Raw genomic sequence first — 43,356 nt, 5'->3', positions numbered from 1 at the left:
CGCGGCCCCACCCCCCCCGCGCCGACGGTGGGCCCGCCCGCCCCGGCGGGTGGGGGGGGGCGCGCCCCCCCCCACGGCCGGTTCCGGGCAATAGTAGTGCCGGGCCGGCAGCACACGGAGACCGTTACCGGCAATTCCGTACCGGCACCAAACGGGCGCGGCACAACGGGGGACACATTGGCAAAATCTGAGGCAGGAGTCTGGACGCTGCCTGCTTTCCGTGGTCTGTGGCTGGCCACCACGGCCGTGCACGCCGGCCGTGACGTCGCCGTGTTTGCCGTATCGGTGGGAATGATCTCCTTGCTCGGCGCTACCCCGTTCGAGGCCGGGCTGGCCGCGCCCCTGAGCAGCGCCGGGCCGTTGCTCTTCGGACTGGTAGCGGGGGTGGCTGTTGACCGGTGGGGGCAGCGGCGGACCATGCTCGCCATGACCTGGGTGCGTGCAGCAGCCTATGCCTGGGCCGTTGCATCGTTCTTCCTTGGCTGGTTGGCGGCATGGCAGCTGCTGCTGGTGATCCTGGTGGTCGGGATAGCCGACGTGTTCTTTATGGCCGCCCACACCTCGGTATTGCCGCGGCTGGTGGGACGGCACCGCATTGCGGATGCCGCATCTTCGCTGATGGCGTCCGAGCAGGTGGTGTCCCTCGCCGGACCTGCGGCCGGCGGGGTTCTGGTGCGGCTCCTGCCGGCACCGGCAGTGCTGACCGTAAGCGCAGCCACACAGCTGGTCGCCGCCGCAGGACTGGCCCGGCTGCCTCCGGACACCCCGGCCCCGCCGAAGACGGATCGGCCGGGCATCCGGGAATCCGTTGCGACGGGGGTCAGGTTCATCGCCGGTCATCGCGTTCTGCTGGCACTGATCATGACTACCGCCACGAACAACTTTGCCGCCGGGCTCTACCAGGCTGCCGAGTCCTGGTTCATCCTTCACGATCTGGCAATGGACCCGGCGGTCTTCGGCGCCGTCTGGTCCGTCAGTGCCGTGGGCGGCATCGTCGGTGCGGTGCTGGCCCCGCGTATCGGACGGGCCATCGGCCCGCTCCGCGCAATGCTGCTGGCAGCGCTGATGATGCCGCTGAACTTCGCGCTCGTCCCGCTCACAGCGCTCTGGCCGCATCTCGCGGTGCTGAGCATCGGGGTATCCTTCACCCTCTTTGGCCTGGCGCTTGGCCTGATGATGGTGAACAGCTCGGCCCTGACCACCGCACTGATCCCGGATGGTCTCCTGGCCCGCGTCTCGTCCACCCGCCGCACCCTCACCCAGGGCGCCGTCGTGCTGGGCGGTGTCCTCGGAGCGGTGCTGCTGGGCATCGTCGGTGCTGTGCCAACCCTCTGGCTGGCCGTGGCGGTGGCACTGGGCCAGTGCGTGTTCCTGCTGCGGATAGGAGTTCCCCGGCGGGGTGCGCTGCTGCCTTCGGAGCTTCACGCGGAGCCGGAGGCCCTGCCCGCCGGGCCGTGAAACGCACCGAGCCATGGCGGGCCGGATACCGGCCGTTTCCCATTCAATGAGAATCACTTTGCTGCTCCCCGTGTGCGGGCAGTCACACTGGGAGGTAGTGTCCGTTACAAAGTTTTCAAGGGAGAAATAGATGGGTGCAGAGCGCACTATCCTCAAGACGCAGGTCGGCATAGTGGGCGGCGGCCCCGCCGGACTGATGCTTTCGCACCTGCTGTCGAAGTCCGGCATCGACAATATCGTGGTGGAGAAGCGGGACCACGAGACCATCCGCACCACCCACCGGGCCGGCATCCTGGAGCACGGAAGCGTCCGCATGCTGACCGACACGGGGGTAAGCAACCGGGTGCTTACGGAGGGGTACCGCCACGAGGGGATTGACCTGCGCTTCGGCGGTGAGAGCCACCGGATCGATTTTGAAGACCTGGTGGGGGAGTCCGTGTGGCTGTACCCGCAGAATGAGGTCTTCACCGACCTGGCGGCTGCCCGCGAACGGGACCACGGCGATGTCCGCTACGGAGTGCGCGAAACATCCGTCACGGACCTGGCGACCGACACCCCGAAGATCCTGTTCACCGACAGCAGCGGGCGGGACTTTGAAATCCACTGCGACATCCTGGTGGGCTCCGACGGTTCCGGAGGAATCTGCAAGCGCTCCATCCCCAAGGAAGCGCGCACGGATAACTTCATCGAGTACCCCTTTGCCTGGTTCGGCATCCTCACCAAAGCCGCTCCCAGTGCCCCGGAACTGATTTATGCCAATTCCGACCGCGGCTTTGCCCTGATCAGCCAGCGCAACGACTCCGTCCAGCGGATGTACTTCCAGTGTGATCCGAACGAGGATGCGGACGCGTGGAGCGAGGACCGCATCTGGGACGAACTCCAGGCACGGGTCGACGGCCCGGACGGCTTCGAGCTGACGCGTGGCCCCATCTTTGAAAAGACCGTCCTGAAGTTCCGCAGCTACGTGTGTGAACCCCTGCGGTACGGCAACCTGTTCCTGGCGGGCGACGCGGGGCACACGGTTCCGCCTACCGGCGCCAAGGGCCTCAATCTCGCCCTGGCCGACGTGAAAGTCCTGTTCGAGGCCATTGACTCGTTCTACGCCACCAAGTCACCTGACCTGCTGGACGGCTACAGCGACAAGGCACTGCAGCGGGTCTGGCGTGCGCAGAACTTCTCCTATTGGATGACATCCATGCTGCATACCCGGGCGGATGCCAGCCCCTTCGAGCGCAAGCGTGCGCTGGGAGAGCTCAGCGGCGTCGTCTCCTCCCGGCACGGCAGCGCGTACCTGGCCGAGGCCTACACGGGATGGCCGCACGACTAGCGTTCGCATAACGAACATCTGTACATCCATCGAACAGGCGGTGTAACGTGGTCTCGACCACGTGGATGCTTGGAAATCCGGAGCGCGAAGGTGCGCTTCATTGAAAGGAAAACCCATGGAAATGGAAGAGAACCTTTTCTCGAACAGCCATGTCATCGAGAAGCTGGACGCGGCCGAGGCGTCGCAGGACCAGATCTCCGCTGAAATCGCCGCGGTCCACGCCGAGTACTCCAAGGGGGTGGACGACGGCGCCGCCGAGGAAACCCAGCCCCGCATCGACTTCCGGCCGTACCGCAGTTCCCTCCTGCGCCACCCCACCAAGGATCCGCACCACGTGGACCCCGAAACCATCGAACTGTGGTCCCCGGCCTTCGGCCACCAGGACGTCCACGCGCTCGAGAGCGACCTGACCATCCAGCACAACGGGGAACCGATGGGGGAGCGGATCATCGTCCGCGGACGCATCCTCGACGGCGACGGGCACCCGGTACGCAACCAGCTGGTGGAAATCTGGCAGGCCAACTCGGCCGGCCGCTACATCCATAAGCGCGACCAGCACCCGGCTCCGCTGGACCCGAACTTCACCGGCGTCGGCCGCTGCATCACCACCGACGACGGTTCCTACGAGTTCACCACCATCAAGCCCGGTCCGTACCCGTGGAAGAACCACTACAACGCCTGGCGGCCGGCGCACATCCACTTCTCGCTTTTCGGCACCGACTTCACGCAGCGCATGATCACGCAGATGTACTTCCCCGGGGATCCGCTTTTCGCGCTGGACCCGATCTACCAGTCGATTACCGACACCAAGGCACGCGACCGCCTCGTGGCCACGTACGACCACAACATCACCTCGCATGAGTGGGCCACCGGCTACAACTGGGACATCGTGCTCACCGGCAGCAACCGCACCTGGATGGAAGACGAGGACGCAGAGTAATGAGTGAGCAGAAGCTAACCGCCACGCCCGGCCAAACCATCGGACCGTTCTACGGCTACGCCCTCCCCTTTGAGAAGGACAACCAGCTGCTGCCCCCGGGCATGCCCGGCAGCGTCCGCCTCCAGGGCACCGTGACCGACGGCGCCGGAGAAACCATTCCGGATGCCCTGCTGGAAATCTGGCAGGCCGACGCCGACGGCAATATCCCGCAGCGGACCGGATCGCTGGTCCGTGACGGCTACACCTTCACCGGCTGGGGCCGCACCGCCGTCGACAATGCCGGCAACTACACCTTCACCACGGTCAACCCCGGCCCCACGGAAGAGGGATCTGCACCTTTCATTTCCTTCGTCATCTTTGCCCGCGGACTGCTCAACAAGCTGCACACCCGGATGTACCTGCCGGACGACGAAGAGGCGCTGGCCCGCGACGCCCTGCTGTCCTCGCTGCCGGAGGACCGCCGGCGCACGCTGATCGCCACCCGTGAAGCCGACGGCGGACTCCGCTGGAACATCAGCCTGCAGGGCGAGGACGAAACCGTTTTCCTCACCTACCCCGGGGCGTAACCGTGGGTGCAGCGGACAGTGCGGACTACGGTCTGCTTTCCCCGGCCTGGGCTGGAACGCCGGTCGCGGAACTGACCGGAGACCGACAGCTGCTCCAGGCCCTCCTGGACGTGGAACTCGAGTGGGTGCGCGTGCTGGCCTCCGCCGGTCTGGCCGATCCGGAGGCTCCTGCCGCGGTCGCCGCCGTCAGCGATGCCTCCCGGTACGACGCCGCGTCCCTCGCCGAGCGGGCGCAGGGCGGCGGCAATCCCGTGATTCCGCTGCTGGCCGACCTCCGGACCCAGGCACGGGAATCTTCGCCGAAGGCCGCGGCCGCCATCCACCGCGGAGCCACCAGCCAGGACATCATGGACACCGCCCTGATGCTGATGGCCCGCCGCGCCCTGGAAGTCATCCTGGCGGATGCCGACCGGGCCGCCGATGCCCTGGGGGCTACGGCCCGGCGCCACGCCGCGACCCTGTGCGTGGCCCGGACCCTGACCCAGCACTCGCTGCCCTCCACCTTCGGCCTGCGCGCCGCCCAGTGGCTGCACGGGGTGGGCAGCGCCGCGCAGGGACTGCGTACCGCCGCCGGCAACCTCCAGCTGCAGTGGGGCGGCGCCTCCGGAACCCTTGCAGCGGTTTCCCTGGCCGCCGGCTCCGCTGGCCCCGGGGCGGAGCGCCCCACCGCCTTCGACCTCACCGCACGCCTGGCACGCGGCCTCGGCCTGGCCGAGCCCCTGGCACCGTGGCAGACCAACCGGCTGCCGGTGACCGCCCTCGGCGCTGCGCTGCAGGACTTCACCGCCGCGGCCGGGAAGGTTGCCAACGACGTCCTGCTGCTCAGCCGGCCGGAAATCGGCGAGGTCTCCGAACCCCGCGCCGCCGGACGCGGGGGATCCTCCGCCATGCCGCAGAAGCAGAACCCCGTCCTGTCCGTCCTGATCCGCAGTGCCGCCCTGACAGCACCGGGCTACGGCATGCAGCTGAACGCCGCTGCCGCCGCCGCGGACGACGAGCGCCCCAGCGGCTCCTGGCACGTGGAATGGCAGGCCCTGCGCTCCCTGCTGCGCCTCGCCGGGGGAGCGGCCGCCAAACTGGCTGAACTGGCCGAGGGCCTGCAGGTCCACCCGGACGCACTGACCCGCAACCTGGAATCCGCCGGTCCGCTCGTGGTCAGCGAGAAAATCATGGCCGTGGCCGCCCCGCTGCTCGACGACGGCGTGCCCGGACGCGGCAAGGAAATCATCGCCGACACGGTGGCCCGCTCGCTGTCCTCCGGCGAGCCCTTCGAAGAGCTGCTGCGCGCTGCGGTCCCCCCGGAGGTCCTTTCCGATACGGAACTCAAGAGCATCCTCGACCCCGCCGAATACCTAGGGGAGGCCACCGCCCTCATTGAGCGGATCACCGCGGCCTACCCCGGAAAGCCCTCAGCATGAGCATTCCCGCAATTAAGGCCTCCCGCCTTTCCAACGCCGGCCCCGCGGCCCCCGTCCTGATCGCCGGTCCGTCGCTGGGCACTGCGTCTCTGCCGTTGTGGAGCCGGGCCGCCGCAGCTCTGGACACCTTCACCGTCATCGCCTGGGACCTGCCCGGCCACGGCGCGAGCCCCGCTGCAGGGGAATCCTTCAGCATTGCGGACCTGGCCGCCGCCGTCGCCGCGATGGTCACCGGAGCCCGCGATGCCGGAGACATTCCCGCAGACGTCCCCGTCTTTTACGCCGGGGTATCGCTGGGCGGCGCCGTCGGACTCCAGCTCGGCCTGGACCACGGGTCGCTGTTCGACGGCGTGGCCGTCCTCTGTTCCGGTGCCAAGATCGGCGAAACCGGAGCCTGGGAGGAACGCGCCGAAACGGTGCGGGTGCAGGGGACGCCCACCCAGGTAGTCGGCTCCGGGCAGCGCTGGTTCGCCCCGGGCTTTATGGACCGGGAGCCCGCTGCCGCCGCCGCCCTGCTCCACTCGCTGCAGGACGCGGACCGCTTCTCCTACGCCCTCTGCTGCCGGGCACTGGCGACCTTCGATGTCCGCGGGCGGCTGCCGGACATCACGGTCCCCGTGCTCGCGGTTGCCGGCGCCGACGACGTCGTCACCCCGCCGTCGTTCGCGCAGCTCATTGCCGACCGGGTGGCCAACGGAACCGCCGCCGTCGTCGACGACGCCGCGCACCTGGTTCCGGTGGAGCAGCCCGCCGTTACCGCACAACTGCTGAAGGACTTCTTCGGCGCCCAGTACCTCGAAGGGAAATAACGCAGTGATCGCAGACGCCAACAAGAGCCGGCAGGACGTGTACAACGAGGGCATGGCGGTGCGCCGCGAGGTCCTCGGCGGCGAGCATGTGGACCGCGCCAACGCCGGCAAGGACGAGTTCACCACCGACTTCCAGGACCTGATCACCCAGTACGCCTGGGGCACCATCTGGACCCGGCCCGGCCTGCCGCGCACCATGCGCAGCGCCATCACGCTGACGGCGCTGATCGCCCACGGCCACCTGGAGGAGTTCGCCATGCATGTCCGGGCCGCGCTGCGCAACGGCCTGGACCGCGACGAGATCAAGGAGATCGTGCTGCAGTCCGCCATCTACTGCGGCGTCCCCTCCGCCAACTCCGCCTTCAAAGTAGCCCAGGGCGTCTTCCGCGAGATCGACGCCGCAGCCTGAGCCTCAGTCCGTCCCGACTGCCAATTTCCAGTTTTCGCTTTCCAGTTCAAGGAGCACCGGTGAACCAGGCCTATATCTACGACGCAGTCCGCACCCCGTTCGGTAAATTCGGCGGAGCCCTCGCCGGCGTCCGCCCTGACGACCTGGCCGCCCAGGTCCTGAAGGCCTCCGTGTCCCGGGCGCCCGGCCTGGACCCCGAGCGGATCGACGAGGTGGTCTTCGGCAACGCCAACGGCGCCGGCGAGGAAAACCGCAACGTCGCGCGGATGGCCACCCTGCTGGCCGGTCTGCCCACCTCGATCCCGGGCACCACGGTCAACCGGCTCTGCGGCTCGTCCCTCGACGCGGCACTGATCGCCTCACGGCAGATCAACACCGGTGAAGCGGACCTGATGCTGATCGGCGGCGTCGAGTCCATGAGCCGCGCCCCCTGGGTGCTGCCCAAGAACGAGAAGCCGTATCCGGCCGGAGACCAGACCCTGGCCTCCACCACGCTGGGCTGGCGGCTGGTCAACCCGGCCATGCCGAAGGAATGGACCGTCTCCCTGGGGGAGGCCACCGAGCAGCTGCGCGAGAAGTACGGCATCACGCGGGAACGCCAGGATGCGTTCGCCGCAGCCTCGCACGCCCTCGCGGCAAAGGCGTGGGACGAGGGCAAATACGCGAACCTGACGGTCGCCGTCGACGGCGTGGACCTGGACCGGGATGAAAGCATCCGCGCCGGCTCCACGGTCGAGAAGCTCGCCACGCTGCGCACCGTGTTCCGGCCGGCGTCGGAGGACGTCTCCGGCGGCACCGTCACCGCCGGTAACGCTTCCCCCCTGAACGACGGCGCCTCCGCTGCCTGGCTGGGCAGCGAAAACGCCGCCGGCATCCTCGGCCTGGATCCGCTGGCCCGGATCGCCGGCCGCGGCGCCGCAGCCAACGAGCCGCAGTACTTCGGTTACGCCCCGGTGGAAGCGGCCAACACGGCGCTGAAGCGGGCCGGCATCAGCTGGAGCGACGTCGGCGCGATTGAACTCAACGAGGCCTTCGCAGCCCAGTCCCTGGCCTGCCTGGACGCCTGGGATGTCGACCCGGGCATCGTCAACGCCTGGGGCGGCGCCGTCGGCATCGGCCACCCGCTCGGCGCTTCCGGCACCCGCATCCTCGGCACGCTGGCCCGCCGGCTGCAGGAATCGGGTGAGCGCTGGGGCGTGGCCGCCATCTGCATCGGCGTGGGCCAGGGCCTCGCCGTCGTGCTCGAAAACGCCAACTGAGAATCCAGTAACCGAAGACGTAAGGAAAAACCGTGCTCAACATTGTGCAGGACGTTGATGAGGCCGTTGCGCCCATCCACGACGGCGCCACCGTCATGATCGGCGGGTTCGGCCGGGCCGGACAGCCCGTGGAGCTCATCGAGGCGCTGCTGCGCCAGGGCGCCAAGGACCTGACCGTGGTCAACAACAACGCCGGCAACGGAGAACAGGGCCTGGCCGCCCTGATCGGCGCCGGCCGGGTGAAGAAGATCATCTGCTCCTTCCCGCGTCAGTCCGACTCGCAGATCTTCGACGCCAAGTACCGCGCCGGGGAGATAGAACTGGAACTGGTGCCCCAGGGCAACCTCGCCGAGCGTATCCGTGCCGCCGGTGCGGGCATCGGCGGGTTCTTTACTCCCACCGCCTACGGCACCCCGCTGGCCGAAGGCAAGGAAACCCGGATGATCGACGGCCGCGGCTATGTCTTCGAAACCCCGCTGCACGCTGACTTCGCGCTGGTCAAGGCACTGCGCGCCGATAAGGCAGGGAACCTGGTCTACCGGAAGACCGCCCGGAACTTCGGTCCGATCATGGCCGCCGCTGCGAAGACCGCGATTGTGCAGGTCCGCGAAATCGTGGACATCGGAGAAATGGACCCCGAAGTCGTGGTCACCCCGGGAATCTACGTCAACAGCCTGGTCCGCGTGGACCAGGAGAAAGCGCCGGCTGCAGCATGAGCAACGGAACCGAAAAGCTGGGCAAGAACGACCTCGCTGCGCTGGTGGCGGCCGATATTGCCCCGGGGTCCTTCGTGAACCTGGGCATCGGCCAGCCGACCCTGGTCTCCAACTACCTTCGGCCCGAGCAGAACATCACCCTGCACACCGAAAACGGGATGCTGGGCATGGGCCCCGAAGCCACCGGGGAAGAGGTGGACCCGGACCTGATCAATGCCGGAAAGATTCCGGTGACCGAACTGCCGGGTGCCGCCTACTTCCACCATGCCGATTCCTTTGCGATCATGCGCGGCGGACACCTGGACGTGTGTGTCCTGGGCGCCTTCCAGGTCTCCGCCTCCGGGGACCTGGCCAACTGGCATACCGGCGCTCCTGACGCCATCCCGGCGGTGGGCGGCGCCATGGACCTGGCCACCGGTGCCAAGGACGTCTACGTCATGATGTCGCTGTTCACCAAGGAAGGCCTCAGCAAACTGGTGAAGGAGTGTAGCTACCCGCTGACCGGCGTCGGATGCGTCACCCGCGTCTACACTAATGAAGCGGTCTTCCTGCTGAAGGAGGACGGCGTCCACGTCCGCGACACCTTCGGAACCACGTTCGAGGAGCTGGCGGCAAAGATGGACATCCCGCTGATCCGCCCCGCGGCCGACAGCCAGCAGTAACCGACAACAAAAGGGGACATGTGAGCGAGACGGCATCGGCCAGCGACCAGTTCGTACAGTCGCTGGCCCGCGGCCTGACGGTGATCCGGGCCTTCGACGCCGACCACGTGCAGATGACCCTGAGCGAGGTTTCGCGCCGAACCGGACTGACCCGGGCCACGGCCCGCCGCTTCCTGCTCACCCTCGTGGAACTCGGCTACGTGCGCACGGACGGGCGGACTTTCGAACTGACCGCCCTGGTCCTGCAGCTGGGTTACTCCTACCTCTCCGGACAGTCCCTGCCCCAGCTTGCACAGCCGGTGCTGGAGGACCTGTCCAGGGAAATCTCGGAGTCGACGTCGGCATCGGTGCTGGACGGCGACGAGATCGTCTACATTGCCCGGATCCATACCCGGCGGCTGATGACCGTCGGTATCAGCGTGGGGACCCGGTTCCCGGCCTACGCCACCTCCATGGGCAGGGTCCTGCTTGCAGGGCTCCCCGAAGACAGGTTCGACGATTACCTGTCCAAAGCCAGCCTGAGTCCCTTGACGGAGCGCACGGTCACGGACCCGGACCGGCTGCGTACCCTCGTGGCGCGGGCACGGGAACAGGGCTGGGCCATCGTGGACCAGGAACTGGAACTGGGGCTGCGGTCCGTGGCCGTTCCCGTCCTGGACCCGCGGGGAAACGTGGTCGCGGCCCTGAACACGTCGATGCAGGCGACCATGGGGCTTACTCTGGAAGAGGCGGCCGCACGAGTGCTGCCGCACCTGCAGCAGGCTTCGGCCACGATTACCTCGGCCCTGAGTGCCCGCAGCTAGTGACGCTGCTCGCACTTTCGTCCGGGAGCCGTTAAGTCTGCTAGACTGAAAACCAATTGTTTGTGTGGCAGTGGATGAAGGCCGCTCGCGTGCCCTCCGTGGTGAGATACTCGGAGGAATGCATTCCGTAAGGAATGGGCGGGCCTGTTTCCGGGTTGCGGGGTCCTTGCGCAACGAATGCCACACTTTTGCACGCCTACGGTCGCTTTCGGCGAGAATATCGGAACTTCTCGGGGCATTGCGGCAACGACTTGAAGCGCGCCGCCCCTTTAGTTGGTTTCAGCCGGCAGCGGGGCGGGGCAACCAGAGAATTATCTCGAGAAAAAACGGAGAACACGAAAGTGCCTACGATTCAGCAGCTGGTCCGCAAGGGCCGCTCACCCAAGGTCTCCAAGACCAAGGCTCCTGCCCTCAAGGGCAGCCCGATGCGGCGTGGTGTCTGCACCCGCGTTTACACCACCACCCCGAAGAAGCCGAACTCGGCTCTGCGTAAGGTTGCACGTGTCCGCCTCAACGGCGGCATCGAAGTAACCGCTTACATCCCCGGTGTGGGTCACAACCTTCAGGAACACTCCATCGTGCTGGTGCGCGGCGGTCGTGTGAAGGACCTTCCCGGTGTCCGCTACAAGATTGTCCGCGGTGCCCTCGATACCCAGGGTGTCAAGAACCGCAAGCAGGCTCGCAGCCGCTACGGCGCGAAGATGGAGAAGAAGTAATATGCCCCGCAAGGGTCCGGCCCCCAAGCGGCCGCTCGTACTGGATCCCGTCTACGGCTCCCCGCTGGTCACGCAGCTGATCAACAAGGTTCTGGTAGACGGCAAGAAGTCCACCGCAGAGCGCATCGTTTACGGTGCACTTGCAGGCGCTCAGGAGAAGACCGGACAGGATCCGGTTGCAGCCCTGAAGAAGGCCATGGACAACATCAAGCCGAGCCTTGAGGTCAAGTCCCGCCGTGTTGGCGGCGCTACTTACCAGGTTCCGGTCGAGGTCAAGCCGGGCCGTGCAACTGCACTGGCTCTGCGCTGGCTGGTCGGCTACTCCAAGGCCCGCCGCGAAAAGACGATGACTGAGCGTCTGCGCAACGAAATCCTGGACGCTTCCAACGGTCTTGGTGCAGCTGTGAAGCGCCGCGAGGACACCCACAAGATGGCCGAGTCCAACAAGGCCTTCGCCCACTACCGCTGGTAATACGCCAAGCTGACGGCAGCCGTTGAAGGCCCTGTGGCCCGCATTTGCGGGCCGCAGGGCTTCAGCCGGATAAGCGCCGTTGACGGAAGCAACCAAAAAAGGGAGAAACCGTGGCACTTGACGTGCTTACCGACCTGAATAAGGTCCGCAACATCGGCATCATGGCCCACATTGATGCCGGCAAGACAACCACCACTGAGCGCATCCTGTTCTACACGGGTGTCAACCACAAGATCGGCGAGACCCACGACGGTGCGTCCACGATGGACTGGATGGCACAGGAGCAGGAGCGGGGCATCACCATCACCTCCGCAGCTACCACGTGTTACTGGGACAACAACCAGATCAACATCATCGACACCCCGGGTCACGTTGACTTCACTGTCGAGGTTGAGCGGTCCCTGCGCGTCCTCGACGGCGCCGTTGCTGTCTTCGACGGCAAGGAAGGCGTTGAGCCGCAGTCCGAGACTGTCTGGCGCCAGGCCGACAAGTACGACGTTCCGCGTATCTGCTTCGTCAACAAGATGGACAAGCTGGGCGCTGACTTCTACTTCACCGTAGACACGATCATCAACCGCCTCGGCGCCAAGCCGCTGGTCCTCCAGTTGCCGATCGGCTCCGAAAGCGAATTCGAAGGCGTCGTTGACCTCCTCGAAATGCGTGCACTCACCTGGCGCGGCGACGCCAAGGGTGACGTGACCATGGGCGCCAAGTACGAAATCGAGCCCATCCCCGCAGACCTGCAGGAAAAGGCCGAAGAGTACCGCGCACAGCTCATTGAGATGGTTGCTGAAGCCAGCGACGAACTGATGAACAAGTACCTCGAAGGCGAAGAGATCAGCATTGCCGAGCTGAAGGCCGGCATTCGTAAGCTGACCATCAACTCCGAGGTCTACCCGGTTCTGTGTGGCTCTGCCTTCAAGAACCGCGGTGTGCAGCCGATGCTGGACGCCGTCGTTGACTACCTGCCCAGCCCGCTTGACGTCCCGAACATCAAGGGCCACGACATCCGCGACGAAGAGGTCATCCTCGAACGCGCCGCTGATGCCAACGCTCCGTTCTCGGCTCTGGCATTCAAGGTTGTGACGCACCCGTTCTTCGGCCGTCTGACCTACATCCGCGTGTACTCCGGTCACGCTGCTTCCGGCGCCCAGGTCATGAACGCGACCAAGCAGAAGAAGGAGCGCATCGGAAAGCTCTTCCAGATGCACGCCAACAAGGAAAACCCGGTCGAGGAAATCACGACGGGCCACATTTACGCCGCCATCGGCCTGAAGGACACCACCACGGGCGATACCCTGTGCGACCTTCAGGAGCCGATCGTGCTGGAATCCATGAGCTTCCCGGAGCCCGTGATTTCCGTGGCCATCGAGCCGAAGACCAAGGGTGACCAGGAGAAGCTCTCCACGGCCATCCAGAAGCTCTCCGAAGAGGACCCGACCTTCCAGGTCTCCCTCGACGAGGACACCGGTCAGACCATCATCGCCGGCATGGGCGAGCTCCACCTGGACATCCTGGTGGACCGCATGCGCCGCGAGTTCCGCGTCGAGGCAAACGTGGGCAAGCCCCAGGTTGCCTACCGCGAAACGATCCGCCGTGCAGTCGCGAAGCATGACTACACGCACAAGAAGCAGACCGGTGGTTCGGGTCAGTTCGCTAAGATCCAGATCGCCATCGAGCCGCTGGATACGTCCGACGGCACGTTCTACGAATTCGAGAACAAGGTCACCGGTGGTCGCGTTCCGCGCGAATACATCCCCAGCGTTGACCAGGGTATCCAGAGCGCGCTTACTGACGGTGTGCTCGCCGGTTACCCGGTTGTCGGCATCAAGGCCACGCTGCTTGACGGCGCGTACCACGACGTCGACTCCTCGGAAATGGCGTTCAAGATTGCCGGACGGCAGGCTTTCAAGGAAGCCGCACGTATGGCAAGCCCTGTCCTGCTCGAACCGCTGATGGATGTTGAAGTCCGCACCCCTGAGGAATACATGGGTGAAGTTATCGGTGACATCAACTCCCGTCGCGGCCAGATGCAGTCCATGGAAGATGCAGCCGGCGTAAAGGTCATCCGGGCACACGTCCCGCTGTCCGGCATGTTCGGCTACATCGGCGACCTGCGGTCGAAGACCCAGGGCCGCGCCGTGTACTCCATGTCCTTCAACAGCTACGCCGAGGTCCCGAAGGCAGTTGCCGACGAGATCATCCAGAAGACGCGCGGCGAGTAAAACTTGGAGGGTGGACCGGTTTACGCCGGGCCACCCACCGTGTGCGGTCGGTCCGGGCTTCGGCCCGGACCGGGCGCATAGCCAGACTGAGCGGCCTTGCGAGGCTGCTGCGGAAATCGGCAATTTCATCAAATAAACAGCCCCAAGTAGACTTACATCAGTTTCAGTTGCGAAAAGCGCGGCTGGAGATTGAGTCTTCTAACTCTCTAGGAGGAACCCGTGGCGAAGGCAAAGTTCGAGCGGACTAAGCCGCACGTCAACATCGGCACCATTGGTCACGTTGACCATGGAAAGACGACGTTGACCGCTGCCATTTCGAAGGTGCTTGCTGACAAGTACCCTGATCTGAATGAAAAGCGCGATTTCGCTGCTATCGACTCTGCACCTGAAGAGCGCCAGCGCGGCATCACCATCAACATCTCGCACATCGAGTACCAGACCGAGAAGCGCCACTACGCACACGTAGACGCCCCCGGCCACGCTGACTACATCAAGAACATGATCACTGGTGCAGCTCAGATGGACGGCGCAATCCTCGTGGTTGCCGCTACCGACGGTCCGATGGCACAGACCCGCGAGCACGTTCTGCTCGCCCGCCAGGTTGGCGTTCCCTACCTGCTGGTCGCACTGAACAAGTCCGACATGGTTGACGACGAAGAACTGCTCGACCTCGTGGAAATGGAAGTTCGCGAACTGCTGAGCTCCCAGGACTTCGACGGCGACAACGCTCCCGTCGTCCGCGTTTCCGGCCTCAAGGCTCTCGAAGGCGACCCCAAGTGGGTTGCAGCCGTCGAAGAGCTCATGGAAGCCGTTGACAACAACGTGCCGGACCCCGTTCGCGACAAGGACAAGCCGTTCCTGATGCCGATCGAGGACGTCTTCACGATCACCGGTCGTGGAACCGTCGTCACGGGCCGCGCCGAGCGCGGTACCCTCGCCATCAACTCCGAGGTCGAGATCGTCGGCATCCGTCCGGTCCAGAAGACCACGGTTACCGGTATCGAGATGTTCCACAAGCAGCTTGACGAAGCATGGGCCGGCGAGAACTGTGGCCTGCTGCTCCGCGGTATCAAGCGCGAAGACGTAGAGCGTGGCCAGGTTGTCGTAAAGCCGGGTTCCATTACCCCGCACACCGACTTCGAAGCCAACGTCTACATCCTGTCCAAGGATGAAGGCGGACGCCACAACCCGTTCTACTCGAACTACCGCCCGCAGTTCTACTTCCGTACCACGGACGTAACCGGCGTCATCACCCTCCCCGAGGGCACTGAAATGGTTATGCCCGGCGATAACACTGAGATGACCGTTGAGCTCATCCAGCCGATCGCTATGGAAGAGGGCCTCGGCTTCGCTATCCGCGAAGGCGGCCGCACCGTTGGATCAGGCCGCGTCACCAAGATCATCAAGTAATTTGATGGTTTAGCCTGAACCTCATCGGTTCTTAGCAGGGCCCCGTTGCTTATGGCAGCGGGGCCCTGCTGCTTTTAAGCCCGGGTCCGCCCTCCGGCTCGTGCTGGGTCGAGTAAGCGGGCCACGGTGGTGCCCGCCGCCAGCCCCTGTTCGAAGGCACGGACCGCGTTCAGGCCCGAGGCGTCCAGGGCGCCGCCGATGACCGTACAGGGGATGCCGAGTGCGTCCAGTTGGAACCGGAGCGGGTTGTGCGGGACCTGCCCGGCAGCCAGGACGACGGCATCAGCCGGCAGGAGTGCCGTCGTGCCGTCCGGGTTCCGGACCCGAAGCCCCAGTGGGGTCACTTCCAGCGGCGTGGTCCCGGCCAGGGCCCGGACACCGGCAGCCCGGATTTCCTGCAGCACGGCCCACCGGGTGGACGGGCCGATGCCGTGACCGATCCGGGACCCCCGGCGCATTATGGTTACGTCCCGGGGACCGCCGGCCGCCGGGCCGTCCGCCCCTGCGTCCGCCAGCAGGAGTGAAAGGTCCACGGCAATGCCGCCGGCACCGATGATGACTACCCGGGGCCCCAGCTGTGCCGGGGCCGCGAAGACCTGCCGGTAATCCAGCACAGGGAGCAGGCCCATGCCCGGCAGACGAACGGTTCGGGGCCGGACACCGGTGGCCAGAAGTACGTGTGCATAGCGGGCCAATTGCGCGGCTTCGGGGGCGGTGCCGGTCAGGACGCGGACGCCGAGCCGCGCGAGTTCATGGGTGAAGTACCGGATGGTCTGCAGGAAGTCTGCCTTGCCCGGCACCTTGCCGGCCAGCCGGAACTGCCCGCCGATGGAGCTGTCCTGTTCATAGAGGTCCACCGGATATCCCGCCTGCGCCACCGTTGCGGCAGCCTGCATCCCCGCCGGACCGGCTCCCACCACGGCGACCCGGGCGGGGGCACTGACCCGCCGCCGGGGCGGCCGTAGCGAAAGCGGAAATTCTGTTTCACGGCCGGCCCGCGGGTTGACCAGGCAGGAGACTGGTTCTGCGCCCAGGGAACGGTCGATGCAGGCCTCGTTGCAGGCGATGCAGGTGTTGACGAGGTTCGATTCGCCGCGCCGGGTCTTGGCCACGATCGCCGGGTCGGCGAGGAAAGGGCGGGCCATTGAAACCAGGTCCGCATGTCCGGCGGCCAGGGCACGCTCCGCAAGCTCCAGTGAATTGATCCGGTTGCTGCCGATCACGGGAACGGGCACTCCCGCAGCCGCCAGCGCCGCACGGATTCCCCCTGCAATTTCCATCCAGCGGCCGTGCGGAACCATGCCCTGCACGGAGGGCACCCCGGACTCGTGCCAGCCGATGCCGATGTTGACCGCATCGGCCCCCTCCCGGGCCAGTGCCACCGCCAGGGCCGCCGATTCCTCGCGGGAGCTCGATCCGGTGACGAAGTCGGCTCCCGATGTCCGGTAGATGACCGGATAGCCGGGCCCGACCGCGTCCCGGACCGCCTGCAGCACCGCGAGCGGAAACGCCTGCCGGCGGTTCGGGTCCCCGCCCCAACGGTCCCGGCGCAGGTTGGTCAGGGGCGAGGCGAACTGGTTGATCAGGTAACCTTCGGAGCCCATGATCTCCACGGCATCGAAGCCCAGGGCGCGGGCGGCAGCGGCGCCCGCAGCGAAGTCGGCAAGCGTGTCCTCGATCTGCCCCGGAGTGAGCGCGCGGGGAAGCGTGCGTGAAAAGTCCGAATACACCTCCGACGGCGCGGCCGGACGCAGGCCGTATGTGCTTTCCCGGGCGTAGCGTCCCGCGTGGAACAGCTGAAGGGCGAGCCTGCCGCCCGCACCATGCACCGCATCGAGCATCGGGGAGACCCGGGCGGCGGCTTCGGGCTCATTGACCAGCAGGTAGTTGGGTCCGCCGGCGCCGGCGCGGTTCACTGCCGCGCCGCCCGTGACGATCAGCCCGGCGCCGGCGGCCGCCCGTTCGCCATAGAACGCGGCCAGCGCGCGGGGGTCGTCCTCCCGGTTCAGGTGCATTGAACCCATAACGATCCGGTGGTCCAGCTGCAGCCGCCCAATGGAAACGGGGGAGAAGACCCGGTCCAGCATGCCGGCGTCAGGAGCGGGCGGCGGGTGCCGCAGACGGATCGGGAGACGGATCGGGACGGGGCAGTGCGGCGTCGGCCTTCGCGCCCTGTGCCTGGCGGAAGATGCCGCGGGCAATCACCGTTTTCTGGATCTCATTTGTCCCTTCTTCGAAGCGCTGCGCCCGCGCGTCGCGGTATACCCGTTCGATGGGTGCGGTCTTCCAGTACCCGATGCCGCCGTGGACCTGCAGGGCCTTGTCCGTTACCCGGGTGAGCATGTCTACTGCGGTCAGCTTGGCCATGGAGGACAGGGACCCGGCATCGGGAACACGGTCCTGCCAGGCCGAGGCTGCATGCAGGGTCAAGGCGCGGGCGGCCTCGATATCGGCGGCGTTCTCCGCCAGGGCAAAGGCGATGGCCTGCCGCGCGGCGAGCGGTTTCCCGAAGGTGGTGCGCTCCAGGGCATGGTCGACTGCGAGCTGCTGGGCGCGTTGGGCCAGCCCCACGCAGCTCATCGCCACGGAGATCCGGCTGGGGGTGAGGAAGCCGCCGAGGGCAACGGCGAGTCCGTCTCCCTCCGCTCCGAGGCGGTTGGCAACGGGGACGGGAGTATCTCGAAAAGCCAGGGAGGCATGGTCGGTGCCGCGGACCCCCATGGTCTGCGAGGTGTCTTCCACCTCGACGCCGGGTGCATGCCGGTCCACCAGCAGCGCCACCGTTCCGGCGCTGCCGGAGGTGCCTTCCAACCGGGCAAAAAGCAGCCAGTAGTCGCAGCGCACACCGAAGGTGATCAGATGCTTGCGGCCGGTGAGGTAATAGGTGTCACCGACCCGCCGGACACGTGAGGTGATGTCCGCTCCCGTACCGTTGCCCGGTTCCGTCAGGGTGAAAGCAACAACCAGGTCTCCCGCCACGGACGGGAGGACGAACTTCCTTCGCTGCGCCTCGTCGGCATGCGGATTCATGGCACGCCAGGTGCCGTTGACCACGTGCACGATCATGCGGACCGAGGCGTGTGAACGGGAGAAGACTTCCATCAGGCCCATCCACTGGACAAAGCTCAGCCCCCGGCCGCCGAGTTCCGCCGGTGCCGCCAGGGAAAGGAATCCGGCCTCGCGGAGTTCCTTCCACAGGGCGTCGGGCACGGTGCCGCCGGTTTCGATGCGGTCGGCCCATTCCTCGCCGGGGCCCGTGACCCACTCGGTAACGGACGCGAGCAGGTCTCTGTATTCGTGGTCCGGGATGCTGCTGCCCCGTCCGTCGGCTGCGATGGCTGCAGTGCTCACTGGCTGCTCCGATCCGGTGTGCCCGGTGCCGGCGGTGCGCCGCCACCGGCGGCGGGGAAGCTGCGGGCCGTGTCCCGCAGCAGGAACTTTTGCACCTTGCCCACTGCATTGCGGGGGAGTGCATCAACCAGTTCGAGGCGTTCGGGCCAGTAATGCCTGGCGACGCTGTGCCGGTCGAGGAACCCGGTGAGATCCGCCAGCTGCGGGCGCGTCCCTTCAGCCGGGACAACAAAGGCGCAGGCCCGCTCGCCCAGCCGATCATCGGGCATGGCGGCCAGGGCAACATCCCGTACGGCGGGATGGCGGTAGAGGAGCTGCTCGATCTCTGCCACCGGGATTTTCTCCCCTCCGCGGTTGATAATGTCGCGAACGCGTCCGGTGATGCGCAGGTACCCCGCATCATCAAGGATGGCGGTGTCTCCCGTGCGGTACCAGCCGTCTTCGGTCAAGACTTCCTTGGTCAGGTCCGGACGGTCAAGGTAGCCGTCAAAGACGGTGGGACTGAGAAGTTCGAAGTTACCCTCCACTCCGGGCGGCAGGAGGAGGCCGTCGTCGTCGACAATCCGGGCCCGCACCCCCTCCAGTGCCCGCCCGTCGGTGCCCCACACCTTTACCGGTTCATCTCCGGGGGACGCCAGGGTGGCCAGGCAGGTTTCGGTGGTTCCAAACGCACCGCAGATGCCCGCACCCAGGACGCGTGTGGCACGCTCGGCGAGGTGCCGGGGGACGGCGGCACCTGTCGCGACGAAGATGCGCAGGCTGGGCGGAGCGGTGGTTCCCGCGTCCACGGCGGCAACCAGGTCGGTGAGGAACGGGGTGGCTGCCTGGACGAAGGTGGCACGCCACCCGCGCATGAGTTTCACGGCCCGTTCCGCGTCCCAGACCGGCTGCAGGATCTGCGGGCAGCCGAGTACGAACGAGAGCCACATTCCGTACAGGAAACCGGTCTGGTGGGCCAGGGGCGACGGGATGAAGACGGCGTCGTCGCTGGTGAGGCCCAGATGCGCCGCCTCCATGGCCGCAGCGCGGCTAAGCGTCCCATGGCGGTGAACCACCCCCTTGGGTTCCCCGGAGGTGCCGGATGTGAAAAGCAACTGCGCAGGATCCCCGGCGGTTGGTGCAGCACCGGGAGGGGGCACAGCCGCGGGGTTCGCGCGGCTCAGGACCTCGTCCCAGTCGTGGAACCGCGGGCCGCCGGCTACGGAGGGGAGGGGGCGGGACGACCCGGCATCGGGTAGCACGATCACATCCGCCAGCCGGGGGGCGGGCAGCGCATCGGTTCGGTCCGTGCGCTGCAGCAGCCCGGCCAGTTCCTCCGCCGGACGGCGTCCGCGGAACTCCTCCACGGCGACGAAGACGCGGGCACCGGCGCGGTGCAGTGCCAGCGCCACCTCCCGTTCCCGGAAGATCGGCATCACGGGCGCGGCGACGGCGCCCAGGCGCAGGACAGCCGCGGTGAGGATTACGAACTCGCTTCGGTTGGGGAGCTGGAAAGCCACCCGGTCACCCGGCCGCACCCCCAACTCAAGCAGTGCTGCGGCGACGCGGTCGGCCTGCGTGTCGAGTTCGGACCAGGTGAGGTGCCCCGATACCTGCGGGCCGCCGTCGACCACCGCTGTTTCATTGGTTCGTTCCGCAGCCCAGCGCCGCACCCAGTCCGGACCGGTGACGGCCGCTGCCGCCTCCACTGCGGCCGGTCCGGAAATGCTCCGGGGGCGGCTTCCGCGTGCGGTCCGGGCCGGGCGGCTGGGGCGGGGACGCTGGAGCACGCCGTCCTCGACCTTCATGTGCAGCCCGAACGTGGTCATGGCCGCCAGATATTCGGGGTAGGAAATGCGGTAGGCGTTTGGATAAGTGAGCGTACTGCGTCCTTCTGCGGCGGAAGCCGCCACCGCCAGGGACATCAGGACCCGGTGGTCATTAAAGGAGGAGAGATCCGCCCCGCCCAGGCTGCCGACTCCGCGGATCGCCAAGGTAGAGCCCTCCACGGTGAGGTCCGCGCCCATGGAGTTCAGCTGCAGCATGGCGGCCACCCGATCGGACTCCTTCATCCGCACATGGTCAATGTTGCGGAAAATGCTCCGGCCCCTGGCGAGGCATGCCATTACGGACAGCACCGGAAGCATGTCCGGCACCCGGCGGCAGTCGACGTCCACGGGTTGCAGGTCCAGGCCCTGATGGCGGACCTTCACCGCGCCGGCTGCCTGGTCGTAGTCCATGGGCACTCCCATCTGCGCCGCCAGGTCCAGGAAGTCAGCCTCGGGATGGTCGGATCCGGTTGAGGAGGTGGTAGTCAGCCCGGCCAGGGAAATATCTGCCGGATGCAGGGCCGCCGCCGCGAGTCCGAAGGCAGCCGACCCGATATCCGGGGGCAGCCGCAGGTCGGCGGGGACTGCCTGCTGGTCCGCCGGGATGCGGAAGCGCCTGAGGTCCTCGGATGGCTCCACCTGCAATCCGAAGCGAGCCATCATGGCGAGGGTCAGTTCCACATAGCTGGTTTCATTCTGCGGGCCCTCCACCAGCACCGTGGTTTCGGAGCGGGCAAACGGCGCCAGCAGCAGCAGGCCGGAAATCCACTGTGAGAGGGTCCCGGAGATATGGACTTCACCGCCGCGCGGCCGGCCGTGGGCAACCTGCAGGGGAGGGCAGCCGCCGTTCGAGGCGATGTCCACACCCATCTCGCGGAGGGCCGCCAACAAGGCACCGATGGGACGGCGCTGGAAGTATTTCTGCCCGGTGACGACGACGTCGCGTGTCCCCAGCGCGGCGAGTCCGGCCATGAAGTACAGCGTGGTTCCCGAGCTGCCGGCGGAGACAGTGGCACGCCGTGGGCGGTACGGCCCGCCGTGGACAATAAAGGTGTCATCCTGCACCTCTATTCCCGTACCGAGCTGCCGGAGCGCAGCCACCGTGTACTGCACGTGGCGGGCATCGGTCAGACCGGAAATCCGGCTGGTGCCCGGAGCGAGGGAAGCCAGTATCAGCGCCCGATGTGCGTGGTATTTGGAGTTGGGAACCTGCACGGTTCCGGTGATGCCGGAGTGCGTTCCAAGGACCGAAAGATACATGGCCCCATGGCCCTTTCCGTTCGTATGGTGCCTTCCCCCTGCCCCCTCGTGCGCCGACGCTACCAGTTCGTTATCCGGGCTGGAACAGCCTTTGCCGCAGATCGGCAGGCGGGGGACATTTCCGCCGGGGCCCGCTGCGCCACCGGCCGGGGCGGACGGGGATCCGGCGGTGCCCCTTGGCCTGCCCTGTGGCGCGGGCATCCGGGGACTATTCCTGCACAGGATGCCTGGGCGCGGCCGGCACGGAATGATGTACACCGGGATCGACCGGTTACCGGGATGTGAGCTGCAGCACCCTAGGATGGTCTCCAGTCGAACTCGAACCGGAAGGTAGCAGTTTCATGGGGGTCTTTCTCTTATTCCTGGCAGCAGCCGCAGCCAGTTTCGCCATCGGGCGGGCGGCAGGTAAAAAAGCCGCCCGCCCCGTGGACAGCCTCGGCAGGCCGCTGCCGCCGCCGGCCCAAATTTACGAGGACGGTTACCGGGCGGGATTCAGGGATGCAGCAGTGCGCTTCCAGCAACCCGCCGCGGCACCTGCTCCTGCCGCTTCGGGCCCCGCCGCTTCGAGTCCTGCCGCGGCGCCGGGCCCTGCTGGGCCTCCTGCCGTCACGCCGGCTCCCGCTGCACCTGGTGCACGCACTGCTGCACCCGCCCCCGCTGCACCTGGTGCACGCACTGCTGCACCCGCCCCCGCTGCACCTGGTGCACGCACTGCTGCACCCGCCCCCGCTGCACCTGGTGCACGCACTGCTGCACCCGCCCCTGCTGCAGCCCCTGCACCCGCTGCTTCGTATGTCTCCTCGTACACGGTTCCCTCGTCTCAGTCCCATGCTCCATCAGCGGCTGTGCCTCCTGCCGGAGGGCCGGGCGGCCACCCGCCGGTCGCCGTCCCAGCGCCCGGTGCCCCGAACCGCATCGTTCCCGTCCTGCCTCGACCGGTCCTGCCTCGACCGGTCCCGCCTCGACCGGTCCCGCCGGTCAAGACCGAAGCGGAGCTGAAGGAAGAAAAACGACGCCGGGACCTGCGCAACATCAACATCACGCTCTACTCCGCCAGCCTCCTGCTGGTGGCTGCTGCCGCGCTGTTCATCGGGCTGGCCATCCCGGCAGAGGCCCGCTTCTTCGGAGTTGTCGCTGTCACGGCCCTGTTCTACATTTCAGGGCTGGTCATACATGCCCGGAGCGCCCGCCTTCGGCCGGCAGCCGTAGCGTTTACGGGTACTGGCCTGGCCTTGATCCCCGTGGTCGGACTAGCCCTGTTCAATTTCGTGCTTCCGGACGGGCCTGCAGCCTGGCTTGTCACCTCGGTGGTCGGAACCGCGGCGTTTGCGTACGCCGCCGCAAAGATTGAAAGCCGGGTAGTCACCTATCTTGCCCTGACGTTCCTGCTGTCCTCGGGACTGGCTTCCGGTGCGGCACTGCGCTGGGGAATCGTCTGGTACTTCCTCTTCACGGTCATTCTCGCCACCCTGATCAGCCTCGCTGCAGTTCGGCGTCCGGGCTGGCTGCACAATCTCTACGTAGATGCATTTGTCCGTTCCCACCGCTACCTGGTTCCGGCTACGGCCATCGCCTCCGTCCAAATCTCCGGCCAGCTAAGCTCGGCGCAGCTGGGGATCCTGTTCCTCGCATTCGCCCTCTACTACGCCGTAATGCTCTGGCAGGGCCCCGCCCGCCACCAGCTCGTCAACAGCTACGGGCTGCGGGCGGCCGGCACCGTGGGACTTACGTCCCTGTTCTATTCCGCTACGGACAGCACCCAGCTCACGCTGCTCGCGTTCGCGGTGCAGGTTGCGGTCCAGACAGCAGGTGTCCTGGCACGCCGCCCCATCTACGGTGCCGCGGCCCTGTTGCAGGTGGCATCCAGGAGCACCGGGCTGCCCTTGGACCGGGACGTCGACGAGCGTTCCCGCCCGGAGGCGGGAACTGTACGAACAGGGGCTTCCGATCCGCAGGCACCGGCTGCGGGACAGGGCAATAAGCCTGTGCCCGTGCCGGCACCGCCGGCACCGCCCGCCCCGCCGTCTCCCGCCCCGGTATCCGAGTCCGGGGCTTCAACGGCGGCAACCGTCAGCCTCAAGAAGAAGCCGGCGGTTGCCCCCGAAGAAGCTGCGGGTAGATTCTTCCGCGTCGATGTGGCCGCCCTGTTGGTCCTGCAGGCGTGCACCGCACTGGTAGCAGGACTCTGGTACGTGGTTCGCGAGTGGCAGTCTTCGGGAAGTTCCGTTGCCTTCGCAGGAACCGTCGTCGTAGTCCTGCTGACGTATTTCGCCGCCGCCTGGAAACTGGGCGGACGCCTTGAGTACGCCGTGCCGGTGCCGGCCGCCCTCGCCTTCGTACCTAATGCGCTGATGCCCGGCGAAGCACTGTGGCCGGGCGTCCTGGCCACCGCAGTCCTCGCTGGCTATCTGGTGATCCGTGCGGTGCGGGGCGGCGCGAAGGAACGCCTGGTATTCGTCCTCACCGCACGTGCTGCCGCCGTCCTGCTGGTGTCCTTGACCGTCCTTGCCTCCCTTGTCGAAGTGTCCGGGGTCAATGCAGGAGCCTGGGCCCTCGTCACCGCGGTGCTCGCACTGACGGCCAACCAGGCCGTTTCGGTTGTCCGCACCCGGCGCGCAAAACCCGAACGCTTCCCGGGTGCAGCCATCACCGCTGCGGCTGCTGCCGCGGTGGTCCTGACGCTGCTGCTCCGCTTCCAGGAATCGCCGGGGCTAACCCTGACCTTGGTGGGCCTGTGGACCGTTGTGGCCGGAAACGTTTTGACATCCGTTCTCCGACCCGGTGGAAGGTACCTCCTTGCTGCACCGGCCGGTTTCGTTGCTGCTGCACTTATGGGTGCAGGTGTCCTGGGCGTCAGGGGCTACGAACTGCTTGCAGCAGCTGCTCTTTGCTACTGTGCCGTCCTGGCCTGGAAGCTGGCACCCAAGACGCACCGGACCTACTACCTGGCGGCAGGACAGGCCCAACTCACTGCCCTGGCTGCCCTGATTGCTGCAGACCTCGGAGCGGGGGTGCACGGCATCTTCATTGCCATGGCGGCCTGCCTGGCTGCCCAGCACCTCCTGCGGATCCTCCTGGACCGGCAACTCCGCGGGCTCGGACTCGCCCAGGCGCTCCTCTGGACAACCGCCACCGTGCTGGCGATGCTGCCCCCGCTGTATTACCTCCTTACCTACACCGCAGCACGTTCGGAGACAGGTGTTGTCCTGCTGCTCATCGGCGTCGGTTCCGCGGTCCTCACCCAGGGCGCCTACACGCTTGGGGCGACAGGGCGGACGCGCTTCGGTGAACGCGGCGCGGCCGATACCGGTTCGCCGGTCTCCTCTACCGCAGCTTCCAGTGGAACTCCCGGCATCGCCGGACGTAAGCGTGTTACCACGGCTCCGGTTGGCGCCGCCGCTGCAGCAGGACTGGTGCTGCTGCTGGAGACCGGCGTACGGGCGGCGGAAGACAACGGAGCAGTTGCCACCATGGCCGTGCTCGCAGCGGCGCTTGGTGTCAACGTGTTTACCGCGCTGATGCTTCGCCGCAGCTGGTTGGCACTGACTGCACCCGCCGGCTTCGCAGCCGCCGCCGTCGTTGGCGCGGGGGTCCTGGGGATCAGGGGGTACGAGATCCTGGTGGTGGCAGCCCTTGCCTACTGCACGTACCTCGTTCTGGGCCGCAGCAATCCCCTCCGCGGCGCCTATCTCCTGGCCGTCCATATCCTGGCGGTTATCCTCGCCGGGCTGGTGGCGGCCGACCTGACCGGGGACGTTCACCAGGTCTTCGCTGCCGTGGCGGTCGGTATTGCTGTCGGGCAGGCGCTGCGGACCTTCTTTGCGGGGATGCTGGAGCCGCTGGGGCTTGCATCATGGGTGCGGTGGGGCGGCCTGGCTGCATCAGCAGGAGTCCCCCTGGCATATGTCGGATTGCAGGGGCCGGCAGTGCAAAGCGGCATGCTGATGTTCCTTGTTCTCTGTGCGGCTGCCGTGGCAGTGTTCAGCCAGTTGGCCGCCGTCATCCGGGTGCGGAGGGGCAGGCCGCTGAGGTTCGCTGCCGAGTTCCTCACCGCGGCCGCACTGGTGGCGCTGCTGGCTACTGCCGCATCCCGCGCAGTGGAGGGACACGGGCCCGGCTGGACCTTGGCGCTCCTCTGGCTCGCGCATGCCGCAAATGTTGCCACGTCACTGTTGCTTCCCGATCGGTATGAAGCAGCGGCGCTGGCAGGATTCGCCGCTTCGGCGGCGGTAGGTGCCGGAATACTGGGGCTGCGCGGCTACGAACTGCTGGTTCTGGCAGCACTGGCCTACTTTGCGTATCTCGCACTGAAGCGCACGGAAAGCAACCGTGGTCTCTACCTCCTCGGCGTGCAGGGCCTGGTGGTGGTCCAGACGGTGCTCGTGGCTGCCGACCTCGGCGTCGGCATGCACGGCCTGTTCATTGCCGGCGCCGCAGCACTGGCACTACAGCAACTGTTCCGCACCCTGCTGCATCGCCGACTCGAGGACATGGGATATTCCGAAACGTCGCAGTGGCTGAGCATCGCATTGCTCGCACTGCTTCCGATCTTCTACAGCTTCCTTGCCGGAACGGCAACCCAACGCGACGTCGTCTCGCTGCACCTGCTCCTGCTCCTCATCACGGCTGCGGCGGGGTTCCCTCTGCGCCGTGCGGAGCGGCACCCGAGGTCAGCCTGGGTTGTCTATCCCGCCGTGTACGCGTTGGGTGCGCTTCCGCTGGTCCTCACCAACCTGCTGCAGTTCAGCAGCCGGGGACCGCTTCCGGAACCGCTGCTCGCCGGCGGCACGGCAGGATCAGTCCTGCTCGTCCTCGCAGCGGCGGCATTGTGCGGGGAAGCGCGCAGGTCCCTCGATAAGCCCACCCGTACGGCACTGCTGGTAGCTGCCGTCGGCTATACCGCCACTGTCCTGGTGATCAGCGTGGCCATAGACAACCGGTTCCTGCTGGCTGCTGCCTTCGTCCTGGGTGCGGCAATCTTCCTGGTCGTCTCCTCTGCCCGCAGCCTTGCGTGGCTGGCCGTCGGGACGCCGATCCTGCTCACCGTGGGAATGATGGCCCTGTTCGGGGGACTCTTCGATACTGTCCTTGCCGGCAGCGGGGATATCGGCTTTGCTTCGCTTCTGCCGTTCTGGGTGACCGCGGCTGTTCTCCAGGCCCTCCGTTTCCTCACCCCACTTCGTTCAGCGGAAACCTCGCGGCCCGGTGGTGTGGAGGGAGCCATTTCGCCCTCACAGCTCCGCCGGCGCATCCTGGGCTCGGCCTCGGCCCTCATCCCGACCCTGGCAGCGATACCGGCAATGGCCCCCGACTCGTCGGCCGCAGCCGGTGCACTGACCGTGGTTGCTGCTTTGGCGTTGGCCCTGGTCGAGGTTCCCGTCCGGTTCCGCGAGCCGGCCGTGCAGGCCGCCGTACTGGTAGCTGCACTGGCGGTGCAGCGGATGGGCTGGCTCGTGTTGGGCAACGTCAGCGGATTCTGGTCCCTGCAGTATTGGGCCGCTGTCCTGGCCGGATTCGCAGCTTACGAGTTCCTTCGTAAACGCGACCAGCGGGGCACCGCCGTCCTGGCGGTTTCGGCCGTCATCCTTTCCGCCAGCGGTCTGTCCACGGTCATCTTCGGTGGAGGCGGAAAACAGCTCTGGGCGCTCGTGGCACACGCCGGGCTCCTGGCCTTCGGCCTCCTGGCGAGCAGAAGGCTGTTCACCCTGTGGGGCGCGGCCGGTGTGGCGCTGGCAGTGCTTTGGTACCTGCGCGGTTACACATTCCTGCTCCTGGCCCTGCTGGGCATCGGGCTGATCGCTTTGGCCGTCTGGCGGCTCACCCGCGTGCGGACCGAGGAGCCTGGGACTCCATCTGTTCAAACCACGCAGGGGGACGCGCCGGCCCTTACGGTGCCGGCAGGCGGGTCCACTCCGCAGGGACCGGCAAACGGGTCGGCACCGCAGGGACCGGCAAACGGGTCGGCACCGCACGGACCAGCAAACGGGTCGCCACCCCCGGCACCCCCGGCACCCCCGGCACCGCCTGCGCCGGCGTACCCGGCGCAGGGGAGTGCCCCTGCGGTGTCCGGCCCCTCGAACACCGGCAGTGCGGATGGAGCGGGAATTGTACCGGGCAGCAACGCCGGTCCCGGAACGGACGCAAACGCTCCGGGCCGCACGCAGGCCCCGGAGGAGGACCGCACGCACTGACGTCCCGATGGATTCTGGATACGTGCAGCGCAGGGGAGAGGGGTGGAGGCACGGCCCGGCCCGGCCGAGCTAGGCCGAGCCGGGCCTAGCCGGTAGCCGCTGGGTCAAGAGAGGCCAGGCAATGCCGTGCGCCGGCTGCCGTGCACCGGCAGGGAGTGCCGTGCCCTCTGACGCCGGGACAATGGCTCCGCTAGGCTCGGACCATGGAATTCCTTATCCTTCTGGTGATCGTGGCCGCAGTGGCTGCAGGTGTCGGGTGGTCCCGCAAGCGGTTCCGCCCCGAGATTGAGCGGGCCAGGCGCATCCGCCGGGCCAACCGGGACGGCGGATCCTGACTTTTAAGGTGCCGCCGGCGGTGCGTTAGACTGGTGGAAGTTAACGCGCTGCGCCTTGTGGGGTTTACCCCTCGAGCAGCGTGAACGGACTTGGGCAGCGCGGCGTCGGGACCCCGGAGGGAGACCTCCGGTGAAAGATCCCTGATTAGCCATACGTGCCTGAGTCTGGCAGACTAGAGAAGTTGTTCAAGCGCTTTTGTGCCCACACGCGCCCATGTTCCTGCGAACAGCAGGGATCAGGCAGTGGTGAGATTTCGTCCCGGTCAGGATAATGCCTGATGCAGGGTCGGATCCTTCAGGGAAAGAGCCCATATATAACCCGCCCCTATTCTTGCTCGGCGTCGTTGGTCTCAACACCGCGACACGCCCGAGCGCGGGGGTCGGAGCCTCGGCAGGGTGAGGAACCCGGAATTATCCGGATTCAGTCTGTTGGAGGGGCGCCAGGCCGTAAGGCAGTTCGGTGCAAAAACTGTACAGAGAGCATTACTCGAAGAAAGAGGCACGACGCCATGGCGGGACAAAAAATCCGCATCCGGCTGAAGTCGTATGACCACGAGGTCATTGACGTATCAGCACGGAAGATCGTTGAGACGGTCACGCGTGCAGGCGCAACGGTAGTAGGCCCTGTGCCGCTGCCCACGGAAAAGAACGTTTACGTTGTTATCCGTTCGCCGCACAAGTACAAGGACAGCCGCGAGCACTTTGAAATGCGCACGCACAAGCGCCTGATCGACATCATTGACCCCACGCCTAAGGCCGTTGACTCGCTCATGCGTCTCGACCTGCCTGCAGACGTGAACATCGAAATCAAGCTGTAGGGGGGGAGCGGATACTTATGTCTACTTCACTTACACGCCAGGTAAAGGGACTGCTGGGCACCAAGCTCGGCATGACCCAGGTTTGGGACGAGAACAACAAGCTCATCCCCGTAACCGTCGTCCAGGCTGACTCCAACGTCATCACGCAGCTGCGCAACGCGGAAAAGGACGGCTACACCGCCGTTCAGATCGGCTACGGCCAGATCGACCCGCGCAAGGTGACCAAGCCGCTGGCCGGCCACTTTGAAAAGGCCGGCGTCACGCCGCGCCGCCACGTAGTTGAACTGCGTACCGCAGATGCCGACACCTATGAGCTGGGCCAGGAACTCTCTGTTGAGATGTTCGCAGCCGGCCAGAAGGTCGACGTCACCGGAACCTCCAAGGGTAAGGGCTTTGCCGGTGTCATGAAGCGTCACGGCTTCCATGGCGTTGGTGCCTCCCACGGTGCACACAAGAACCACCGTAAGCCGGGTTCCATCGGTGGCGCATCCACCCCGGGCCGCGTCTTCAAGGGCGTTCGGATGGCGGGCCGCATGGGCGGCGTCCGTCACACCACCATGAACCTCACGGTTCACGGTGTGGACGCCGAGAAGTCGCTCCTGCTGATCAAGGGTGCCGTTCCCGGCGCCCGCGGCCAGGTCGTCCTCGTACGCACTGCCGTGAAGGGAGATTAGTCTCATGGCTAACGAAACCACTGTTGAATTCCCCGCAGAGATCTTCGACGTTCAGACGAACGTACCGCTGCTCCACCAGGTGGTAGTTGCTCAGCTTGCAGCCGCCCGCCAGGGTACGCACAAGACGAAGACGCGCGCCGAGGTAAGCGGCGCAGGCCGCAAGCCGTTCAAGCAGAAGGGCACCGGCCGGGCTCGTCAGGGCTCCATCCGTGCTCCTCACATGACCGGCGGCGGCGTAGTCCACGGACCGACGCCCCGCGATTACAGCCAGCGCACCCCCAAGAAGATGAAGGCTGCTGCACTGCGCGGCGCCCTGTCGGACCGGGCACGCAACGGCCGTATCCACGTCCTCGAATCCCTGGTTGAAGGCACCAAGCCCTCCACCAAGGACGCACTGAGCGCCCTGCGTTCGGTTTCCGACCGCAAGAACCTGCTCGTTGTTATCGAGCGCGCCAACGATGTTGCCGCACTTTCAGTGCGCAACGTTCCGGCTGTTCACGTGATCTACGTAGATCAGCTGAACACCTATGACGTGCTTGTTGCCGACGACGTGGTCTTCACCAAGGCTGCCTACGACGAGTTCGTCGGCAAGAACACAGTCAAGGAGGACGCCAAGTGAGCGCGACCACCGCTAAGGACCCGCGCGACGTAGTGCTTGCACCCGTCGTCTCGGAAAAGAGCTACGGCCTGATCGACGAAGGTAAGTACACCTTCCTGGTCGACCCCCGCTCCAACAAGACCGAGATCAAGCTGGCCGTGGAGAAAATCTTCTCCGTCAAGGTCGACTCGATCAACACCATCAACCGTGCCGGTAAGCGTAAGCGCACCAAGTTCGGATGGGGACAGCGCAAGAACACCAAGCGCGCAATTGTCACCCTCAAGGACGGCACAATCGACATCTTCGGCGGTCCGCTCAGCTAGGGCGGAGACCACTTTAACGAGGAATAAATAATGGGAATCCGTAAATACAAGCCGACTACCCCGGGCCGTCGCGGCTCGAGCGTAGCCGACTTCACCGAAATCACGCGGTCGACGCCGGAAAAGTCGTTGGTACGTCCGCTGCCCAAAAAGGGCGGCCGTAACAACACCGGTAAGATCACGACCAGGCACAAGGGTGGTGGACACAAGCGTCAGTACCGTCTGATCGACTTCCGCCGCCACGACAAGGACGGCGTCAACGCACGCGTTGCCGAGATCGAATACGATCCGAACCGTACCGCCCGCATTGCGCTGCTGCACTACGTTGATGGCACCAAGCGTTACATCATTGCTCCGAACAAGCTCAAGCAGGGCGACTTCGTAGAGGCAGGCGCCGGCGCTGATATCAAGCCCGGCAACAACCTGCCCCTGCGTAACATCCCCGTGGGTACCACCATCCACGCCGTTGAACTGCGTCCGGGCGGCGGCGCCAAGATGGCCCGCTCCGCCGGTGCATCCGTTCAGCTTGTCGCCAAGGAAGGCCGCTTCGCCCAGCTGCGTCTGCCCTCCGGCGAAATCCGCAACGTGGATGTGCGCTGCCGCGCCACCGTCGGCGAGGTCGGCAACGCCGAGCAGTCGAACATCAACTGGGGCAAGGCCGGCCGTATGCGCTGGAAGGGCGTACGCCCGACCGTCCGTGGTGTCGCCATGAACCCGGTCGATCACCCGCACGGTGGTGGTGAAGGTAAGACCTCCGGTGGACGCCACCCGGTCAACCCGAACGGTAAGCGCGAAGGCCGTACCCGCCGTCCCAATAAAGAGAGCGACAACCTCATTGTGCGTCGCCGTCGTTCCGGCAAGAACAAGCGATAGGAGCCTGGAAACATGCCACGCAGCCTGAAGAAAGGCCCCTTCGTCGACCAGCACCTGTTTCTCAAGGTAGCGGCCGAAAACGAAAAGGGCACCAAGAACGTCATCAAGACGTGGTCCCGCCGTTCGATGATCATCCCCGACATGCTCGGGCACACGATCGCCGTACACGACGGACGTAAGCACATTCCGGTGTTTGTCACCGAGTCGATGGTCGGGCACAAGCTCGGCGAATTCGCTCTGACGCGGACATTCCGCGGCCATGTGAAGGACGACCGCAAGGGCAAGCGCCGCTAGGCGCTGCTCTTTCGGCAGAAGACGAGAGAAGGAAAGCAATGGAAGCCAAGGCAATTGCGCGTCATATCCGCGTAACGCCTATGAAGGCCCGGCGCGTCGTCAACCTTGTTCGTGGCAAGCAAGCGAATGAGGCTCTGGCAATTCTGAAGTTTGCCCCCCAGGCAGCTTCGGAGCCGGTACTTAAGGTAATTCAGTCGGCTATGGCCAATGCACGTGTCCTCGCGGACCGTGACGGCGTGGCCTTCGACGAGGGTGACCTCTTCGTCAGCGAAGCATTCGTTGACGAAGGACCCACCATGAAGCGGTTCCAGCCGCGGGCCCAGGGCCGCGCCTACCGCATCAACAAGCGGACCAGCCACGTCACCGTGGTAGTCGCAACCCCTACGATCGAGGAGGAACGCTAAGTGGGACAGAAGGTAAACCCGCACGGGTTCCGACTCGGCATCACCACTGACCACGTATCGCACTGGTTTGCTGACAGCAACAAGCCGGGCCAGCGTTACAAGGACTTCGTCCGCGAGGACATCAAGATCCGTCAGCTGATGTCCACCGGCATGGACCGCGCCGGCATCGCCAAGGTTGAGATCGAGCGCACCCGTGACCGTGTCCGTGTGGATATCCACACCGCACGTCCGGGCATCGTGATCGGCCGCCGCGGCGCCGAAGCAGACCGCATCCGCGGCGAGCTCGAAAAGCTCACCGGCAAGCAGGTCCAGCTGAACATCCTCGAGGTCAAGAACCCCGAGATGGAAGCACAGCTGGTTGCCCAGGGCGTTGCAGAGCAGCTCTCTTCCCGCGTGGCTTTCCGCCGTGCGATGAAGAAGGCCATCCAGTCCGCACAGCGTGCAGGCGCCAAGGGTATCCGTATCCAGTGCTCCGGCCGTCTGGGCGGCGCTGAAATGAGCCGTTCCGAGTTCTACCGCGAAGGCCGTGTGCCCCTGCACACCCTCCGCGCGCAGATCGACTACGGTTTCTTCGAAGCCAAGACCACCTTCGGCCGCATCGGCGTCAAGGTCTGGATCTACAAGGGCGACGTTACCGCCAAGGAACTGGCTGCGCAGCAGGCTGCTGCACCGTCCCGCGGACGCTCCAACGATCGTCCGGGCCGCGGCCCGGCCGACCGCGGTGACCGTGGCGGCGACCGCCGTCGTCGTCCCGAGCGCGGCGACAAAGCCGCCGCGCCTGCTGCTGCAGAGGCTCCGGCCGCTGAGGCAGCTGCCCCCGCAGCAGAAGGAGGACAGGCTTAAATGCTTATCCCACGTCGAGTCAAGTACCGTAAGCAGCACCACCCGGGTCGCTCCGGCGCTGCAACCGGCGGCACCGCCGTCAGCTTCGGCGAGTGGGGTATCCAGGCTCTGACGCCTGCATACGTCACCAACCGCCAGATTGAAGCTGCGCGTATTGCCATGACACGCCACATCAAGCGCGGCGGTAAGGTCTGGATCAACATCTACCCGGACCGTCCGCTGACGAAGAAGCCTGCTGAAACCCGTATGGGTTCCGGTAAGGGTTCTCCGGAGTGGTGGGTTGCAAACGTCAAGCCGGGCCGGGTTCTGTTCGAACTCTCCGGTGTTTCCGAAGAGGTAGCTCGTGAGGCCCTGCGCCTGGCGATCCATAAGCTGCCGTTGAAGGCACGCATTGTGCGTCGCGAGGGTGGTGAATAGAAATGGCAGTTGGATCAAAAGAGCTGACAACTGAGCAGCTGGACGGCTTCGATAAGGACCGTCTCGTAGAAGAACTGCGCAAGGCCAAGGAGGAGCTGTTCAACCTCCGCTTCCAGTCGGCCACCGGCCAGCTGGAAAACCACGGTCGTCTGCGTGCAGTCAAGCGCGATATCGCCCGCATCTACACGGTGCTGCGTGAGCGCGAGCTGGGCATTCGTCCCGAGGTTGTCGCTCCCGTTGAGGAAGCAGCACCCGAGGCACCGAAGAAGTCAAAGAAGAAGGCTGACAAGTCTGAAGCTGAAGCCAAGGTCGCTGAGGATGATGCCAAGTGAGCGAAAACAAGAATGAGGCAGCAGTGACAACTGACGCAAACGGCGCCGATGCCCGCGGGTACCGGAAGACCGCACGCGGCTACGTGGTCTCGGACAAGATGGACAAGACCATCGTCGTCCAGGTTGAAGACCGCGTGAAGCACGCCCTTTACGGCAAGGTTATTCGCCGGACCGAGAAGCGCAAGGCCCATGACGAGCAGAACGCTGCCGGCATTGGTGACCTCGTGCTGATCGCCGAGACCCGGCCGCTGTCCGCTACCAAGCGGTGGCGCCTGGTCGAGATCCTCGAAAAGGCCAAGTAACCTAGTAGTAAGAAGTACCGGCCGGCCCGCCGGTGTGTTGTCCGCGCAAGCGGAGAACACACCGGCACCGTCCACAGCGTGAGGGCCCCGGCCGCGTTATCATCTTCGATTTCGCTTCCGGGGCCTTTTCGCGATAAACTTGAAATCTTGTCTGTGTGGTGCGGAAGTGTGTCCGGAATCCGGTCTCGAACCGGGGCTCCGATACCGCTTCCTCACCGCCGAATGAGACAAAAGCCCGATAATCTTGTTCGACGCCGCGTAAGGCGGCTGCACTGGCGTGCGGCCGGCCCGCCCGGCGTTGAGTACCAGTATTACGGGGTCCACCCATATCCGTTCCGCAAGGCTCATTTCGAGAACCGGCGCGACGACAGGAGTAATAAGTGATTCAGCAGGAGTCGCGACTGAAGGTCGCCGACAACACGGGTGCCAAGGAAATCTTGACCATCCGCGTTCTCGGTGGATCCGGCCGTCGCTACGCAGGCATTGGCGACACCATTGTTGCCACCGTCAAGGATGCAATTCCCGGCGGCAACGTCAAAAAGGGCGACGTGGTCAAGGCCGTCATCGTCCGTACCAAGAAGGAACGCCGCCGCCAGGACGGTTCCTACATCAAGTTCGATGAGAACGCTGCAGTGATCTTGAAGAATGACGGCGACCCCCGCGGTACCCGTATCTTCGGGCCCGTCGGCCGCGAACTTCGCGACAAGAAGTTCATGAAGATCATTTCGCTGGCTCCGGAGGTGCTGTAGTCCATGGCAAAAATCAAGAAGGGTGACCTCGTTCAGGTCATCACCGGTGCTAAGGCTGAGCGCGGCGGAGACCGCGGCAAGCAGGGCAAGGTTCTGAAGGTTTTCCCCGAGAGCAACCGCATCCTCGTTGAAGGCATCAACCGCGTCACCAAGCACACCAAGGTTGGCCAGTCCTCCCGCGGTTCCAAGACCGGCGGCATCGAGGTTGTTGAAGCCCCGATCCACGTTTCCAACGTCGCCATTGTCGACCCGGAGACCAAGAAGCCGACCCGCGTTGGCTTCCGCACTGAAACCGTCGAAAAAGATGGCCGTGAGCGCACTGTGCGTATCCGCGTGGCCAAGGGCTCTGGGAAGGACCTCTAATGACTGAGACTGTCACCAAGATCGTCCCCCGTCTGAAGACCCGCTACGCAGCGGAGATCAAGCAGACCCTGCAGGACGAATTCAACTACTCGAACGTCAACCAGGTTCCCCGCCTCGTCAAGGTGGTTGTGAACATGGGTGTTGGAGATGCCGCTAAGGACTCCAAGCTCATTGACGGTGCGGTACGCGACCTCACCCAGATCACGGGCCAGAAGCCCCAGGTCACCAAGGCACGCAAGTCCATCGCTCAGTTCAAGCTGCGCGAAGGCATGCCGATCGGTACGCACGTTACGCTGCGTGGCGACCGCATGTGGGAATTCGTGGACCGTTTGGTCACCCTGGCACTGCCCCGTATCCGTGACTTCCGCGGCCTGAACGGCAAGCAGTTCGACGGCAACGGCAACTACACGTTCGGTCTGACCGAGCAGTCGATGTTCCACGAAATCGATCAGGACAAGATCGACCGCGTACGCGGCATGGACATCACCGTGGTTACCACCGCAAAGACCGATGACGAGGGACGCGCGCTGCTGAAGGCGCTCGGCTTCCCGTTCAAATCCGAAGATTAATTACTACGTAACAGGTCCGACGGAGATCCGTGAGGCGACGCCGCACGGGGATCCTGCAGGAAACCGTTACGAGGGAGGGCAAGAGCCCAAATGACAATGACAGATCCTGTCGCAGATATGCTCACGCGTCTGCGCAATGCAAACTCGGCATACCACGATTCCGTGTCCATGCCTTACAGCAAGCTCAAGGCGCGCGTTGCTGACATCCTGAAGGCCGAGGGCTACATCGCCGGCTGGAAGGAAGAAGAGGCCGAGGTCGGCAAGAAGCTGACCCTGGATCTCAAGTTCGGTCCGAACCGCGAGCGTTCCATCGCCGGCGTTCGCCGTATCTCCAAGCCCGGTCTGCGCGTTTACGCGAAGTCCACCAACCTGCCGCACGTGCTGGGTGGTCTGGGTATCGCAATCCTGTCGACGTCGTCAGGTCTTCTGACCGACCGCCAGGCCGCCAAGAAGGGTGTAGGTGGGGAAGTCCTCGCCTACGTCTGGTAGCAGGGAAGGGAAAGAAAAATGTCACGTATTGGACGTCTGCCCATCCCGGTTCCTGCCGGAGTAGATATCGCCATCAACGGCAACGTTGTATCCGTCAAGGGCGCCAAGGGCGAGCTGAGCCACACTGTGCCCAGCCCGATCACGGCAACGCTTGAAGACGGCACCATCACCGTTACCCGCCCGAACGACGAGCGTGAATCCCGCTCCCTCCACGGCCTGACCCGCACGCTGATCGCCAACATGATCACCGGCGTGACCGAGGGCTACAAGAAGGATCTGGAAATCGTTGGTACCGGTTACCGCGTTGTCGCGAAGGGTGCGGACCTCGAGTTCGCCCTGGGCTACAGCCACCCGGTCCCCGTCGCGGCCCCCGAAGGCATCACGCTTACCGTGGTCGCCCCGACGAAGGTCACCGTGTCCGGTATCGACAAGCAGCAGGTGGGCGAGGTTTCCGCCAACATCCGCAAGCTGCGTAAGCCCGACCCGTACAAGGGCAAGGGTATTCGTTACGCCGGCGAGATTGTCCGCCGCAAGGTCGGAAAGGCTGGTAAGTAACCATGGCCATCAGCATTAATAAGAAGCGAAACAGCAAGAGCAAGTCTGCCCTGCGCAGCCGTCGCCAGCTGCGTATCCGCAAGCGGATTTCCGGAACCGCGGTTCGTCCGCGCCTCGTGGTCAACCGCTCTGCCCGCCACATCTTCGTCCAGGTTGTCGATGACACCCGCGGCGTAACCGTGGCTTCCGCCTCCACCATGGAAGCGGATCTGCGTGCACTGGACGGCGACAAGACCGCCAAGGCCAAGCGCGTCGGCGAACTCGTTGCTGAGCGGTCCAAGGCCGCCGGCATCGAAGCCGTTGTCTTTGACCGCGGTGGTAACCGCTACCACGGCCGTATTGCCGCAGTTGCAGACGGCGCACGCGAAGGTGGGCTGGCACTGTGACCGAGGTAAACAAGGAAAAGGAAAATCAGGTGACTGAAGCTACAGCTGCTGAGGCAACTGAGACCAAGGAAGCCGCAGCCACCGGTACCGACGACCGCCGCGGCGGACGTCGCGGCGAGCAGCGCGGCTCCGACCGTGGAGGCCGCGGCGAACGCGGTGGCCGCGGTGGCCGCGACGGCGGACGCAACGATGAGAAGGACAAGTTCATTGAACGCGTCGTGACCATCAACCGCGTTGCCAAGGTGGTCAAGGGTGGTCGTCGCTTCAGCTTCACCGCCCTCGTTGTTGTCGGTGACGGCAACGGCATGGTCGGCGTTGGCTACGGCAAGGCAAAGGAAGTTCCCTCCGCTATCGCAAAGGCCGTTGAAGAAGCCAAGAAGACCTTCTTCCGCGTCCCGCGCATCGGTGGAACCATCCCGCACCTCGTCCAGGGTGAAGCTGCTGCAGGCGTAGTCCTGCTGCGTCCGGCTTCCCCCGGTACCGGTGTTATCGCCGGTGGTCCGGTCCGCGCCATTCTCGAATGCGCCGGTATCCATGACGTCCTGTCCAAGTCGCTCGGGTCCTCCAACGCCATCAACATCGTGCACGCCACGGTTGATGCGCTGAAGCGCCTCGAAGAGCCCCAGGCAGTGGCAGCACGCCGCGGCCTTCCGCTCGACCAGGTCGTTCCCTACGCGATGCTCCGCAACATGCAGAAGGCAGGTGCCTGATGTCGACTCCGAAGAACGTCGTCGTTAGCACGGCTCGACTGGAAATCACTCAGATCAAGTCCACCATCGGTGGTAAGCAGAATCAGCGCGACACGCTGCGTTCACTGGGCCTGAAGCACATCGGCGACTCCGTCGTCCGTACTGCTGATGCAGTGACCGTTGGCATGATCAACACGGTTCCGCACCTCGTGAAGGTTGAGGAGGCGAAGTAACATGCCCGAAGAAAACAGAACTCTGAAGGTCCATCACCTGCGTCCGGCACCCGGTGCCAAGACGGCCAAGACCCGCGTAGGCCGCGGTGAAGGTTCCAAGGGTAAGACGGCAGGCCGCGGTACCAAGGGTACGGCTGCTCGCTACCAGATCAAGGCAGGCTTCGCAGGCGGGCAGCTTCCGCTGCACATGCGTCTGCCGAAGCTGCGCGGCTTCAAGAACCCGTTCCGGGTCGAGTTCCAGGTTGTAAACCTGGACAAGATCTCGGAGCTGTTCCCCGAAGGCGGCGCCGTGGACATCGAAGCACTGGTTGCCAAGGGTGCGGTTCGCAAGAACCAGCCCGTGAAGGTACTCGGCTCCGGCGACATCACCGTCAAGGTTGATGTCTCGGCCAACGCCTTCTCCGCCAGCGCTGCAGAAAAGATCGCCGCAGCCGGCGGATCCACCACCACGGTCTAAGACCTCGTGGCGGGTCTGTTGCCCTCCCCGTCCGGACGCATTGCGTATACCGGCGGGGGAGGGGCGCACGATCCAACGTTTCACCACTGAACTCCTGGCGGACCCTATCCGGTCCGCCGGGAGTTCAGTTCCGTTTAAGGCAACTACCGCGTCCCGTACGGCGTTAACGCAGTACGGGCCGTGAGCGGCTAGACTCTGTTTCTGTCACAAGTCCGGATCGGACTTTCCAAACTTCAGGAGGACGCTTGCTTAGCGCTATTGGCCGGGCTTTCCGGACACCAGACCTGCGACGCAAGCTGTTGTTTACGCTGGGAATCATCACTATCTTCCGCATGGGTGCTTTTATCCCGGCCCCGGGTGTTGACTACGGCAATGTGCAGCAGTGCTTGAATCTGGGTGCCACCTCGGGTGGTATTTACCAGTTCGTCAATCTTTTCAGCGGCGGTGCGCTGCTGCAGGTCTCCATCTTTGCCCTCGGCATCATGCCCTACATCACCGCCAGCATCATTGTTCAGCTGCTGCGCGTTGTGATCCCGCACTTCCAGGCCCTCTATGAGGAGGGTCAGCAGGGCCAGTCGAAGCTGACCCAGTACACCCGGTACCTCACCATCGCGCTGGGCCTGCTCAACGCGACGACGGTCGTCTCCCTGGCCCGTTCGGGCGCGCTCTTCAACAACCAGTGCGCCCTGCCGATCATCCCGGATGACAACATGGTCACCGTCCTGCTGCTCATCGTTACGCTGACCGCCGGTACCGGCGTCATCATGTGGATGGGCGAGCTCGTCACGGAAAAGGGTGTGGGCAACGGTATGTCGCTGCTCATCTTCACCTCCATCGCGGCGTCCTTCCCCAGCGCCCTTGGCGCCATCCTCAGTGCGCAGGGCTGGACCATCTTCCTGGCCGTCATCGCCGTGGGCGTCCTGACGGTGGCCCTGGTCATTTTCGTGGAGCAGTCGCAGCGCCGCATTCCGGTGCAGTACGCCAAGCGCATGGTCGGCCGGCGGACGGTCGGCGGCACCAACACCTACATCCCGATCAAGGTGAACATGGCCGGCGTGATCCCCGTGATCTTCGCGTCCTCCATGCTTTACCTGCCCAGCCTGCTGGCGCAGTTCAATACACCTGCGCAGGGCACGCCGCCGGGATGGGTGGTCTGGATCAACAACTACCTCGTCAGCGGCGACCACCCGCTGTACATGCTGGTGTACTTCCTGCTGATTGTCTTCTTCACCTACTTCTACGTCTCCATCACGTTCAACCCGGACGAAGTTTCGGAGAACATGAAGAAGTACGGCGGCTTCATTCCCGGCATCCGGGCCGGCCGCCCCACCGCCGAATACCTGCAGTACGTGCTCTCCCGGATCACGCTGCCCGGCGCCCTTTACCTGGGCTTTGTTGCCCTGATCCCGCTGATTGCTCTGGTGTTGGTTGGAGCTAACCAGAACTTCCCGTTCGGCGGAACGTCAATCCTCATCATGGTTGGTGTGGGACTGGAAACGGTTAAGCAAATTGACGCGCAGCTCCAGCAACGTCACTACGAAGGGTTATTGCGATGACAAGAATGCTCATTATCGGGCCTCCCGGCGCCGGTAAAGGAACTCAGGCCGCTCGGATTTCGGACCGGCTCGGTGTCACGGCAATATCAACGGGCGACATTTTCCGCTCGAACGTGAAAGAGGAGACGCCCCTGGGCGTGGAGGCGAAGAAGTACATCGACGCCGGCAACTTCGTTCCGGATACCGTCACCAACGCCATGGTCCGCAGCCGGCTGGCTGACGGCGACGTCGAATCGGGCTTCCTGCTGGACGGCTACCCGCGCACAGTGGCGCAGGTGGAGGAACTCGACGACATCCTGGCCGGCAACGGCCAGAAGCTCGACGCGGTGCTCCTGCTGACCGCCGACGACGACGAACTCGTCGCCCGCCTGCTCCGGCGCGCGGAGCTCGAGGGCCGCAGCGACGACACCGAAGACGTCATCCGGCACCGCCTGGACCTCTACACGCAGCAGACGGCCGACGTCGTCGCCCGCTACGAGGACCGCGGAATCGTCACCCGGGTGGATGGCCTCGGCGGCATCGACGAAGTTACCGAGCGCGTTATGGAAGCACTGAAGGACCTGCGCTAAGAAAGACCGGCGCAAAAAGTTATCCGCTAGGAAGTTAGAAGACACATGTTCGGCCAGCCTCGAATCGAATACAAAACCAACGAGCAGATGCGCATCATGCGCGAAGCCGGCCTTGTTCTGATCTCAGCGCTCGACGCGGCGGTCAAGGCCGCCGACGTCGGCGTCAGTACACGCGAAATCGATGCAGTTTTTGCGCGGGTGCTCAAAGAAGCGGGAGCTACCTCCAACTTCCTGGGGTACTACGACTACCCGGCCACGGTCTGCACGTCAGTGAATGAAGAAGTTGTCCACGGCATTCCGGGGGACCGGGTGCTGCAGGACGGCGACATCATTTCCATTGACGGCGGTGCAGTGGTGAACGGCTGGCACTCTGACTCCGCGCGTACCGTGATCGTGGGTACGCCGGATCCGGAGGACCAGCGGCTGTCGGACGTCACCGAGAATGCCATGTGGCACGGCATTGCCGCTGCCGCGAAGGGCAAGTTCGTGGGCGATATCGGCGACGCCGTGGATGACTACGTCAACAGCGTCCCGGGTAAGAAACTGGGAATCCTCGAGGACTATGTGGGCCACGGCATCGGCACTGAGATGCACCAGGCACCTGACGTCCTTAACTACCGCACGGGACACCGGGGGCCGAAGCTTCGGCCGGGCCTGTGCCTGGCCATCGAGCCGATGCTGGTGCGCGGCAAGATCCTCACCCGCACGCTCGATGATGACTGGACAGTTGTCACCGAAGACGGCAGCCGTTCCAGCCAGTGGGAGCACTCCGTCGCGATCCATGAAAAGGGGATCTGGGTGCTCACGGCGCCCGACGGCGGCGCCTCACGGCTGGAACCGCTGGGCGTCACCCCGGTTCCGATTCCCTAGGGAATCCTTCGCATGTACCAAACCAGCAGGCCCCGTTCCCTTCCGGAACGGGGCCTGCCGGCGTTGGGGGAGCGGAAACAGGCGGACCAAAGTGACGTGCCGCGAACTGGACAGCGGGAGCGATTTAACTTATGGGGGGTCTTCCCGTAGAGTTATCTGTTGGTTGTCTCTACATTCGTGCCCGGATTGACCGCTTTCGATGCCATGTGCGCCGATGCGGCCGGCTGGGCCGGGGTGACGGCCACATTCGAAAAACCGTTGCCGGCTTCTAGCCGGTGACACAGACGTTAGCGGAGGATATGGCCAAGAAAGACGGCGTCATTGAGATCGAGGGCTCGGTAAACGAAGCCCTGCCCAACGCGATGTTCCGCGTTGAGCTGGCCAACGGCCACATTGTGCTCGCACACATCTCGGGAAAGATGCGTCAACACTACATTCGCATCCTCCCTGGAGACCGCGTTGTGGTGGAACTTAGCCCGTACGACCTCACCCGGGGTCGCATCGTCTACCGCTACAAATAAACCGCTGCAAAGACGGACAGCGGACCGCATTGCCGGTTCACTGACCGTTCAAGCTCAACCCTGCAACCACGCAAAGGAAAACCATGAAGGTCCAGCCGAGCGTCAAGCAGATCTGCGATAAGTGCAAGGTGATTCGCCGTAACGGTCGAGTCATGGTGATCTGCGAGAACCCGCGCCACAAGCAGCGTCAGGGCTAATCAGCTTCTCTAGCTCCGGGGTCCGCAAGGACAACGGTAAGAGGGCCCCTGATTTCAGGGATCAGCCCACGCGTAGTTAATTCAATATGGCAGTGCAGCGTCTATACGCGTGACGCATACCCCCGGTACGGAGGCCGGGGACCTGGCAACAGGGACGCACTGCTTCAGACCTCCGGTAATAACCAAAGGAGAACCGCCGATATGGCACGTCTCGCTGGCGTTGACATTCCCCGCGAAAAGCGGGTAGTGATTGCGCTTACCTACATCTACGGCGTGGGCAAGACCCGTGCAGAGCAGACCCTTGTAGAGACCGGCATCAGCCCGGAAACTCGCGTCAAGGACCTCACCGACGCTGAACTCGTTCAGCTGCGTGACTACATCGAGGGCAACTTCAAGGTTGAGGGTGACCTCCGCCGTGAGGTGGCCGCCGACATCCGCCGCAAGGTTGAAATCGGCAGCTACCAGGGCATCCGGCACCGCCGCGGCATGCCCGTCCACGGTCAGCGCACGAAGACCAACGCTCGTACCCGCAAGGGCCCGAAGCGCACCGTTGCCGGTAAGAAGAAGGCCGGCCGCTAAATAAGCGGTCTTTCGGCCACGGCCCGAATCCGGGCCACCTAAACCAAACTCTTTGTAGGAGAAGTAATGCCCCCCAAGACTCGTGGAGCGGTCCGCAAACCGCGTCGCAAGGATAAGAAGAATATCGCGCTCGGCCAGGCGCATATCAAGAGCACCTTCAACAACACCATCGTGTCCATCACGGACCCGTCCGGTGCTGTTATCTCATGGGCTTCCGCCGGTGAGGTTGGCTTCAAGGGCTCGCGTAAGTCCACCCCGTTCGCTGCTCAGATGGCTGCTGAAGCTGCCGCAAAGCGCGCACAGGAGCACGGCGTCCGCAAGGTCGACGTCTTCGTGAAGGGCCCGGGCTCCGGTCGCGAGACCGCCATCCGTTCGCTGCAGGCCACCGGCCTGGAGGTTGGCTCCATTCAGGATGTCACCCCGAGCGCACACAACGGTTGCCGTCCCCCGAAGCGCCGCCGCGTATAAGCAGCACTGCGGTTCCGGTTTCCCCGGCGGGCAGCCCACTTTCCAAAGTGGGGGGCCCCCCCGGGGGGGCCCGGGCCGGGCTGGGGGTTTGCCGGC

At 65.0% G+C, this 43,356-nt stretch carries 47 protein-coding genes; 44 read left to right on the top strand and 3 right to left on the bottom strand.

Translation table 11 applies throughout. The features are described from left to right. Positions 1-177: 177 nt before the first annotated feature. The 15 genes from LOC56_RS02090 (at position 178) to tuf (ending at position 15,190) form a co-directional block, all read left to right on the top strand. The gene (locus tag LOC56_RS02090; RefSeq protein ID WP_229950020.1) at positions 178-1,458 is read left to right on the top strand and encodes an MFS transporter; all 1,281 of its coding nucleotides are present in this window, start codon (positions 178-180) and stop codon (positions 1,456-1,458) included. A gap of 130 nt (positions 1,459-1,588) precedes the next feature. Next, complete coding sequence (locus tag LOC56_RS02085; RefSeq protein WP_229950018.1) at positions 1,589-2,785, top strand: 4-hydroxybenzoate 3-monooxygenase; 1,197 nt, start codon at positions 1,589-1,591, stop codon at positions 2,783-2,785. Positions 2,786-2,900: 115 nt separating this feature from the next. Then, on the top strand, positions 2,901-3,725 hold the full coding sequence (pcaH, locus tag LOC56_RS02080) for a protocatechuate 3,4-dioxygenase subunit beta (protein ID WP_442860043.1): 825 nt from the start codon (positions 2,901-2,903) through the stop codon (positions 3,723-3,725). After that, a complete protein-coding gene (pcaG, locus tag LOC56_RS02075) occupies positions 3,725-4,291 on the top strand; it encodes a protocatechuate 3,4-dioxygenase subunit alpha (protein WP_229950017.1) in 567 nt (188 codons plus the stop codon). Before pcaH ends, pcaG begins: the two co-directional genes overlap by 1 nt. Before the next feature lie 2 nt (positions 4,292-4,293). Beyond that, complete coding sequence (locus LOC56_RS02070) at positions 4,294-5,709, top strand: lyase family protein (protein ID WP_229950015.1); 1,416 nt, start codon at positions 4,294-4,296, stop codon at positions 5,707-5,709. Further along, on the top strand, positions 5,706-6,518 hold the full coding sequence (locus tag LOC56_RS02065) for an alpha/beta fold hydrolase (protein ID WP_229950010.1): 813 nt from the start codon (positions 5,706-5,708) through the stop codon (positions 6,516-6,518). Before LOC56_RS02070 ends, LOC56_RS02065 begins: the two co-directional genes overlap by 4 nt. 52 nt (positions 6,519-6,570) lie before the next feature. Next, positions 6,571-6,927, top strand: a complete 357-nt coding sequence (gene pcaC / locus LOC56_RS02060) for a 4-carboxymuconolactone decarboxylase (RefSeq protein WP_229950024.1) — start codon at positions 6,571-6,573, stop codon at positions 6,925-6,927. A 59-nt stretch (positions 6,928-6,986) separates the two neighbouring features. Further along, entirely contained in the window at positions 6,987-8,186 is a 1,200-nt protein-coding gene (locus LOC56_RS02055) for a thiolase family protein (RefSeq protein WP_229950007.1), read from the top strand. A gap of 32 nt (positions 8,187-8,218) precedes the next feature. Continuing rightward, entirely contained in the window at positions 8,219-8,902 is a 684-nt protein-coding gene (locus tag LOC56_RS02050; protein ID WP_229950005.1) for a 3-oxoacid CoA-transferase subunit A, read from the top strand. Further along, the gene (locus LOC56_RS02045; protein ID WP_229950003.1) at positions 8,899-9,564 is read left to right on the top strand and encodes a 3-oxoacid CoA-transferase subunit B; all 666 of its coding nucleotides are present in this window, start codon (positions 8,899-8,901) and stop codon (positions 9,562-9,564) included. The genes LOC56_RS02050 and LOC56_RS02045 overlap by 4 nt, the downstream gene beginning before the upstream one ends. Before the next feature lie 20 nt (positions 9,565-9,584). Further along, positions 9,585-10,367, top strand: a complete 783-nt coding sequence (locus tag LOC56_RS02040) for an IclR family transcriptional regulator domain-containing protein (protein WP_229950001.1) — start codon at positions 9,585-9,587, stop codon at positions 10,365-10,367. Positions 10,368-10,708: 341 nt separating this feature from the next. Then, the gene (gene rpsL, locus LOC56_RS02035; RefSeq protein WP_146361060.1) at positions 10,709-11,083 is read left to right on the top strand and encodes a 30S ribosomal protein S12; all 375 of its coding nucleotides are present in this window, start codon (positions 10,709-10,711) and stop codon (positions 11,081-11,083) included. A gap of 1 nt (position 11,084) precedes the next feature. After that, on the top strand, positions 11,085-11,555 hold the full coding sequence (gene rpsG / locus LOC56_RS02030) for a 30S ribosomal protein S7 (RefSeq protein ID WP_146361062.1): 471 nt from the start codon (positions 11,085-11,087) through the stop codon (positions 11,553-11,555). Positions 11,556-11,665: 110 nt separating this feature from the next. Next, positions 11,666-13,780, top strand: coding sequence for an elongation factor G (gene fusA / locus LOC56_RS02025; protein ID WP_229949999.1), 2,115 nt, complete (start codon positions 11,666-11,668; stop codon positions 13,778-13,780). 219 nt (positions 13,781-13,999) lie between these two features. Then, on the top strand, positions 14,000-15,190 hold the full coding sequence (tuf, locus tag LOC56_RS02020; protein ID WP_227918747.1) for an elongation factor Tu: 1,191 nt from the start codon (positions 14,000-14,002) through the stop codon (positions 15,188-15,190). Positions 15,191-15,264: 74 nt separating this feature from the next. Here the strand turns inward: tuf and LOC56_RS02015 are convergent, their stop codons facing one another. From LOC56_RS02015 to aroA, 3 genes are read right to left on the bottom strand one after another with little or no spacing between them, the layout of a single operon-like run. After that, the gene (locus LOC56_RS02015; RefSeq protein WP_229949997.1) at positions 15,265-17,277 is read right to left on the bottom strand and encodes an oxidoreductase; all 2,013 of its coding nucleotides are present in this window, start codon (positions 17,275-17,277) and stop codon (positions 15,265-15,267) included. 7 nt (positions 17,278-17,284) lie between these two features. Beyond that, positions 17,285-18,541, bottom strand: coding sequence for an acyl-CoA dehydrogenase family protein (locus LOC56_RS02010; RefSeq protein ID WP_229949996.1), 1,257 nt, complete (start codon positions 18,539-18,541; stop codon positions 17,285-17,287). Then, on the bottom strand, positions 18,538-21,609 hold the full coding sequence (gene aroA, locus LOC56_RS02005; protein WP_229949994.1) for a 3-phosphoshikimate 1-carboxyvinyltransferase: 3,072 nt from the start codon (positions 21,607-21,609) through the stop codon (positions 18,538-18,540). Before aroA ends, LOC56_RS02010 begins: the two co-directional genes overlap by 4 nt. Positions 21,610-22,454: 845 nt before the next feature. Between aroA and LOC56_RS02000 the strand changes: the two genes are divergently transcribed. The 29 genes from LOC56_RS02000 to rpsK all read left to right on the top strand — a co-directional run bounded on the left by LOC56_RS02000 (position 22,455) and on the right by rpsK (position 43,260). Further along, on the top strand, positions 22,455-27,800 hold the full coding sequence (locus tag LOC56_RS02000; RefSeq protein ID WP_229950028.1) for a hypothetical protein: 5,346 nt from the start codon (positions 22,455-22,457) through the stop codon (positions 27,798-27,800). 203 nt (positions 27,801-28,003) lie between these two features. Continuing rightward, positions 28,004-28,135: a hypothetical protein gene (locus tag LOC56_RS16155; RefSeq protein WP_269437926.1), complete on the top strand. Its 132-nt coding sequence runs from the start codon at positions 28,004-28,006 to the stop codon at positions 28,133-28,135. A 509-nt stretch (positions 28,136-28,644) separates the two neighbouring features. Beyond that, complete coding sequence (gene rpsJ / locus LOC56_RS01995) at positions 28,645-28,953, top strand: 30S ribosomal protein S10 (RefSeq protein WP_146361073.1); 309 nt, start codon at positions 28,645-28,647, stop codon at positions 28,951-28,953. A 17-nt stretch (positions 28,954-28,970) separates the two neighbouring features. Then, complete coding sequence (gene rplC, locus LOC56_RS01990; protein WP_229947286.1) at positions 28,971-29,627, top strand: 50S ribosomal protein L3; 657 nt, start codon at positions 28,971-28,973, stop codon at positions 29,625-29,627. A 4-nt stretch (positions 29,628-29,631) separates the two neighbouring features. After that, a complete protein-coding gene (gene rplD / locus LOC56_RS01985; protein WP_227918737.1) occupies positions 29,632-30,246 on the top strand; it encodes a 50S ribosomal protein L4 in 615 nt (204 codons plus the stop codon). Then, the gene (gene rplW / locus LOC56_RS01980; RefSeq protein WP_104052736.1) at positions 30,243-30,548 is read left to right on the top strand and encodes a 50S ribosomal protein L23; all 306 of its coding nucleotides are present in this window, start codon (positions 30,243-30,245) and stop codon (positions 30,546-30,548) included. The genes rplD and rplW overlap by 4 nt, the downstream gene beginning before the upstream one ends. Positions 30,549-30,578: 30 nt before the next feature. Continuing rightward, complete coding sequence (rplB, locus tag LOC56_RS01975; RefSeq protein ID WP_229947290.1) at positions 30,579-31,418, top strand: 50S ribosomal protein L2; 840 nt, start codon at positions 30,579-30,581, stop codon at positions 31,416-31,418. Between the two features lie 12 nt (positions 31,419-31,430). Further along, positions 31,431-31,712, top strand: coding sequence for a 30S ribosomal protein S19 (rpsS, locus tag LOC56_RS01970; RefSeq protein ID WP_104052734.1), 282 nt, complete (start codon positions 31,431-31,433; stop codon positions 31,710-31,712). A gap of 38 nt (positions 31,713-31,750) precedes the next feature. Continuing rightward, on the top strand, positions 31,751-32,116 hold the full coding sequence (rplV, locus tag LOC56_RS01965; RefSeq protein WP_227918735.1) for a 50S ribosomal protein L22: 366 nt from the start codon (positions 31,751-31,753) through the stop codon (positions 32,114-32,116). Continuing rightward, positions 32,117-32,959: a 30S ribosomal protein S3 gene (gene rpsC / locus LOC56_RS01960; RefSeq protein ID WP_227918732.1), complete on the top strand. Its 843-nt coding sequence runs from the start codon at positions 32,117-32,119 to the stop codon at positions 32,957-32,959. After that, entirely contained in the window at positions 32,960-33,376 is a 417-nt protein-coding gene (gene rplP, locus LOC56_RS01955) for a 50S ribosomal protein L16 (protein WP_055239353.1), read from the top strand. A gap of 2 nt (positions 33,377-33,378) precedes the next feature. Beyond that, a complete protein-coding gene (rpmC, locus tag LOC56_RS16150; RefSeq protein ID WP_146361098.1) occupies positions 33,379-33,708 on the top strand; it encodes a 50S ribosomal protein L29 in 330 nt (109 codons plus the stop codon). Next, a complete protein-coding gene (rpsQ, locus tag LOC56_RS01945; protein WP_279326965.1) occupies positions 33,705-34,010 on the top strand; it encodes a 30S ribosomal protein S17 in 306 nt (101 codons plus the stop codon). The genes rpmC and rpsQ overlap by 4 nt, the downstream gene beginning before the upstream one ends. A 380-nt stretch (positions 34,011-34,390) precedes the next feature. Beyond that, positions 34,391-34,759 carry a 50S ribosomal protein L14 gene (rplN, locus tag LOC56_RS01940; RefSeq protein WP_055239356.1) on the top strand — a complete coding sequence of 123 codons (369 nt, stop codon included), beginning with the start codon at positions 34,391-34,393 and terminating at the stop codon, positions 34,757-34,759. 3 nt (positions 34,760-34,762) lie between these two features. Further along, on the top strand, positions 34,763-35,122 hold the full coding sequence (rplX, locus tag LOC56_RS01935; protein ID WP_227918730.1) for a 50S ribosomal protein L24: 360 nt from the start codon (positions 34,763-34,765) through the stop codon (positions 35,120-35,122). Then, positions 35,122-35,691, top strand: coding sequence for a 50S ribosomal protein L5 (gene rplE / locus LOC56_RS01930; protein WP_227918727.1), 570 nt, complete (start codon positions 35,122-35,124; stop codon positions 35,689-35,691). The genes rplX and rplE overlap by 1 nt, the downstream gene beginning before the upstream one ends. A gap of 90 nt (positions 35,692-35,781) precedes the next feature. Continuing rightward, positions 35,782-36,180 (top strand): 30S ribosomal protein S8, encoded by a 399-nt coding sequence (rpsH, locus tag LOC56_RS01925; protein ID WP_146361106.1) that lies wholly within the window; start codon positions 35,782-35,784, stop codon positions 36,178-36,180. An 18-nt stretch (positions 36,181-36,198) separates the two neighbouring features. Beyond that, entirely contained in the window at positions 36,199-36,735 is a 537-nt protein-coding gene (gene rplF / locus LOC56_RS01920) for a 50S ribosomal protein L6 (protein WP_227918724.1), read from the top strand. A 2-nt stretch (positions 36,736-36,737) separates the two neighbouring features. Then, the gene (rplR, locus tag LOC56_RS01915) at positions 36,738-37,121 is read left to right on the top strand and encodes a 50S ribosomal protein L18 (RefSeq protein WP_229949992.1); all 384 of its coding nucleotides are present in this window, start codon (positions 36,738-36,740) and stop codon (positions 37,119-37,121) included. Between the two features lie 29 nt (positions 37,122-37,150). Continuing rightward, positions 37,151-37,831, top strand: a complete 681-nt coding sequence (gene rpsE / locus LOC56_RS01910; protein ID WP_227918719.1) for a 30S ribosomal protein S5 — start codon at positions 37,151-37,153, stop codon at positions 37,829-37,831. Next, positions 37,831-38,043, top strand: a complete 213-nt coding sequence (gene rpmD, locus LOC56_RS01905) for a 50S ribosomal protein L30 (protein WP_227918717.1) — start codon at positions 37,831-37,833, stop codon at positions 38,041-38,043. The genes rpsE and rpmD overlap by 1 nt, the downstream gene beginning before the upstream one ends. Position 38,044: 1 nt before the next feature. After that, the gene (rplO, locus tag LOC56_RS01900; protein ID WP_229949990.1) at positions 38,045-38,500 is read left to right on the top strand and encodes a 50S ribosomal protein L15; all 456 of its coding nucleotides are present in this window, start codon (positions 38,045-38,047) and stop codon (positions 38,498-38,500) included. Between the two features lie 245 nt (positions 38,501-38,745). Further along, complete coding sequence (secY, locus tag LOC56_RS01895; protein ID WP_229949988.1) at positions 38,746-40,056, top strand: preprotein translocase subunit SecY; 1,311 nt, start codon at positions 38,746-38,748, stop codon at positions 40,054-40,056. Then, entirely contained in the window at positions 40,053-40,625 is a 573-nt protein-coding gene (locus LOC56_RS01890; protein ID WP_229949987.1) for an adenylate kinase, read from the top strand. The genes secY and LOC56_RS01890 overlap by 4 nt, the downstream gene beginning before the upstream one ends. Before the next feature lie 45 nt (positions 40,626-40,670). Beyond that, positions 40,671-41,495 (top strand): type I methionyl aminopeptidase, encoded by an 825-nt coding sequence (map, locus tag LOC56_RS01885; RefSeq protein WP_229949985.1) that lies wholly within the window; start codon positions 40,671-40,673, stop codon positions 41,493-41,495. A 299-nt stretch (positions 41,496-41,794) separates the two neighbouring features. Continuing rightward, positions 41,795-42,016: a translation initiation factor IF-1 gene (gene infA / locus LOC56_RS01880; protein ID WP_055239372.1), complete on the top strand. Its 222-nt coding sequence runs from the start codon at positions 41,795-41,797 to the stop codon at positions 42,014-42,016. An 83-nt stretch (positions 42,017-42,099) separates the two neighbouring features. Next, positions 42,100-42,213 carry a 50S ribosomal protein L36 gene (gene rpmJ / locus LOC56_RS01875; RefSeq protein WP_012397712.1) on the top strand — a complete coding sequence of 38 codons (114 nt, stop codon included), beginning with the start codon at positions 42,100-42,102 and terminating at the stop codon, positions 42,211-42,213. A gap of 201 nt (positions 42,214-42,414) precedes the next feature. Continuing rightward, positions 42,415-42,792 (top strand): 30S ribosomal protein S13, encoded by a 378-nt coding sequence (rpsM, locus tag LOC56_RS01870; protein ID WP_227903828.1) that lies wholly within the window; start codon positions 42,415-42,417, stop codon positions 42,790-42,792. A gap of 66 nt (positions 42,793-42,858) precedes the next feature. Then, positions 42,859-43,260, top strand: coding sequence for a 30S ribosomal protein S11 (gene rpsK, locus LOC56_RS01865; protein ID WP_049829160.1), 402 nt, complete (start codon positions 42,859-42,861; stop codon positions 43,258-43,260). The last annotated feature ends 96 nt before the right edge of the window (positions 43,261-43,356 follow it).

The organism is Arthrobacter sp. zg-Y179 (assembly GCF_020907345.1).
Classification (GTDB): domain Bacteria; phylum Actinomycetota; class Actinomycetes; order Actinomycetales; family Micrococcaceae; genus Arthrobacter_B; species Arthrobacter_B jinronghuae.
This window is presented reverse-complemented; position numbering and strand designations above follow the sequence as displayed.

Excerpts from the sequence above, each read along its gene's own strand:
- rpmD (WP_227918717.1), top strand. The coding sequence starts at position 37,831 with ATGTCGACTCCGAAGAACGTCGTCGTTAGCACGGCTCGACTGGAAATC.
- LOC56_RS02045 (WP_229950003.1), top strand. The coding sequence starts at position 8,899 with ATGAGCAACGGAACCGAAAAGCTGGGCAAGAACGACCTCGCTGCGCTG.
- rplD (WP_227918737.1), top strand. The coding sequence starts at position 29,632 with ATGGCTAACGAAACCACTGTTGAATTCCCCGCAGAGATCTTCGACGTT.
- LOC56_RS01890 (WP_229949987.1), top strand. The coding sequence starts at position 40,053 with ATGACAAGAATGCTCATTATCGGGCCTCCCGGCGCCGGTAAAGGAACT.
- rpmJ (WP_012397712.1), top strand. The coding sequence starts at position 42,100 with ATGAAGGTCCAGCCGAGCGTCAAGCAGATCTGCGATAAGTGCAAGGTG.
- pcaG (WP_229950017.1), top strand. The coding sequence starts at position 3,725 with ATGAGTGAGCAGAAGCTAACCGCCACGCCCGGCCAAACCATCGGACCG.
- rplB (WP_229947290.1), top strand. The coding sequence starts at position 30,579 with ATGGGAATCCGTAAATACAAGCCGACTACCCCGGGCCGTCGCGGCTCG.
- rplP (WP_055239353.1), top strand. The coding sequence starts at position 32,960 with ATGCTTATCCCACGTCGAGTCAAGTACCGTAAGCAGCACCACCCGGGT.
- pcaC (WP_229950024.1), top strand. The coding sequence starts at position 6,571 with ATGGCGGTGCGCCGCGAGGTCCTCGGCGGCGAGCATGTGGACCGCGCC.
- aroA (WP_229949994.1), bottom strand. The coding sequence starts at position 21,609 with ATGTATCTTTCGGTCCTTGGAACGCACTCCGGCATCACCGGAACCGTG.
- rplV (WP_227918735.1), top strand. The coding sequence starts at position 31,751 with ATGGAAGCCAAGGCAATTGCGCGTCATATCCGCGTAACGCCTATGAAG.
- LOC56_RS02085 (WP_229950018.1), top strand. The coding sequence starts at position 1,589 with ATGGGTGCAGAGCGCACTATCCTCAAGACGCAGGTCGGCATAGTGGGC.
- rplE (WP_227918727.1), top strand. The coding sequence starts at position 35,122 with ATGACTGAGACTGTCACCAAGATCGTCCCCCGTCTGAAGACCCGCTAC.
- rpmC (WP_146361098.1), top strand. The coding sequence starts at position 33,379 with ATGGCAGTTGGATCAAAAGAGCTGACAACTGAGCAGCTGGACGGCTTC.
- rpsH (WP_146361106.1), top strand. The coding sequence starts at position 35,782 with ATGACAATGACAGATCCTGTCGCAGATATGCTCACGCGTCTGCGCAAT.
- map (WP_229949985.1), top strand. The coding sequence starts at position 40,671 with ATGTTCGGCCAGCCTCGAATCGAATACAAAACCAACGAGCAGATGCGC.
- LOC56_RS02065 (WP_229950010.1), top strand. The coding sequence starts at position 5,706 with ATGAGCATTCCCGCAATTAAGGCCTCCCGCCTTTCCAACGCCGGCCCC.
- infA (WP_055239372.1), top strand. The coding sequence starts at position 41,795 with ATGGCCAAGAAAGACGGCGTCATTGAGATCGAGGGCTCGGTAAACGAA.
- rpsS (WP_104052734.1), top strand. The coding sequence starts at position 31,431 with ATGCCACGCAGCCTGAAGAAAGGCCCCTTCGTCGACCAGCACCTGTTT.
- rpsJ (WP_146361073.1), top strand. The coding sequence starts at position 28,645 with ATGGCGGGACAAAAAATCCGCATCCGGCTGAAGTCGTATGACCACGAG.
- rplC (WP_229947286.1), top strand. The coding sequence starts at position 28,971 with ATGTCTACTTCACTTACACGCCAGGTAAAGGGACTGCTGGGCACCAAG.
- LOC56_RS02015 (WP_229949997.1), bottom strand. The coding sequence starts at position 17,277 with ATGCTGGACCGGGTCTTCTCCCCCGTTTCCATTGGGCGGCTGCAGCTG.
- rplR (WP_229949992.1), top strand. The coding sequence starts at position 36,738 with ATGGCCATCAGCATTAATAAGAAGCGAAACAGCAAGAGCAAGTCTGCC.
- pcaH (WP_442860043.1), top strand. The coding sequence starts at position 2,901 with ATGGAAATGGAAGAGAACCTTTTCTCGAACAGCCATGTCATCGAGAAG.
- rpsM (WP_227903828.1), top strand. The coding sequence starts at position 42,415 with ATGGCACGTCTCGCTGGCGTTGACATTCCCCGCGAAAAGCGGGTAGTG.
- rpsG (WP_146361062.1), top strand. The coding sequence starts at position 11,085 with ATGCCCCGCAAGGGTCCGGCCCCCAAGCGGCCGCTCGTACTGGATCCC.
- rplO (WP_229949990.1), top strand. The coding sequence starts at position 38,045 with ATGCCCGAAGAAAACAGAACTCTGAAGGTCCATCACCTGCGTCCGGCA.
- LOC56_RS16155 (WP_269437926.1), top strand. The coding sequence starts at position 28,004 with ATGGAATTCCTTATCCTTCTGGTGATCGTGGCCGCAGTGGCTGCAGGT.
- rpsK (WP_049829160.1), top strand. The coding sequence starts at position 42,859 with ATGCCCCCCAAGACTCGTGGAGCGGTCCGCAAACCGCGTCGCAAGGAT.
- rplF (WP_227918724.1), top strand. The coding sequence starts at position 36,199 with ATGTCACGTATTGGACGTCTGCCCATCCCGGTTCCTGCCGGAGTAGAT.
- rplX (WP_227918730.1), top strand. The coding sequence starts at position 34,763 with ATGGCAAAAATCAAGAAGGGTGACCTCGTTCAGGTCATCACCGGTGCT.